Below are 55703 nucleotides of genomic sequence, written 5' to 3'. Positions count from 1 at the left end.
ACCGCCGGGCCCACTTGTATGGGGGGGGGGGGTGTAACGGGGGCCCGCCGGCGCCCCCGGGGGGGGGGGGCCGCGCCTGGCCCGCCTCCGGCTGAGGCCGGCCGAACTGGAGAGCCGGTTCGGGCTGACGCCGCCGGCCGTCAGCCGGCTGTCCACCGGTGACCTCGTCCGCTTCGAGCTCGGCGAGCAGGGCGCGGTCGAGGTCGTGCACTTCACCGACCGGCCCGCCCGGGAGGTCGTCGCCGAGCTGCTCGCCGACACCGGGCTCACCCACCGGGACCTGAGCTGGATGAGCGGAGGCCTCCCGGGCGCCGAGGCCGAGCCGGTCGCCCGGTCGGTCGCCGAGGCGACGCTGTATCTGACCGGGGACCCGGACGGCACGGTGGACAGCGACGGCCGGCGGGTGCGGCACGGCGACCGCACGGTGGTCATCGGCGCCGATACTCTCCTGGACGCGAGCCAGTGGCAGAAACTCGCCCGCCGCTGCGCGCGGCAGGCCGCCGGCCTCATCCTCACCTACCGCGAGCGGCGTCCGACCTCGCAGGAGTATGCGCAGGTCGTCCGGCTGCTGGACCGGGCGGTCGAGTACGCCACCGAGGTGACCCGGCTCGTCCCGGAGGGCGCGGAGGCGGTGCCGGTGCGCGCGCTCTGGACGGCCGGTGGGCTGCGGGCGTGGCGGGAACGTCCGGAGGACTTCCGCGTACCCCGCATGGTTCGTGAGCTGGCGCGGCACCGCCAGGCTCGCACCGAGTTCACGGCGGTGTTCGGTCCGCCGGCGGCGGAGCGCACCCCGGCGACGGTGCCACCGCTGGCGCGCTCCGGCTACGACGCCAGCATGTTCCTCGACTTCCGAGGGTGCCGGTGCGGCGGGCGGCTGGTCGCCGTGGCCGAGCACACCGATGATCAGGCGGTGCTCACCGTGAAGGCCCGCTGCGCGCGGCGGTCCTGGCACCGATACCGCTTCCAGTTCACCACGGTGCCCGGCACACCGGACGCGCCGCACTGGGAGATGTCCGATCGCCGGCAACCGTCGCACCTGGTCGACCCCGGTGAGTGGCTGGTGGCGGCCGGCTCGTTCGCCGGCGGCGAACCGCGGTTGCGCGCGATGAACCTGAAACTGGCCGCCTCCTGCGTGGAGGAGGCGATGCTGTTCGTGCCGCCCGGCGCGGACGCGATCCCCGCGGACGAGGTGCGCGGCCGGCGCGGTCGCGAGCTGTACGACGCGGACCCCGCCCGGTTCCGCTGGCCGGACCTGCTCGCCGCGCGCGACGAGTACCTGGCGGCGTCCGGCGCGGAGGATCCACTCCCCGCGGTCCACCCGCTGCCGGCACGCAGTGTCAACGAGGCCCTGCTCTTCATCAATTTGCATCGCTGTGTCTGCGGCACGGTCGAGTTCCGGCGGTCGAGGCACGAGACGGAGGCCGGGCTGCACTACGGCGGCATGTGCCTGACCTGCCGCCGGGACCGGGCGTTCGTGTTCACCGTGCCGCCCGACGACAGCGACCCGGAACCGATGGGATTCGGGTTCAGCCTGCCCGGCGACGGGCCGTCGGCGCTGCTCGACGCGGGCGAGTTCTGGGCCGCCGGTGAGGGGTACGAGGAGGCGGCGGCCGGTGCGGAGAAGACCGCCCGGGACGACGACACCTGGAAGCAGGTGCTGGCGGCGCTCGCCTCGTCGGTGGCGGTCTGCGACGAGCTGCTGGCCGTGCTGCCCGAGGGCGCGGCGGACATACCGGATGAGGAGTTCCGCACGCCGGCCGGCCGGACGCTCCGGCGACGCCACCCGGAGGTGTTCACCCGTGCGCACCTGACCGCCGAACGAGACCGCCGGAGGCAGCGCCTCGACGACTTCCTGACGGACTGAGACTCAGCGCACACCCGGTTTGACAGCCGTTCCACATCTTGAAGTGTCAAGATCTGGCCTGCTCAACGGGGGAAGTCGGGGGACGCGCGGATGATGTGGGCCAGGACGGCCGTCGTGGCGACGGTGGCGGTGAGTGCCGCCACCGGGCTGTACGTGGCGATCGGCCGGGAGGACGACCCGGAGCAGCCCCCGGTGGCGGTCGAGTCACCGCAACCCAGCCCCTCGGCCGCCCCGGCGCTGGAGGCACTCGAAGTGCCGTCGCCGGCGCCGGCAGCGGTGCCGTGGGTGGGGACGTGGGCGGTCGCGGTCCAGCCGGGCGGGCGTCCGTTCGACCGGCAGACGCTGCGGCAGATCGTGCACACCAGCATCGGCGGGGACAGCGCCCGGGTGCGGCTCTCCAACGCGTACGGGACGAAGCCGCTCACCGTGAGCAGCGTGCACGTGGCCCGGCGGGTGAGGGGCAGCACTGTCGACCCGGCGACGAACCGGCCGGTCACGTTCGGCGGTGCGACCTCGGTGACGATCCCGGCGGGCGGGTCGGCGGTCAGCGACCCGGTGGACTTCGTGGTGCCGGCGGACAGCGACATCGCGGTCAGTGCCTACCTCCCGTCGGCGACCGGGGCCAGCACCCGGCACGCCGTCGGCACCCAGCACAACTACATCGCGGCGGGCGACCAGAGTGCGGCCGCCGGGCTGCGCCGGGCGAAGACCCACCGGAGCTACCACTTCCTGGCCGGGGTGGACGTCCAGAACGCGAAGGCGACCGGCTCGGTGGTCGCGTTCGGCGCCTCGATCACCGACGGGGTGGGCTCGATGTTCGGTGCGAACCGGCGCTGGCCCGACCTGCTGTCCGACCGGCTGCGGTCCTCCGGGCGCACCATCGGGGTGCTCAACACCGGCATCAGCGGCAACCGGCTCACCGCCGACACGCACGGGGACAGCGCGGCCAAACGGTTCGACCGGGACGTGCTCCGGCAGCCCGGCGTCCGCTGGGTGATCATCTCGGACGACGCAATAAACGATCTCGGCAAGTCCGCCGCACCCGCGTCCGAGCTGACCGGCGCACTCCGGAACCTGATCGACCGTGCTCACGACGCCGACATCAAGGTCATCTGCTCGACGCTGACGCCGTACCGCGGTGCCGGGTACTGGACCGCGCGCGGCGAGCAGGGGCGCGCCGCGGTGAACGCGTTCGTACGCTCGCGCAAGAGCGGCTGCGACGCCGTCCTCGACCAGGATCGCGCCACCCGTGATCCGTCCGCACCCACCCGCTTCCGGCCCGAGTACGACTCCGGCGACCACCTGCACCCGGACACGCAGGGCATGCGGGCGATCGCGAACGCCGTCAACCTGGGCTGGTTCAACGACTGAAGCGGCCGGCGCGCGCGCTTCGGCCTCGAGTGGCAGGTGATCGCGCGGTGATTCGGGGACGGTCCCGGTTCGGCGGGACGGCGCGTGCGCGTACCGGAAGAAATGCTCAGCGCAAGGGCCTGATCGCGCCCTCGACGCAGCGGAGAACGAGCCGCAGGGTTTCGTGGCGTGAGGCGTTCGCCTCGCTGAGGAAGCTCCAGCCGAGGTAGAGCTGTGACCAGAGCAGGCTCTGCACCCAGATGGCGGGCAGCTCGGTGTCGATGGTCCCGTCGGCGTGCCCGCGTCGCACCAGGTCGGCGAACCAGTCGTCGCACGTGCCGGGGCTCTCGTCGTCGAGCTCGACCTGCTCGCGGAAGAGCAGCGAGAGCAGGTCGCCGAGGTCGAAATACTCCTGGCAGAGCCGGCGGATGGCGGCGGCGCCGGTGTCGTCGGCGGTGCGGGCCCGGGTCCGCGCCTGGTCGAGACGGGCGGTGGCCTCGTCGCGCAGGGCGACGAGCAGGTCGCTGCGCTCGGGGAAGTAGCGGTGCAACGTGGTGCGGCCGACGTCGGCGGCGGCGGCCACGTCGCCGAGGGAGGCGGCGGGGTTGCGGGCGAGAACCTCGAAGGCGGCGTCAAGGATCGCCTGCCGGGTCCGGGCGCGGCTGCCGGCGCGAGCGGTGGTCACGGTGCACAGAATAACAGTTGCCCATTCTGGAACAACAGTGTTCCATTATGGCTATGCCGGATTCCGCGAGGTTGAAGACACTGCTTGCCGTTCTCCGTCCGCACCGCCGCACCATGCTGCTCGGGCTCGTGCTCGGGCTGGCCGGCAACGCCGCCGGCCTGGCCACGCCGATGGTCACCAAGTGGGTGCTTGACACGTTCAGCGACGGGGTGGACCTGGCCGCTCCTATCTCCGTCCTGCTCGCCCTGGTCGTCGTGGGCGCCGCCATCACCCTGTGGCAGTGGATCCTGCTGGGCACGCTCGCCGAGCGGATCGTGCTCGACGCCCGGATGTCGATCATCCGGCGCTATTTCCGGGCCCGGGTCGGTGACCTGCAACGGCGGCCCACCGGCGAGCTGGTCACCCGGGTCACCTCGGACACCGGGCTGCTGCACGAGGCGTCCGGCAGCCTGATCGGGCTGATCAACGCCGGGGTCGGGTTGATCGGCACGCTGATCCTGATGGCCGTGCTGGACCTGACCCTGCTCGCCTGCACGCTCGCCGCGGTGATCGTGGTCAGCGTGCTGATGGCGGTGCTGCTGCCGAAGATCAGCGTCGCGCAGACCGCGGCACAGGACTCGGTCGGCAAGCTCGGAGCGAACCTGGAGGGGTCGCTGCGCGCCATCCGTACGGTGAAGGCCAGTCGCGCCGAGACCCGCCAGAGCGAGCAGATCGTCGGCAACGCCCGGGACGCCGCCACGCACAGCATCCGCGCCGCCCGGGTCACCGCCACCGTCTGGACGATCTCCTGGTCCGGCATCAATCTGGCGGTGATCATGATTCTCGCCGTCGGTGCCTGGCGTGCCCACCTCGGGCTGCTGGAGATCTCCAGCCTGGTCGCCTTCCTGCTCTACGTGTTCCAGCTGATGGGGCCGATCAGCGAGCTCACCCAGAACCTGACCGCGTTGCAGGCCGGCATGGCGGCGGCCGGGCGGATCAACGAGCTCTCCGCCATCGAGGTGGAGCCGCACGACGAAGCCCCGGCACCGGCACCGCGGCGGGTCACGGACGGCCCGGTGCTGCGGCTCGAGGGTGTCGCCGCCCGGTACAGCGCGGACGCTCCGCAGGCGCTCCGCGGCGTCGACCTGGTGATCCCGCGCCGAGGCCACACCGCGATCGTGGGCCCGTCCGGCGCCGGTAAGACCACGCTGTTCTCGCTGCTGCTGCGCTTCGTGGAGCCGGAGAGCGGGCGGATCCTGCTGGACGGCGAGCCGTACGCGTCGTGGAGCCACGAAGCGGTCCGCGCCCGGCTCGCCTACGTGGAGCAGGAGACCCCGGTGGTGCCCGGGACGATCGGCGACAACCTGCGGTTCACCCACCCGGACGCCACCGACGAGGAGGTACGGGCGGTGCTGCGCTCGGTCCACCTGGACGACAAGATTGACGAGCTGCCGGAGGGTATCGACACGTCGCTGAGCTCGACGGACGTCTCCGGTGGCCAGCGACAGCGGATCGCGCTGGCCCGGGCCCTGCTACGCACACCGGACGTGCTCCTGCTGGACGAGGCGACCGCGCAGGTGGACGGGCTGACCGAGGCCGCCGTGCAGGACTGCATCCGGGACCGGGCCTCGGCCGGCGCGGTGGTGACGATCGCGCACCGGCTGTCCACAGTCCTCGACGCGGACCGGATCGTGGTGATGGAGGACGGCCGCATCCGGGCCCAGGGCACGCACGCCGAGCTGTACGCCTCGGACGACCTCTACCGGCGCCTGGTCGAGGCCCTGCGGATCGCGGCGGACCAGCCGGCACCGGCCACGGTGTGAGCCATCACCCGAGGGATCGTATGGCCATCGTGCCGCCCACGGTGCGGTGCTCCGGGGCCTCGGGGTCGGGCTCGCCGACCTCGGCCGCCCACTTCTCGGCGTCGTCGTGCGGGTGGTAGCCGATCGCGTCTCCCCCGGCGCCCGACCACCAGCGCCGGGTGTTCGCGGAGACGCCCCAGACCAGCCGCCAGCCGGTGGCGGTCAGCGCGGCCTCCACCAGCCGGGCCAGGTCGTCCGGGGAGAGCCAGACCGACAGGTCGCGCGGATTGGCGGGTCGTTCGCGGCAGGCGCCGATGCGCAGGCAGATGACGTGCAGACCGTACCGGTCGTGGTAGAGGCGGCCCAGGGTCTCCAGCGCGGCCTTGCTCCAGCCGTAGTAGGTGTCCGGCCGGGGTGCCACGTCGTCAGGCAGCGCATCGCGGCGTTCGTGCAGGCCGGCGGCGTGGTTGCTGGAAGCCAGCACGACGCGTGGGATGCCGAGGCGGTAGGCGGCCTGCAGGACCCGTTCGGTGCCGCGGACGTTTACCTCGAGCACGTCGTCGAAGGGACTCTCGTCGGCGAGGCCGCCCAGGTGCACGATCGCGTCCACGCCCCGGGCGGCGCGCTCGACGGCCTCGCCGTCGGTGACGTCGAGGGCTTCGACACCCTCGGCGGCATTGAGGTCGGTCAGGCGCAGGGTGTGGTGGGTGAGACGGGTGCGCAGCATGGTGCCGAGGGAGCCGGCCGCGCCGGTCAAGAGGATCACCGCCATGCCGTTCATGGTGCCCGTCCCGGCTCCGGTCATGCCGGACCGCTATCGCGGATCGCCCGCGTGTTCCCGTTCGGCGGGGGCGGGTTCGCCGCGCCGCCGGCGGTAGAGGGCGAAGATCCCCGGCGCGATGAGCGCCAGGACGACCACGATCCACAGGATCACGGTCAGCGGGGTGGAGACCAGGACGCTCCAGTCGCCCTCGGAGAGGGCCAGCGCCCGGCGCAGCTGCTGCTCGAACAGCGGCGCCAGGATCAGCCCGACCACGGCCGGCGCGACCGGGACGTCGGCCCGGCGCATCAGCAGGCCGACCAGGCCCAGCACGGTGAGGATCATGAGGTCGGCGGTGGTGCCGCCGGCGGCGTACGTGCCGAGGCAGGCGAAGAGCAGCACGCCGGCGTAGATGCCGTAGGCGGGAATGGTGAGCAGCCGCGCCCAGACGCGGACCAGTGGCAGGTTGAGGACGAGCAGCAGGACGTTGCCGATGTAGAGGCTGGCGATCAGCGCCCACACCAGGTCGCCGGACTCGGTGAACAGCTGCGGGCCGGGTTGCAGGCCGTAGGACTGGAACGCGGTCAGGATGACGGCCGCGGTGGCGGAGGTGGGCAGGCCGATGGTGAGCAGCGGAACCAGCACGCCGGCGGCCGCGGCGTTGTTCGCCGACTCCGGGCCGGCGACACCCTCGATGGCGCCGTGACCGAATTCGTGCCGGTGTTTGGAGAGGCGCTTCTCCAGGCCGTAGCTGAGGAACGTGGGCACGTCGGCGCCGCCGGCCGGCAGGCTGCCGATCGGGAAGCCGATGGCGGTGCCGCGCAGCCAGGCCGGCCAGGAGCGGCGGAAGTCGTCGCGGGACAGGACGGCGGCGCCGCGCAGCGGTTCGACCCGGCTTGCGCCGGTGCCGGCGACCAGGTGGGCGAAGGTCTCGCCGAGAGCGAACAGGGCGACCACCACGATCACCACGTCGATGCCGTCGAGCAGGGACGGCACGCCGAAGGCGAGGCGGGACTGGCCGGTGAGGGTGTCGATGCCGACCAGGCCGAGCGTGGCCCCGATGACCAGGCTGGCCGCGCCCTTGAGCAGGCTGGGCCCGAGCAGCGCGCTGACCGTCACGAACGCCACCGCCATCAGCGCGACGTACTCGGGTGGTCCGAAACCGATCGCGATGTCGGCGACCAGCGGCGCGGCCACGGTGAGCGCGATCGTGCCGATGGTGCCGGCGACGAAACTGCCGATGGCGGCGGTGGCGAGCGCGGCCGCGGCCCGCCCGGAACGGGCCATCTTGTTGCCCTCCAGGGCGGTGGCCACGGACGCGCTCTCGCCGGGTGTGTTGAGCAGGATCGAGGTGGTGGAGCCGCCGTACATGCCGCCGTAGTAGATGCCGGCGAACATGATCAGGGCGCCGGCCGGTTCGAGGCGGAAAGTGATCGGCAGCAGCAGGGCCACCGTGAGCGCCGGGCCGATGCCGGGCAGCACGCCGACGGCGGTGCCGATGGTGACGCCGACCAGGGCCCACAGCAGGTTGGCCGGGGTCAGCGCGTCGGCGAAACCGGTCAGCAACTGGTCCACGTCAGAACCCCCACGGTCCGGTGGGCAGGCTGAGGCCGATCAGCCGGTCGAAGATCAGGAACGCCAGCGCGGCGAGCGTCCACCCGTAGGCGACGACCCTGGCCGGATGCGGGGCGCCGAGCAGCAGGGCCGCACCGGCGAACAGGGCCGCCGAGCTCACCACGTACCCGAGAATCGGCAGGACCAGGGCGAACGCGATCAGCAGCGCCACCATCGCGGCGAGGCGCCGCAGGCGCCGAGGATCAAGAGCAGACCCCTGCGGCGTACGCAGAAAGCGCACCCCCTGCACCACGAGCGCCCCGCCGAGGACCCCGAGCAGGAGCCCGATCAGCGTCGGCGCGGCGGCCGGTCCCAGCGCGTCGTCGGATTCCCGCAGGTTGGCGGCATCCACGAGAACCACCACGGCGGCGACCACCATGATCAGTCCCAGCAGGGCGGACGCCCGCGCCTGCGCCCGTTCCTGGTCCTCGGTCATGCGATGCCCATCTTCACCAGGACGTCGGTGACGGTCTGGCGCTCGGTCCGCAGGTAGGTCTCGAACTCGGGCCCGGTCAGCGTGGCGTCACCCCAGCCCCGCCGCTGGAGGGTCTCCTTCCACGCCTCGCTCTGTGTCATCCGTACCACCAGGTCTTCGAGCGCCCGCTCGTCGGCGGCGCTGATGCCGGCCGGGGCGACCACGCCGCGCCAGTTGGCCAGTTCCACGTCGACCCCCGATTCCTTGAGCGTGGGCACGTCGGGCAGGGCGGGCAGCCGGTCGGCGCTGGAGACCGCGATCGGCCGGACCGTGCCCGCCTTGATCTGTCCCTCCAGCTCGGAGACCCCGGAGACCCCCGCGGTGGCACGGCCGGAGAGCAGCGTGGACAGCGCCTCGCCGCCGCCGGAGTGAGCCACGTAGTTGACGCCGCCCGGGTCGGCGCCGATCGCGTCGGCGATCAGCCCGGCGAGGATTTGCTCGACACCGCCGGCCGACCCACCGGCGAACGACACCGCGCCGAGATCCTGCTTCATCCGCCCGACCAGGTCGTTCAGGTCGCGGACCGCCGAGTCGGCGGGCACCACGACCACCTCGTAGTCGGTGGTGAGCCGGGCCAGCGGGGTGGTGCTGTCCAGGGTGACCGGCGAGTCGTTGCTCTCGATCGCACCGACCATGATCAGGCCCATCACCATGAGCTGGGTGGGGTCGCCGTCGTATCGGGCGAACTGGCTGAGCCCGATCGTCCCGCCGGCGCCGGCCACGTTGTAGACCTCGGTGCGCCCGGCCAGGTCACGCAGCGCGGTCTGCATCTCGCGGGAGGTCTGGTCCCAGCCGCCACCGGGCGCGGCCGGCGCCATCAGACGTAACTGGCGGCCGTCGAGGAAGTCCGAGTCCCCGCCGTCGCTCCATGGTGTGGTCAGGATGAGCAGCACGGTGCTCACCGCCGCCGCCACCCAGGGTGCCACCACCGCCGGTCGCCAACGCTGCATCGGTCCACCCGCTTCCGAGTGCGGTCCCGCGAGCCTCCGCCTACATTCATTCTTGACCCGGAGGGCTTATGGCGCACGTCGTGGTGGTCGGTGGCGGCAACGCGGGCTTCAGCGCGGCACACGCGGCCGCGGCCCGGGGACGCGCTGTCGTGCTGCTGGAGAAGGGCCGTCCGGACGAGGCCGGCGGGAACAGTTTCTACACCGCGGGCGCGTTCCGGATCGCCCACGCCGGGCTGGACGACGTGCGGGATCTGCTCGACCCCGATCCGCGGCTGGCGAGGACGGTGCTTCCGGCGTACCCGGAAGGGCAGTTCCTGCGGGATCTGCGTGAGGTGACCGGCGGGCGCGCGGACCCGGGGTTGTCCGCCGCGTGCGCGGCGGAGAGCGGCCCGGCACTGCGCTGGCTGCACGGCTTGGGGTTGCGCTTCCGGCTGATGTACGAGCGACAGTCGTATCCGGACGATCAGGGCCGGCACGTCTTCTGGGGCGGCCTGGCGGTGGGCAGCACCGGTGGCGGGAAGGGCCTGGTCGAGCAGCACACCCGCGCGGCCTCGGCCGCCGGCATCGAGATCCGGTACGGACATCGCTGTGGCGACCTGCTGATCGAGAACGGCCGGGTACGCGGAGTGCACTGGACCGACGCGGACGGCGTGGCCGGCGTGACCGAGGCGGAGTCGGTGGTGCTGGCGGCGGGCGGTTTCGAGGCGAACCCGCGGTGGCGGCGCGAGCATCTCGGTGCCGGCTGGGAACGAGCCCTGGTCCGGGGCACCCCGTTGAACACCGGGGACATGCTGCGCTCGGCGATGGCCGTGGGTGCCGCGCGGGGCGGTGACTGGTCGTCGTGTCACGCCGTGGCCTGGGACGCGGGCGCCGCCGCGTCGGGTGACCGGGAGCTGACGAACCGGTTGACCCGGCAGAGCTATCCGCTGGGCATCGTGGTCAACGTGGAGGGACGTCGGTTCCTGGACGAGGGCGCCGACTTCCGCAACTACACGTACGCCAGGTACGGCGGCGAGATTCTCCGTCAGCCGCGCGGGATGGCGTTCCAGGTCTTCGACGCCGCGATCCGGCCGATGTTGCGGGCCGAGGAGTACGACGCGCCCGGAACGTCGGTGGTGACCGCTTCCACGATCTCCTCGCTGGCGTCCGGAATCGGCGTCGACGGGTCACAGCTCACCCGGACGGTCGAGGAGTTCAACGCCGGGATCGACGAGTCGGTGCCGTTCGACCCGTCGGTGAAGGACGGGCGGGCGTCGCGGGCGTCGCCGCCGAAGAGCAACTGGGCGCTGCCGATCCGTACGCCGCCGTTCTACGCCTTCCCGGTGACCTGCGGGATCACGTTCACGTTCGGCGGGTTGCGGGCCGACGAGCACGGCCGGGTGCTGACCGAGCAGGGCTCTGGGCTACCCGGCCTGTACGTGTGCGGGGAGATGCTGGGCGGGCTGTTCAGCGGCAACTACCCCGGCGGGACCGGCCTGACCGCGGGCACCGTGTTCGGCCGGCGGGCCGGGATGCTGGCCTGAGTCAAGCGGCGACCAGCTCTCGTTCGGGTTCCGGGCTCTGTGACCCGTACACCGTCATCACCACACTTCGCGCCCATTGCATCCGTGGCGCCGCGGTCTCCGGGCAGTCGCCGTATGCGGCTGCCATCACGGCCACACAACCGCGTGTGCCACCAAAGGCGCGCACGGCCGTGGCGATGGCGTCGTCGACCATCGAGCCGGTGGGCCGGGATCCGCTCGGCAGGTTACTGGCGAACAGTGCGGAGGCGCGGGCGGCGATCATCTGGGTACGCATCTCGATCAACTCCGATCTATCGGTGGGGTACCGCCTCAGGGTGCGCCTCCCACGCCACAGATCGCCTCCGGTATTCCACCTGAAGGCCCGAATCCGGGAGACCCTGAGGTGTCGGATCTAGGGCTCTGTCCCGCCGGGGGCATACGTAGATCGCCTTACACGTGCCGCTGATGGCCGATAAAGCCACGCCGATCATCGCACCGGTGGCATTTCCCGGCGCGCTTACGGCCATTTCCCCGGCCGGCACGGCCGGTGGCGTGCGGTGATGGCCCCACGGCCCGGCGACGCTCCGCGTTCAGCCTGCCGACATGGAGGAATGCGCTTTCCGGAGCAACCTACGACGGCCATCGCCAGTTGTCAATGATCGACGCTGCGTCACAAACGATCACTGCAACATTCCTGCAAACGAAAAGCATTGACGCTCTCCGATACACAAATTTATGGTCGGGTCAAGGTTTCACGCGTGTTAACGCGCCTTTCTCCCATGGATTTCGCCGAACGCCGTCACACACCAGCGGCGGCGATCCGGCATGCCCTGATCCCTCGGCCCTTCCCCCACGCAAGGACGCGACATGAGACGAATCCGATGGATTGCCACCGCCGGTGCGGTCGCCGCCGCGGCGGTGGTCGCCGGCATGGTGGCCACCGGCCCGGCCTACGCCGAGACCCTGTTCGGCGACGACTTCAACGACGGCAACGCGACCGGCTGGTCCCGCAACGGCGGATCCTGGTCGGTGGTCACCGACGGCTCACCGGCGTACCGCCAGTCCAGTACCAGCTCGAACGCCCGCGCGCTGGCCGGCAACACCGCCTGGACCGACTACACCGTGCAGGCCCGGGTACGCCCGATCGCGTACGCCGGCGCGGACCGCACCGCCGGGATCGCGGCCCGCGCCCAGTCGACGAGCCAGTACTACGCGCTGGTCCTGACCGGCAGCGGAACGGCCCAGTTGCAGCGGGTCTCCGGCGGCACGGCCACCGCGCTGGGCACGGCCGCGGTCGGCGGCACCACCGGCGCCTGGCGGGTACTGGCACTGCGGGCGCAGGGCTCCACGCTGACCGGGTACGTGGACGGGACGGCGGTGCTCCAGGCTACCGACAGCGCGTTCGGCTCCGGCCGGATCGGCCTGGTCACCGGGTACACGAGCGCCTCCTACGACGACGTCGTGGTCGACACCACCGCCCCGGGTCCGGGCCCGTCGGTGACGCCGACCACTCCCCCGCCGCCCGGCGACTGCCGGGTCACCGGCTCCGCCACCGGCTTCGCGTCGGTGAACGCCTGGGGCCAGAGCGGCACGACCGGCGGCGCCGGTGGGCCGGTGGTCGCGGTGGACACGGCCGCCGAGCTGATCAGCGCCATCGCGACGCCGGGCCCGCTCACCGTCTGCGTCAACGGCACGATCACCCTGCCGGCCGGCATGTACGACGTGACGAGCGACAAGTCGATCATTGGGGTCGGCTCGAACGCCGGGATCACCGGTGGCGGCTTCAACATCGGTCTGCCGGTCTCGTCGGTGACCACGCCGCCGGCCGACGCGGTGCACAACGTGATCATCCAGAACCTGACCTTCCGCGGCGCCAGCGACGACTCGATAAACGTGCAGATGTTCAGCCACCACATCTGGATCGACCACAACGACCTGGCGCAGGGCTACGACGGCCTGATCGACGTGAAGCGCGGCTCGTCGTACGTGACCGTGTCGTGGAACCACACCCACCACCACACGAAGAACATGCTGCTCGGCCACGACGACTCGAACGGCGCGCAGGACACCGGCCGGCTCAAGGTCACCTATCACCACAACTGGTTCGACGCGACGCCGCAGCGCAACCCGCGGGTCCGCTTCGGCGAGCCGGTGCACGTCTACAACAACTACTTCTTCTACAACACCGACACCGGTGTGGCCTGCCAGAACAACGCCGGCTGCCTGGTCGAGGGCAACTACTTCGAGAACGTGGAGGAGCCGGTGACCAACACGTACGCAGGACCGGCCGGACGCTGCGTCGCCCGCAACAACGTGTTCGCCGGTGAGTCGGGGACGCCGGAGTGCAGCGGGACCGTGCAGGAGGCGTCGGCCTACTACGGCTACACGCTCGACGACCCGAACACCGTGAAGTCCATCGTCACCAGCGGCGCGGGGGTGTTCTGATGCTGCGACGAGCCCTTCTCCTGGCCGGCGCGGCAACCGCCACGCTGGTGCTCGCGATGACCGCCACCGGGGCACAGGCCGCCACGCTGCTCAGCGACGACTTCGAGGACGGCAACGCCACCGGGTGGAGCACCAACGGCGGGAGCTGGTCGGTCACCACGGACGGTTCCGGGGTGTACCGGCAGGGCGGTACCAGCAGCGACGCCCGGGCGTTGGCCGGGACGTCGAGCTGGACCGACTACGCGATGCAGGCCCGGGTCAAGCCGACCGCGTTCAACGGCGGCAACCGCTTCGCCGCCGTCCTCGCGCGGGTGCAGAGCAGCACCAGCTACTACTACCTGGCGCTGCGGTCCAACAACACCGTGGAGCTCAAGCGTCTCGACGGCGGGTCGTCGACCACCCTCGACACCGCCTCGGTGACCGTCTCGGCCGGCACCTGGTACACCCTGCGGCTGGAGGTCGCCGGGTCGTCGCTGCGCGGTTACGTCAACGGGGCGCTGCTGACCGAGGCCTCCGACACCCGGTGGAGCAGCGGCCGGGTCGGCCTGGCCACGTTCTACACCAGCGCGAACTTCGACGACGTCCAGGTGACGACCGGCGCGGTGACCCCGCCCAGCTCGAACCCGCCCAGCTCGAGCCCGCCCACATCGGAACCGCCGGCGCAGCCGAACGTCGCGGACGGCTGGGCCTCGGTCAACGCCTGGGGCCAGAACGGCACCTCGGGCGGCGCGGGCGGCTCCACGGTCACGGTCACCAGCGCCTCGGCGTTCCTGTCCGCGATCGCCCAGCCGGGCCCGCTCACCGTGCGGGTGCAGGGCATGCTGACGCTGCCCGGGCCGATGCACGACGTCACCAGCGACAAGACGATCATCGGGGTGGGCAGCGGTTCCGGCCTGACCGGCGGCGGCCTCAACATCGGCCTGCCGATCGACGACGACATCACCGCACCGCCGGCGAACGCCGTGCACAACGTCATCGTCCGCAACCTGAACTTCCGTGGCTGGCCGGACGACGCGATAAACGTGCAGATGTTCAGCCACCACATCTGGATCGACCACAACACCTGGACGACCGGCACGGACGGTGGCGTGGACGTCAAGCGGGGCTCGTCGTACGTGACGATCTCCTACAACCACGCCGACGGCACCGACAAGAACATGCTGCTCGGCCACGACGACGACAACGGCGCGCAGGACATCGGCCGGCTGAAGGTCTCGTACCACCACAACTGGTTCGACGGCACCGAGCAGCGCAACCCGCGGGTCCGGTTCGGCGACCAGGTGCACGTCTACAACAACCACTACAACGACACCGGGAACTACGGCGTCGCGTCCACCGAGAACGCCGGCGTGATCGTCGAGGGCAACTCGTTCGAGAACGTCGAGGACCCGTACCACCTCGGTGAGGGTTCGTCCGGGGACGGTCGGCTGGTGGCTCGCGACAACTGCCTCGTCAACTCCGGGTCCGGGCAGACCGGTGGCAGCGTCAGCCCGGTCTCGTACGCGTACACCCTCCAGCCCTGCGCCCAGGTGAAGGCGACCGTGACCGCGCAGGCCGGCGCCGGCCGCATCACCGGCTGAACCCGTGCGGGGGGGGCCCGGGGGGCCCCCCCCCCCCCCCCGGAGGGCACGCCCGAGCAAGCAGCAACCGCCCCCCGGCCCGCGCCGGGGGGGCCCCCCCCCCACGCCACGGAAGGAATCGACATGCATCGCAGAACTCTCCTCGCGGCCGCGGCCGGGGCCGTGGTCGCGCCGGCCGTGGCCGGCCTTCCCGCACAGGCCGCGCCGGGCGGGCCGGACGGATTCGCAACCGTTGCGGGGTACGGCCGGACGACGACAACCGGTGGCGCCGGTGGGCCGACCGTCACGGTGTCCACGGCCGCCGCCTTCCTCGACCACATCGCCCGCCCGGGTCCGTACGTCATCCAGGTCTCCGGCACCATCACCCTGCCCCGGGGATCGAACGACGGTATGCACTCCGTCGCCTCGAACAAGACCATCATCGGGCTGGGCTCGACCGCCGCACTGGTCGGCGGCGGTCTGAACATCGGCCTGCCGGTCTCCTCCGCCACCAGTCCGCCGGCCGGCGCCGTGCACAACGTGATCATCCGCAACCTGCGGTTCTCCGGCGCCTCGGACGACCTGATCAACGTGCAGATGTTCAGCCACCACATCTGGATCGACCACAACGACTTCTCCGACGGCGACGACGGCGCGGTGGACATCAAACGCGGCTCCGACCTGGTCACCGTCTCGTGGAACAGGTTCCACGACCACGACAAGACACTGCTGCTGGGCCATGACGACGACAACGGCGCCCAGGACGCGGGCCGGCTGCGCGTCACCTATCACCACAACTACTTCAACGGCTCGGACCAGCGGAACCCGCGGGTGCGGTTCGCGCCGATCGTGCACGTCTACAACAACTACTACCGGGACAACAGCTACGGCATCGCGTCCACGAACGACTCCGGCCTGTTCGTGGAGGGCAACTACTTCTACAGCGTGAACAACCCCGGCCGGGTGGACTTCAGCGGGCCGCTGGGGCGGATGGTGCAGCGCGACAACATCCTCGTCGACTGCAACCACGCCATCGAGACGCGCGGGACGGTGGCGGATCCGCGCACGTTCTACGCGTACACCGCCGACCCGGCCGCGTCCGTGCCCACCGTCGTGCCGGCCGGCGCCGGCGTAGGAAAGGTGTGACATGCGCAAACTCGTATCCGCGGCGGCCGTGACGGCCCTGCTCCTCCTGCCGCAGCCGGCGATCGCGGCCGCCGCCACCGCGGACGGTTTCGCCTCCGTCGCCGGGCTGGGCCTCACCGGCACCACCGGCGGCGCGGCCGGGCCGACGGTCACCGTCACCACCTCCGCCGACCTGGCCCGGTACGCCGGGGCGAACACCCCGTACACGATTCTGGTGTCCGGCCGGATCTCGGCCGGCGGCATGATCACCGTGGTCGCGAACAAGAGCATCCTCGGCGTCGGCGCGAACGCGGAGATCACCGGAGGCGGGCTGCAACTCGGCACCACGACCCGGCCCGGCAACAACGTGATCATCCGGAACATCCGGTTCAGCAACGCCTCGGACGACTCGATAAGCGTCACCAACAGCGCCCACCACGTGTGGATCGACCACAACGAGTTCCTGCCCGGGTACGACGGATCCCTCGACATCAAGCGGAAGTCGACCTTCGTCACGGTGTCCTGGAATCGCTTCCGCGGCACCGACAAAACCATGCTGCTCGGCCACTCGGACAACTACCGCGAGGACGTCGGCTATCTGAAGGTCACCTACCACCACAACTGGTTCGAGGGGTCCAACCAGCGGCATCCCCGGGTGCGGTTCGGCGAGCCGGTGCACGTCTACAACAACTACTACGACGACATCGGGCTCTACGGGATCGCGTCCACCGAGAACGCGGGTGTGGTCGCCGAGGGCAACTACTTCGAGAACGTGGCGTTTCCCTGTTACTCGGTGAGCGGCTACGCGGAAAGCAATCCGGGGCGGCTCGTGCAGCGGGCGAACGCGTTCGTGAACTCGGGGTCGTGCGAGGCCGGCGGCACCGTGGCCGAGCCGTCCGGATATTACGGATATCAGCTTGATGCCGCGTCGTCGGTGCCGTCGATCGTGACCGCCGGCTCGGGCGTGGGGAGGATCTGATGCGGATCTTGCGTTCGGCGGCTGTGGCCGCTCTGATCGCCGGCGGTCTCTCGGTAGCCGCGCCGGCTGCGGCGGCGCCCTCGACGCCCGACGGCTTCGCGTCCGTCGCGGCGCTCGGCCTGACCACCACCACCGGCGGAGCGGGCGGTCCTACCGTCACCGTCGACACCACCGATGAGCTGCTGGACGCCATCGACACCGTCGGTACGATGATCATCCAGGTGTCCGGGACCATCGAGATCACCAGCAAGCAGGGGGTACGCCCGAACAAGACGATCATCGGGGTCGGCTCGAATCCGACGATCTCCGGGGGTGGGTTCGACTTCTACCGGTCGTACAACGTGATCGTACGGAACCTGACCTTCGTCGACGCCGAGGACGATGCGATCAATGTCGGTCAGCAGTCGCATCACATCTGGATCGACCACAACACGTTCGTACGCCCGGTGGACGGCTCGATCGACGTGGTCCGCGGCGCCGACTACGTGACGGTCTCATGGAACCACTTCGCCGGCACCGACAAGAGCATGCTGATCGGCCACTCCGACGGCGCGTCCGGCACCGACGTCGGGCATCTCCGGGTGAGCATCCACCACAACTGGTTCGACGGTTCCCGCCAGCGCCACCCCCGGGTCCGCTTCGGCGAGCCGGTGCACGTCTACAACAACTGGTTCGACGGCAACGAGCTGTACGGTGTCGCATCCACAATGAACGGCGGCGTCGTGGTCGAGGGCAACGCGTTCACCGCGGTCCCCTATCCGTGCTTCTCCACAAGCGGCTACGCCGACAGCGGCCCGGGCCGCCTGGTGCAGCGCAGCAACGTGTTCACCGGATCAGGCCCGTGCCAGGCCGGCGGCACGGTGGCCGAGCCGCGCTCCTACTACGCCTACACCTTGGACCCGGCGGCGAACGTGCCCGCTCTGGTCCAGGCGGGCGCCGGAGCCGGCCGGCTCGGAGGTGGCGCTTTGCGGCGCCCGCCTCCGCCGAGAGGCAGGCGCCGCAACCGCCGGCCGACGCCTACCTTGTCCAGTCGCAGAGCACGGTCCGCCATTTCACCCCACGCCGGCCGCCGGGTGCACGAGCCGGCCGCCAGTACAGGAGCCTGCCGCCAGGCACGAGCCGGCCGCCAGGACAGGAGCCGGCCAGCAACGCGCAAGCAGGCCAGCAACGCGTAAGCCGGCCAACAACGCGAGCCCCATTCGGTGCGTCACGGACGACCGCACCCGGCCGGCCTTCGCCCAGCCACCTAACCAGGGCCTATCAGGTGCCTCAGGGCGGCCGGACCCGGCGGAAGCCGGGCGGAGCGGCTGCCACCGAGCGTCGACCGGCGGGTGCCGGGACGGGGGTGGAGGTCGGCTGGACACGATCGGCGCGGTGAGCCAGCTGGGTCAAGGGCGGGACGAGGTGTGCCGGACCCGAGGATCGGCCCGGCGGGCGCGGTTCGGCCGGGAGTGGCTGGTGGTCGCGCGGGCAGGGCGGGACGGGGAGATGTGTGGGGACGGCCGGCTGCGCGTACCGAAGAAGGGTCCTGATCCGCGCAAGGGGATGCCTTGGCGGATCAGGACCTGGGGCCGTTAGGACAGGCGCAGTTTCAGGTGGGAGGCGGCCGGCTGGACGCCGACCACGGTGCCCGTGGGGTAGCGCAGGGTGTGGTCGCGGTCGGTGGAGATCAGTACCAGGCCGATGCGGTGGCCGGGGGCGAAGACGTGGTCGGTGGTTTGCAGGTTCCAGCGGAACGTGTACGCCTTGCCGGGCCGGATCGGGGTGGTGTGCGCGGGTGACAGGCGGTTGCGCACGTCGATCCAGCCGCGGGTGACGATCTCGTAGGGGGTCGTCGCGGTGATGTACTCGCGGCGGTTGAAGCAACCCGGGTCGCCCTCGATGCCGGGGCCGATGCAGTCCTGGACCGGGAGGGTGCGGACGCCGGCGAAGCGCTCGGCCGTGCCGTAGTCGACCAGCAGGGCGGTCAGGTAGGGCGAGTCGCCGGTGAGGTCGGCGCGGACGGTGACCTCGGGTGTGCCGGAGAGGCGGGTCTGTTTCGTCAGCGGCGCGGTCAGGTAGGCGAGCCGGTTCGGATCGGTGGCCGTCTCGTTGGCGGCCAGGTCCTCGGCCGTGCGGGCGGTGTTGTCGATGAACGTCTGCCGGGTGACGCTCGGCTTGGCGCCCAGCGTGCCGTCACCCAGCCGCAGCACGACCGGCCGGCTGTCCGGCAGCGGCCAGTTGCGCGCGGTCTGCCACTGGTTCGGCGCGACCTCGACGTCCGCGATCGGCTCCCGCATGATCCCGGTGTCGATCTTGTACAGCCACTGGTCGAACCAGCGGTGCAGGGTGTTCAGCCACTGCTCGCGCCGGATGTTGAAGGGGTCGGTGTGCCCGGCCTGGTGCAGCCAGATCTTGCGCGGCACCCGGTTCGCGGCGAGCGCGTCCCACCACTGGCCGGCCTGTCCGGTACGCACGTTGAAGTCGTGCAGGCCGTGGACGAGCAGGACACTCGCGCGCACCTTGTGGACGTCACGCAGATAGTCGCGTTCGGCCCAGAAGCGGCTGTAGTCGCCGGTCTCCCGGTCCTGGTCGCGTTCCAGCGCCGCCATCACGCCGGCGCAGACCTCCGGGTTCTGCCGGGTGAGGACCGCCTTGGCCAGCACGTCGGTGTCCTCGCCCTGGAAGCCGCCGGGTGCGACGACACCGCCGTTGGCGCGGTAGTAGTCGTACCAGCTGGAGATCGCGGCAGTCGGCACGATCGTCTCCAGGCCGCGCACGCCGGTGGTGGCGACCGCGTTGGCCAGGGTGCCGTTGTAGGAGCCACCGATCATGCCGGTGCGCCCGGTGGACCAGCGGGCCTCGACCGGCGCGCCGGCGGAGTCGAACGCTTTCGCGCGGCCGTTGAGCCAGTCGACGACGGCTTTCATGCCGAGGGTCTCGTTGCGCCCGCCGGAGGTGGGGCATCCGGTGGAGCCGCCGGCGCCGAGGCTGTCGGCGAAGGCCACGGCGTAGCCGCGCGGGACGAAGTAGTTGTCCAGATAGCCGGCGAAGGTGATGGTGTCGGCGCGGTTGGCGCTCACGTCCGCGCGCAGGGCGTGCGCCCCGTCGCGGTCGATGTCGTCGTGGTTGGGCACGTCGTTGAGACCGGCGTAATACGGGCTGGGCTGGAAGATGACCGGGATCTTGCGGTCGGTCCTGGGGCGGATGACGCGTACGGCGACCCGGTCCGGCGCGCCGTCGGCGTCGCTGTCGACCGAGGTCTGGACCCACACCTGCTCGCGGATCGCGGAGGCGTAGTCGTAAATCGGCTGAGTGCCCTCAGTGTCGGGCGGGGCGGCGGTCGCCGCCGTGGCCGCGGTGGCAGCGACGACGGCGGAGACGGTGGCCGCGAGTAGTCGGGCGAGTCGCATCGCGTCACCATATCGCCGAGAGTCGATCGTCGGGGGGCGTCGCCCGATCATCCGGTGCATCGACGCTCACGATCGTCTAGGTTGATCGGTGTTCCGCTGTGGACAGGGGGGATTCAATGATGAAGCTTCGTATGCTGGCGGCTGCCGCGACCGCTACGGTCCTGGTGCTGGCGCCGGCGACCGCGGCCACCGCCGGAGGGAACCATGGCAACTCCTGCGGCAAACAGGCCAACGACACCTACGCCGAGCTGCTCAAGTGCGTGACGCTCGGTGGGGTGATGGACCACCTCGAGGCGTTCCAGAAGATCGCCGACAGGAATGACGACCCGTCGTACCCAGGGACCCGGCACGCGGGCACCGAGGGCTACGCGAACAGCGTGAAATACGTGGCCGGCCAGCTCCGCAAGGCGGGCTACAAGGTCACCCTCGACCCGTTCGAGTTCCAGTTCGTGTTCCCGGCGCTGCTGCAGCAGCTCACCCCGGTGAACGCGGAGTACGAGACCGGCCCGTTCACCAACAGCCCGTCCGGTGACGTGACCGGCCCGGTCATCCCGGTCGACATCAACCTGACCGGCGACCGTGCCACCACCAGCGGCTGCGAGGACTCCGACTTCGCCGGCCTGAACTTCAGCGGGCCCAACGACATCGCGCTGATCCAGCGCGGTGGCCCGCCCGACGCGTCCTGCACCTTCATCGTGAAGGCTCAGAACGCGCAGGAAGCCGGCGCGGAAGCCGTGATCATCTTCAACCAGGGCAACGACCCGACCCGTGAGGGTCTGATCGTCGGCACCCTCGGCGAGAACCCGCCGATCACCATCCCGGTGGTGGGCGCCAGCTTCGCCACCGGTGTGGCGCTCGCCCAGGCCGGCTCGACCGCGCACGTGCGGATCCTGCCGTCCGAGACGCGTACCGACGTCAACGTGATCGCCGAACTGCCCGGCAAGAACCGCGACAACGTGGTGATGGCCGGCGCTCACCTGGACAGCGAGACCGAGGGCCCGGGCATCAACGACAACGGCTCCGGTTCGGCCGCGATCTTGGAGACCGCGCTGCAGATGGCGAAGGTCAAGCCGCAGAACACCGTGCGCTTCGCCTGGTGGGGCGCGGAGGAACTGGGCCTGATCGGTTCGACGGCGTACGTCGAGGAGCTCACCCAGGCCGAGCGGGACCGGATCGCGCTCTACCTGAACTACGACATGGTCGGCTCGCCGAACTACATCTTCATGGTCTACGACGCGGACGAGTCGTCGTTCCCGGCCCCGGTCGCGGTGCCGCCGGGCTCGACGGCGATCGAGGACCTCTACGAGTCGTACTACACCTGGAAGGGTGAGCCGTACGACGACGCCGAGTTCTCCGGCCGCAGCGACTACCAGGCGTTCATCGAGGCGGGCATCCCGTCCGGCGGCCTGTTCACCGGCGCCGAGGTCGTGAAGACCGAGGAGCAGCAGGCCATCTGGGGTGGCGTGGCCGGCGAGTCGTTCGACCAGTGCTACCACATCGCCTGCGACGACATCGACAACCTGGACAAGCACGCGCTCGAGGTCAACAGCGACCTGATCGCGTTCGCCCAGCTCACCTTCGCCTACTCGACCGAGTCGGTGAACGGTGTGCCGGGCAAGAAGGTTCCCGGCAAGCCCATCAAGCTGCCGGCACCGGCCGGTCCGCAGGGCACCTTCACCAGCACCGACGGTGGGGACGCCCCGCACCACCCGGAGGACTGACGCAGATCGCAACCGCGGGCCGTGGCGGAAACGCCACGGCCCGCGTTGTCTTGTCGTGAAGCCCATCCCGCTCCGCCGTCTCGTCGTGCCGGGGCTGCTGCTCGTCCTGCTGACCGGCACGTTCGCCACCCCGACCGGACGCGCCGTCTGGGTGCCCGCCCCGCCACTGCGCTTCGTCGCGCGGTACACGTTCGACGGCACCGCCCCGATGGCCGACGCCACCGGCCACGGGCACACGCTCAGCCCGGTCGCCGGCGGCAACGCCACGGTCGCCCGTACCCCGCACGGCGCCGGCCAGGCGGTTCAATTCCCACCTCGCTGCAAGCGCGGTCGCCCCTGCCCGCGCCTGGTGCTGCGCGCCGGCAGCACGCCGTCGCTCAATCCCGGCTCGCGCCCGCTGCGCTACGGCGCCTCGGTGCGGCTCGCACCGAACCTGACCAGCAAGGGCCAGAACGTGCTGCAGAAGGGCTACTCGACCGAGGGCAGCCAGTACAAACTCCAGATCGACGGTCGCTCCGGTCATCCCAGCTGCGCGCTCGTCGCCGGGCCGGGCATCCACCTGGCACTGGCCCGGATCAGCGTGGCCGACGACCGCTGGCACAGCCTGGAGTGCCGGCGCGCGGGCACCGGCCTGACCGTGCTCATCGACGGCGTCGCACAGGGCGGCACGACGGTGCCGGCCGGGCTGTCGGTCGCGAACGGGCGGCCGCTGAGCGTCGGCGGCAAGAGCGCCTACGGCGACAACGACCAATATCACGGTCAGCTCGACGACGTCTGGATCGCAGTCGGTTGAAAGAAGACCCATTTTTCGGTACGCGTCAGAGCAGTCCCGCCGGCGCCGCGCGGCCCGGCAGCCACTCCGGGCCGCGGCGCGACCGCCGGGCTTATGCGGTGCGCCCGCCACACTGCCATTCGCGGCGTGCGGCGGCCGCGGCCTTCAACGCCTGTAGCAGCGGCAGCGCCTTCTCGGCGGCGGTGCGGCCGGCCGCCTCGAACTCCGGGATCCGGGACAGCTCCCAGAACGCGTACTCGTCGACCTCGGGGCAGAGCAGCAGGTCGGCGTCCTCGGCCAGCCGGTCGGTGCCGCCCGGCTGCAGGGTGCTCACCGCGACCATGATGTGCAGCAGCGTGGTCGGCGGGCGCCGGGGCAGCGGGCCGGAGACGTCCACCGCCACCACGATGTCCGCGCCCATCTGGCGGGCCAGCCGGGCCGGGACCATGTTGACCAGGCCGCCGTCGACCAGCAGATGCCCGTCCCGGTCGACCGGCGGGAACACCCCCGGGATGGCGGCGCTGGCCAGCACCGCGCTGCCGACCGAACCCTCCCGCATCACCACCTCGTCGCCGGTGGTCAGATCGCAGGCGACCGCGGCGAACGGCCGGGCGAGCTCGTCGAACCGCATCCCTCCGACCGCGCTGTCCAGGAACGCCGCCAGCTTCGCGGTTTCGAAGAGCGCCTTACGCGTACGCGCGGGGCGGATCAGCCGTGCCCAGCGCAACGTCTGCGCCAGCTTACCGATCTCGGACGGCGTCCGGCCGGCCGCGTAGAGCGCCCCGACCAGGGCACCGGCGCTGGTCCCGGTGATCACCGCGGGTTCCAGTCCGGCGCGGTCGAGCACGTCGAGGACGCCGATGTGTGCGGCACCGCGTACCGCGCCTCCGCCGAGGGCCAGGCCGATCCGGATCTCGCTCATTCCCACCACACTGCGGTCCGGGGCGGCCGGAGACAAGCACCGCCGGTCAGTCGGTGCGTTCCACCAGGGCGATGAGCCCGGCCAGGTCGGAGGCGAGGGCCTCTTTCAGGCCGGCCATCTCGGCGGCCCGCTCGGCCGCCTTCGGGCCGTCCATGCGGGCGTGCAGTTCGAGGCGGCTGCCGGTGCCGTGCGGGTGCGACTCGTGCCGGACGGTCAGCTCGGCGCCGTCGAGCAGCAGGGTGTCCTGGTAGGCCAGGCCGGGCACCAGGTCGGAGACGATAAAGGGGCATTCCGGCCCGTCCTTCGCCTTCATCACGCCGCGGGCGCCGGCTTCGAGGGGACCGTCCAGCCGCAGGTACTCCATGCCGGGCGCCCACTCGGGGTGGGTGGCCACGTCGCACCACCGGGCGTGGAAGTGCTCCGGCGCGACCCGCGACTCAGCGACGATGTGCCCGATCTCGATCATGGCGGCATCCTCGCAGACGCGTGTCAGCCGGGGACCAACAGGCCCGCGGCGGTGGTCAGGTCGGGGACGACGACGGTGGCGGCGGGTTCGTCGGGGCTTTCGGCGTACTCCCCGGTCCGCACCCGGATGGAGCGGGCACCCAGCGCGACCGCCACGGCGACGTCCTTGCCCGGCCGGTCGCCGATCATGACCAGCTGGGCCGGGTCGATGCCGAGGGTCTCCGCGGCGTGCCGCAGGCCGCCGGGGTGGGGTTTGCGGGCGGCCCGGCCGCCGAGTTCGTCGGTGATCACGATGGTGATGAACGCCTTGCTGAGGCCGGTGGCGGCGAGTTTGGCGCGCTGGATGACGGGGTTGCCGTCGGTCAGGCAGGCGACCGGGTAGTGGGCGGCGAGCGCGGCCAGGGCGTCGGCGGCGCCCGGGTAGAGCGGCAGCCGGCGCGGGTGGTAGGTGGTGAAGGCGGTGACGAGCGCCGGGACCAACTCGGCGGCCCGGTCGGCGGGGAGGCCGTAGGCGGCGAGGGCCCGGTCGATGGTGCCGCCGCGGTCGGAGCCGGCGATGAGCTGGCGGCGGACGAGCCGGGCCAGCCGGATCGGGTCGAGGCCCTGTGCCGCTCCGGCGCGGCCGACGGCGCGGGAGGCGCCGTAGAGGTAGGCGGCCTGCGGGTAGAGCGTGTCGTCCAGGTCGATGACGATGCCGGCGGGTGCCGGGCCGGTCCAGGTGGGTGTCTCAGTGGTCATGCGGCGATCCAGGGGCGCGTGCCGTCGGTGTAGTCGGGTTCGTCGAGAGCGAGCAGCGGATCCACGGCCGGGTCGGCGAGGAGGGCGGCCACCCGTGTGCCGGTGTCGCCGTCGCCGTAGGGACACGGCATCGACGCGATGTGCGCGAGGGTGTCCGGCGAGCTCAGCCGATGCGCGGCGGCTACCGCACCGGACGCTTCGGCGTCGCTGGTGATGCCGGTGAGCACGGCGCTGCCGGCTTCGACGCCTTCCCAGCGCGGGGTGGAGCGGCGCAGCACCACCACCGGCACGCCCAGGTAGGCCGCCTCCTCCTGAAGGCCACCGGAGTCGGTGACGACGACCCGGGCGCCGGCGAGCGCGCGCAGCAGGTCGTCGTAGGGCAGCGGGTCCTCGCAGGTCACCCCGGGCAGCGCGGCGAGCTGCTCCAGCAGGCCGGCGGAGAGCAGACGGGCGCGGGTCCGCGGGTGGATCGGGAAACGGACCGGCCCGATCGCGGCCAGGCGGGCGATGACGTCGACGAGGCGGGCCAGGCGGTCCGGATCGTCGACGTTGGAGGCGCGATGGGCGGTGACCAGCACGCCGGTGCGGGCGGTCGGCGGCACGGGAGCGATGCCGTGCTCGCGGAGGGCGTCGATCACCGGATTGCCGACGACGAAGACACGAGCAGCGGGTACGCCCTCGGCGGCCAGGAAGGCTGCGGCGCGGGCGGTCGGTGCGAAGTGCAGCTGGGCGATGGCGGCGGCGACCCGGCGGTTGACCTCCTCCAGGCTGCGCGGGTTGAAGCTGCGCAGGCCGGCTTCCAGGTGGGCGAAGGGGATGCCGGCGCCGCGGGCGGCCAGGGCGTACGCGGGCACGGTGTGGGTGTCGCCGAGGGCGAGCACGACGTCGGCGGGCACCCCGGCGAGGACTCCGGCGGCGCCGGTGAGCAGGGCGCCGAGCCGGCCGGAGCCGGTGGGGAGCGTCAGGCGTACGTCCGGGGTGAGCCCGAGCGTGCGCTGCACGTCACCGCTCATCGCCGCGTCGGCGTGCTGGCCGGTGTCGACGGTGGTGACGGTGTGCCCGGCGGCACGCATGGCACGCACCACGGGAGCCAGTTTGATCACTTCGGGGCGGGTACCGAACGGGACCAGGACGTGCTTCATCGGGCAACTCCGAGGGCGAGGGGGTCGGTGACCGGGGCGCCGTCGGCGTCGTAGTAGACCTCGGCGAAATGCCGGGCCATGCGCACGCCGGGCCGGTAGGTGAGGCCGGGCAGCCGCGCGCCCGGGTTCAAGATGCCTTCGAGGTACGCGGTGACGACGTCCGCACCGGCCGCCAGGGTGAGCGGCAGTCCCCCGGAGAAGCGCGGGTTGACCTCGACGACCGTGACGCTGCCGTCCTCGGCCACGAAGCCCTGCACGTTGGCCGGACCGGTGTGGCCGACGGCCCGCAGGGTGGCGGCGGCGACCTCGGTGACCCGCGGGTTCTCGAAGGTGGTGCCCCGCACCGAGATGCCGCCGCGGGTCTCGTCGCGCCAGCGGGGCACGCAGGCGACCAGGGTGCCGTCGCGGTCGACGAGCGCGTCGGCGGTGAACTCGCGGCCGGTCAGCCGGGTCTGCGCGATGGCACCCGGGACGGTGGCGAAGGCGTGGGCGAGGTCGCTCGGGTCGCTGACCATCACGACGTCGCGGCTGCCCCGCCCGCGGGCCGGCTTGACCACCCACGGACCGGGGATCATCCCGGCGGTGGCGGCGTTCCACGCGGTGGTGGGGTGCGGTACGCCGGCCTGGTAGAGGGCGGCGGCGAAGGCGACCTTGTCGAGGCACGTCTCCGCGGCGTTCAGGTCCGGCAGCCAGGTGCGTACGCCCAGCCTGGCGAGGGTGCCGGTGAGCGGGGTCAACGCCGCGTACTCCTCGGCGACGGTGCAGATCAGGGCGGCCGGGCGGTGCTCGTCGAGGGTGGTGAGGAGGGCTTCGGCGTACCCGGGCTGGTCGGCGCGGGGCAGCACGGCGGCCCGCCCGGCCAGCCGCAGGCCGACCGCGTCCGGGTTGGCGTCGAGGGCGAGCACGTGGTCACCGGCGGCCTGCAGAGCCTTGATGACGGCGACACCGGCCGGGCCGCCCGCGCCGGTCACGGCGATCAGCCGTCCGGTGGGCGCGACGCCGGCGTCCTGCTGGGGTGCCCGCATGAGCCAGGCGCGGGCCCACAGGCGCAGGGAGATGACGTCCTGGCCGGCGACGGGTTCCCACTGGCGGGCGGCGACCGCGGTGGCCAGCGAGTCGAGGACCAGCGGGTCGGTCTCGTGGGTGGCGACCGCGAGCAGGGTGGCGGTGTGCACGCCGAGACCCTTGGCGGCGAGTTCGCGGACGATGACGGCACGGCGGCCGGCGCTCTCGTGGCCGACGCGGTAGTCGACGCGGCGCTGCTCGCGGCGGCGGGCGAGCCGGCTGGAGACGGACTTCGGCAGGATCCTGCGGTGCAGGATCGCCGCCACGTTGGTGCGCTCGGTCTCCGCTGAGGTCTCGACCGGGACGCGGTGACCGAGGCCGGGCCGGGCCCAGGCTTCCGGGCGGTCGGCGGTGTGCCGGCCGGTGTGGTCCTGTTCGGCGCGCTGCGCGTCGTACATCGTCAGTCCGATCATGATGAGCAGTCCGATCAGCGTGTAGGCGAAGTTGATGGCGGCGCCGACCCAGTCGTGGAAGAAGATCAGCGCGTCGATGGCGAGGTAGCGGCCGGCCAGCAGGGACAGGATCAGGCGGACCTGGTTGGCGGCCAGGACGAACAGGCTCGCCGCGACGAGGCCGACCAGCACCTGCGGTCGTTCGCGGAGAGCGACCAGGGCGAGGGCGGCCAGCGCCAGGACGCTGGTGAGGATCGAGCAGGACGCGGTCATCTCGGCGACCACGGGTTCGTAGCCGGGGCCGAAGACGATGAACGAGTCACCGAGGACGGCCGAGATCCGGTCCACGCCGAGCCCGTCGAGGATGGTCGCCGTGAGGGACACCTCGAAACGCCGGGCCCAGTCGATGAGCAGGAGGTAGCCGCCGACGCAGCCGAGTACGGCGAGCAGCATCTCGATGAGGACGAGCTGCCGTCGGCGTACGGTCGCGGTGGTTACCATCCGGCGGCTCGCCCGCCGGACCAGCGTGCGCTCCAGCCGGCGCGTCACGAGGCTCATGGCACCGCCACCGGTTCGCGGGCGACCGTGCTGGTGGCCCCCGAGCGCGCGGTCTTGGACCAGCTGTACGTGGTGCCCCACATGCCGTCGAAGTACGCCTTGGTGGCGGTCAGGATCGACATGCCGAAGGCCGGGATGAACCCGACGAGCATCCACACGGCGCGCCGTTCGACGCGGCCGAGCACGAGCCCGACCGCGAGCTCGGTGAACGGGCCGGCGAACAGCAGGGCGGACAGCGCGAGCATCTCGATCGCCGAGGAGTCACCGAAGCCGAAGGCGCGCAGCACGATCAGCAGCAGGCCCAGGCCGCAGAGCACCGGCACGTGGTAGACCCAGAGGAAGAGCATCGTCTCGAGCTTCTCCATGAGCGAGAGATGCCGGGTACGCAGAATCGGCCGCCAATAGTCACGCAGGCACTTCTGGTGCCCCCGCGCCCAGCGGTAGCGCTGCCGCCAGAACCGGCTGGACGACAGCACCGCCTCCTCGAAGTCGACGGCCGACGGGTCGTAGCGGACCCGCCGCCCGCTCAGGAGCAGCCGCAGGGTGAGGTCGGTGTCCTCGGTGACGGTGTCCGGGTTCCAGCCGCCGAGGGCGCGGATCAGGTCGGTGCGTACGGCGCAGTTGGCACCGCCGTAGGCGGGCAGCTCGAACAGGGCCTGCCGGCCGTACTCGTTGACCAGATAGCCGGAGAGATAGTCGATGAAGATGGTGGAGGCGAGGCTGGACTCGACGCCGTTGCGGACCACGCAGCGGCCCATCACGGCGCCGACCTTGGGTTCGCGGAAGTGCCGGACCAGCCGGCGCAGCACGCTGGCCTCCGGCTGGTGGTCGGCGTCGAAGATCACCGCGATCTCGGCGTCGACCAGGGCGAGGGCGTCGTTGAGGGCGCCGGACTTGCCGCCGCCCGCGCCGGGTTCGCGGTGCAGGACGCGCAGGCGCGGGTTGGCCGCGGCCCAGCCGTCGAGGATGGCACCGGTGCCGTCGGTGGAGGCGTCGTCGACGACCACGACGGTGAGCTTGCCGGCCGGGTAGTCGAGCGAGAGCAGCGCGGACACCATGCCGTCGACGACGAGTTCCTCGTCCTTGCAGGCCACCAGGACGGCGACCGAGGGGGTGAAGCCCTCGACGCCGACCAGCGGCGCGTCCAGGTCCTTCTCGGCCCAGCGGGCGGCGGAGACGGCGAACGCGAGGTGCCGGAAGAAGAACAGCAGGAACACGACGTTGAGCACGGTGGCGCACCAGCCGAGGGTGGCGTCGGCACCGAACAGCGCCAGGGCGGCCGCGAACAGCAGCGCGTGCCCCAGCAGACCCTTGCGGAAGTGCGCCGGGGACGCCGTACGGCGGTGGCGCCCCCGGCCGGTCATGCCGGTACCCGCGCCGGGTAGGCGGGGATCCCGGTCAGCAAGGGCATCTGCGGAACCGGTGCCAGGTCCCAGACGAACCGGGCCGGCGTGAACGCCTCGGCGTAGCGGACCCGGGCCTGGGCGCCGAAGTGGCGGGCCGAGGCGGCGACCACCTCCGGATCCACCATGGCCGAGTTCTCGACCTGGCTGCGGTGGCAGGACAAGGCGTCGATCTTGCGGTCCAGGTGGGCCGAGATGTCCACGTAGACGGTAGGCTCGAACCGGGTGGTCGACGGGCTCCGGTAGTGCAGGACCCGCCGGTTGTGCCGCGCGGCGGACAGCGTCGCCGCGGTCACCGCCCGGTGGTCCTGGTGTGAGTCGTCGGGCGCGTGCACGTAGATGACGTCGGCCTCGGTGTCGCGGATCGCCTTCTCGATCACCGCGATGGTGCCCGCGTCGGCGGTCACCGCGCAGTCGACGAGGTGGCCCCACCGCAGCAGGCAGTCCAGGTTGCGCGCGGCCGCCTCGGCCTCGGCCCGCCGGCCGGCGGTGGAGCCGGGACCGTTCTGCCCGCCGGTGACGACGAGCATGGTCACGGCGTCGCCGGCGGCCCGGTGTGCGGCCAGGGTGCCGCCGCAACCGAGCTCGATGTCGTCGGGGTGCGCCCCGATCGCCAGCACGCTGCGCAACATCACTTGACCGCCGGGCGGCGCTTGCGCCAGAAGAACACCCCGCCACCGATGAGCGCCGCGACGAGCAGCGCCAGCAGCGGGCCGGAGCCGTTGCCGCCGGCCGGCAGGCTGACGTCCTTGCCGCAGGTCGGCCGGTTCCAGGTGGCGGTGACGGTCTTGCCGCCGACGGTCCAGGTGACCTTGGTGTTCTTGGAGATCCAGCCGGTGGAGAAGCTGGCCTTGTGCGAGCCCGGCTCGAAGCGGGTGGTGACCGTGCCGTCGGTCTTGGTGGTGCCGCCGGTCAGCTCCAGCCGGTTGTTGGTCCCAGCGTCGATCTTGCCGGCCGACTTGCTGGTGTTCACGTAGCCGAAGACGGCCCGGTAGGTGTTGTTCTTGGTGTCCTGCACCACGCAGTCACAGGTCGGAGTGCCGGCGAAGGTCTGCCAGGTGGCGGCCGCCGGGTTCGAGTTGAGCACGAGCACCGTCACGATCGCCGCGACCACGGCGGCGCTGGTGGCAGTGATCAGCGCGCCACGCCGGCGCAACGACTGGGGCACAAGACGCATGGACAACCTCCACAGTTCCGAGTCCACCGCCTCCGGTGGGGCGTCGTCTTTATCGGCGTGCGAGGGTGCGGCCTGAGAAGCAGTCCGGGTGCCGGCCGGGTGCCTACCCGCCGGAAGCGGCCCGGCGAGCGATCGATCGGCCGGGTGGCCGGCCTCGATAGGATGTTGATCATGACGCTGACCGACGTGCTGGTGCGGGCCGCCGCCGAAGCGCCGGACCGGGGCGTCGTGCACGTCGGCGGCGACGGTACGGAGCGGTTCACCAGCTACGCCGGCCTGTACGCGGACGCGTTGCGGGTGGCCGGTGGCCTGCGCGCCGCGGGTCTGCGCAAGGGCGATCCGATGCTGCTGGTCGCCGAGGACAGCGCGGAGTTCCTGCCGCTGTTCTGGGGTGCGGTGGTGGCCGGCGTCGTGCCCGTACCGCTGCCCGACGAGCCCGCCCGGCTGGCGGCGGTCCGGCGGGTGCTCGGGCAGCTCCCGCGGTTGTCGCTGGCCGAGCTGCCGGAAGCGGCCCCGCTCGCCGCGCCGGAGCCGGTCGGGCCGGACGACCTGGCGCTCCTCCAGTTCTCGTCGGGCAGCACCGGTACGCCCAAGGGCGTCGAACTGACCCACGGCAACCTGGCGGCGAACGTCGAGCAGGCGGCCCGGGCCAGCGCGGCCGGCCCGGACGACGTGGTCGTCACCTGGATGCCGTACTTCCACGACATGGGCCTGATCGGCACCCATCTGACGCCGTTGCACCTGCGCTGCGCACAGGTCCGGATCAGCCCGCTGACGTTCGCGAAACGGCCGGAGACGTGGCTGCGGGTCGCGGCGCGGCACCGGGCCACGATCCTGTCGGCGGCGAACTTCGCGCTGGCCATGACCGTGCGCCGGGTGCCCGACGCGGTGCTCGACGGGCTGGATCTGAGCAGCGTGCGCCTCGTCATGGTGGGCGCGGAGCCGATCTCGCCGGCGGTGTGGCGTGCGTTCGCCGGGAAGCTGAGCCGGGCGCGGCTCGACCCGGGAGCGCTGCAACCGGTGTACGGGCTGGCCGAGGCCACCGTGGCGGTCTCCTGCCCGCCTATGGGCGAACTGGCCCGGCCGCACCGGCTGAGCCGCGCGGCGCTGGCCCGCGGGGTGGCGGTGGACGCCGGACCGGACGCCCCGGCGGTCGAGTTGATGGACGTCGGTCATCCGGTGCCGGACTGCGAGATCCGGGTGACCGACGACTCGGGTGTGCCGCTGGAGGACGGGCTGGTCGGGCACATCCAGGTACGCGGCCCGAACGTGACCCGCGGCTACCACCGGGACCCGGCGGCCACCGCGGCCGCGCTGGTGGACGGGTGGCTGCGTACCGGGGACCTCGGTTTCCTGCGGGCCGGGCGGCTCTGCGTGACCGGACGCCACAAGGACGTGCTGTTCGTGCACGGCCGTACCTTCCACGCCGCGGACCTGGAGGAGGTGGCGGCCGCGACGCCCGGTCTCGGGACGGGGCCGGTCGCGGTCGTCGGGGCCACCGGCGCGGAGAGCGGCCGGGAACGGGTCGTGGTGTTCCTGGCGGCTCCGGCGGTACGCGCGGACCCATCGGTGGCCGGGCGGGTCCGGGGCCGGGTCGCGGAGGCGCTCGGCTACGACGGGGTCGAGGTCCAGGTGGTGCCGAGCGGAGCGTTCCAGCGCACCACCAGCGGCAAGTTGCGCCGCCAGCCCCTGCGAGAGCGGATCGGGGTGCCGGCGCCAGCCGAGGCGACTCCGGCACCGAGCGACGCGATGCCGGCGGGGCCGCCGCGGACCCGGCCGGAGATGGAGCGGGCGGTCCGGGCGGTCTGGGCGCGGGTACTGCGGATCCCCGCGGAGCGGATCGGCCCCGGCGACCGGTTCCTGGCGATCGGTGGCTCCTCGCTGGCGGCCATGGAGGTGCTCGCGGCGCTGGAGGACGCGTTCGGGCGTACCCTCGATCCGGTTTTGTTGCGCGACTGCGCAACCGTTCCCGCCCTGGCCGACCGCCTGCTGTCCCTTTCCGACGCCCCCGCCGCGCCCGCCGAAAACCGGAAAAACGCCACGGACGAGCTCGCGGTCATCGGGCTGGCCTGCCGTTTTCCGGACGCCGACAGCCCGGAACAGTTCTGGCGGAACCTGCTCGCCGGGCATGACAGCGTCACTCCGGTGACCCGCTGGACCGGCGGCGGCCACGGTGCCTTCCTTACCGACCCCGGCCTCTTCGACGCCGGATACTTCGGCATCGGCGACGACGAGGCCCGCTGGCTCGACCCGCACGCGCGGATCTTCCTGGAGCTGGCCCACGAGGCGCTGGAGCGCGCCGGCTACGCGGGCCCGCGCCGCCACGGCCGGCGGATCGGCGTGTTCGCGGCCGTCGGGGAGAGCGGCTATCCGGAGCTGATGGCGCAGTCCGGCGCCACCGGAACGCACGCACTCACCGGCACCCTGCGCAACCTCACCGCGGCCCGCGTCGCACACCTGCTCGACCTGCGCGGTCCCGCCCTGGCGATCGACACCGCCTGCTCGTCGGCGCTTGTCGCGCTGCACCTCGCCGGGCGCAGCCTGGCCGCCGGGGACTGCGACATGGCGGTGGTCGGCGGCGTCAGCCTGAACCTCACCGGCACCGCCGAGCGGCTGCTGGCCGGGGCGCAGGCGCTCTCCCCGACCGGGCGGTGCCGCGCCTTCGACGCGGACGCCGACGGGTTCGTGCCCGGTGAGGGCGGCGCGGTGCTGGTGCTGACCCGGGCCGGCGACGCCGGTGGGGACGACATTCTGGCCCTGGTACGCGGAACCGCCGTCAACAACGACGGCCGTTCACTGAGCCTGATGGCGCCGAACCCGCTGGTCCAGCAGGAGGTGATCGTCTCGGCGTACCGGGACAGCGGGGTGGATCCGGCCGACGTGTCCTACGTGGAGGCGCACGGCACCGGCACCGCGGTGGGTGATCCGATCGAGGCGCGGTCGCTGGCGTACGCCTTCCCGCCGCTGCCGGACGGGCGCCGGCGACTGCTCGGCTCGGTGAAGACCAATATCGGTCACCTGCTCAACGTGGCGGGCATGCCGGGCCTGCTGAAGGTGATCCTCGCCCTGCGGCACCGGGAACTGCCGCCGTCGCTGCACCACGAACGGCCGACACCCCGGTTCGATCTGGCGGGCGCCGGCTTCGAGGTGGTCACCGAGCGGCGGCCGTGGACCGGTCCGCTGGTCGCGGGCGTCAACAGTTTCGGCTTCGGCGGCACCAACGCGCACGCGATCCTGGCCGCCCCGCCGGTCCGCGATCCGGAGCCCAGCCCGGCGGTGACCGGGCCGCACCTGCTGACCCTGTCGGCCCGCTCGGGCGCGGCGCTCCGGGCCGCTGCCGCCGACCTGGTGGAGCACCTGCGCGAACATCCCGGCCTCCGGGAGGGGGACGTGTGCGCGACCGCCTCCACCGCGCGCGACGACGGGCCGTACCGCGTCGCGCTGACGGTCGACGGTGACCTCGCGGACCAGCTCGCGGCGATCATTCCCGGTCCGCCGATCGGCCGGACGCCGCGGGTGGCGTTCCTCTTCAGCGGCTCGAGCGGCTTCAGCGGCGCCGCTCTCTACGCGACCGCGCCGGTCTTCCGGGCCGTGCTGGACGAGGTCTCGGACGCGATCGGCCCGATCGCCGGGCGCACGCTGGCCGCCTGGTGCATCGGCCCGGCGATCCTCGCCGCCGAGGTCGCCCGGCCTCTCGCGGTGGCTGTCGCGGCGGCCCAGGCCGCCCAGTTGCGCGCCTTCGGGGTACGCCCGGACGCCGTCACCGGCCACGGCGCCGGTGAGCTCGCCGCCGCCGTCAGCACCGGGATGCTCACCGCGGTCGAGGCCGTCCGCCTCGCCCTGCCCGGCGCGGTCTCGGCCCCTGCGGTGGAACCCTCGGAGATCCGGTTGGCGGATTATGACGTGCTGGTCGCGATCGGTGCGAACGGCGGAACCGCGGGAGTACGCCCAGCCGGCTCCGACGCCCGTGCACTCCTGGCCACCGCCGGCGACCTGTGGAGCCGGGGCGCCGCCCTCGACCGCAGCCACCTCGACGCCGGCACCCGTCGCGTCACTCTGCCCACCTATCCTTTCCAGCGCCGCCGCTTCTGGGTCACCGACCCGCCGCCGCCCACCCTCTCGATCCCTCGCTGGGTCGACGCGCCGGCGCCCACCGCACCCGCGACCGGCTCGGTGACCGTGCTGACCGCGACATCGGCGGGGCCGGTGGCCGCAGCGACCGCGATGAAGGCCGCTCCACGGGCGGGACACCTGCTGGTCGTCACGAGCGACCTCCAGGCGAATCCCGACCACGCGATCTGGGCCGGGCTGGCGATGGCCCTGGCCGATGAGAACCCGGGCCTCGGAGTACGCGTCGTCGACCTCTCCCCGGCGGACACCGAGGACGACCGCCGTGCCGCCGTCGAGCGGGAGTCCACTCACCCGCCCGCGCCCGGACCCGCCCGGATCGTCGCCTGGCGCAACGGCCGCCGGCTGGTACGCGAGTTCGTCCCCGCCCCGGCGACCGGTCCGGTGGACCTGCCGCCGGACGGGCGGTACCTGATCGCCGGTGGCGCCGGCGCGGTGGGTGCCGCGATCGCCCGCCATCTCGCCGGCCGTGGACGCCCCCGGCTGGTGCTCGCGGGCCGGTCGGCGGAACCGGCCGGCCTGCTCGAGGAGCTCCGTGACCTGGGTGCGACGGCGTCGTACCGGGTGGCGGACGTGACCGTGCCGGACGACGTGGCGGCCCTGGTGGCCGGGGACAGCTTCGACGTCGTCGTGCAGGCCGCCGGGGTCGTACGGCCGGGCAGCCTGCGGGCGAAGACGGCGCAGGAGATCGCGGACGGGTTCGCCGCCAAGGTTCGCGGCACGTATCTGCTGGCCGAGGCGGTCCGGGAGCAGCGGCCGCTGTTCGTGGCGCTGTCGTCGGTCTCCTCCGTGCTGCCCGGGCTGGCCGGGGCGGTCGGTGACTACGTCGCCGGTAACGCGTACCTCGACGCCTTCGCGGCGGCCGAGCGGGCCGCCGGTCGCCGGTTCGTGGCGGTGAACCTGCCCGCGCTGTCCGGCGGCATGGCCACGGCGCATGCCACCTCGGGCGGCGGCGAGGTCCTGCCGATTGATCAGGTGCCGGAGATCCTATGGGCGGCCGCCGCCCTGGAAGCGGCGCAGGTGCTGGTCGGTGCGCCACAGCGCGGCTCCGACCCGCCGGCTGCACCGGTGCGGGTGTCCGGGACGGCGGGCGCTGGTGCCGGCTACGACGAGCTCGTGGCGATCGTGCGGGAACTGCTCGCCGAACCGCTGGACCGGGAACCGGGAACGATCGGCCCCGACGAGCCGTTCCTCGCGCTCGGGCTCGACTCGCTTACCGCGGTCGACCTGGTCAAGGAGCTGGAGTCCCGGCTCGGCCGGACGCTGTCGACGACCCTGTTCTTCGAGCACCGCACGATCGGCGAACTGGCCGGGCACCTGGCCGGGGCACCGGAGTTCCCGCTCAGCCCGGTCCAGCGCGCCTTCCACACCACGGGACGGTTGTATCCGGGGGTGCCGGCGTACGCGTACGTCCGGCAGACCGTGACCGCGCCGGTCGACCCGGACCGCCTCGCCACCGCCTTCGCCGAGCTGGAGCGGCGGCATCCGATGCTGCGCGTGCGGATCGGGCCGGACGGGCAGCGGTTCGAGGCACCGGGACCGGCGGCCTGGTTCACCGTCACCGACCTGACCGGGCCGATCGAGGAGCTGGACGCGGAACTGCGCAACCGGACCTTCGACCTGACCCGGGAGTCGCCGGTCCGCGCGGTGCTGGCCGTCGCCGGTCCGGAGCTCGCGCACCTGATGCTGGTCGTGCACCACGCGGCGGCCGACGGGTACAGCCTCGCGGTCCTCGGTGACGAGCTGTGGGCGCTCTACGCGGGTGCCGGGCTTCCCGCGCCGCCGCGCGCCACGTTCGCCGATCACGAGACGGCGCGGGCGGCGCCGGCCGGCACGGATCTGGAGTACTGGCGGGCGGCGCTGAGCGGGTACCCCACTCTTGCCCTGCCGTTCGACGGGGACCCGGATGGCGAGCCTCGGGCGCCGTACGCCGTACATCAAAGGAAGATCGAGCCGGAGCTGACCGCGCGCCTCACCGCACAGGCCCGCGCCGCCGGGGTGTCGCTCTTTCATCTGCTGCTGGCCGGCTACGTGCGGTGCCTGGCCCGGTGGAGCGGGCAGTCGGCGGTGCCGGTGGCGGTGGCTCGCGCCGGGCGGGCCGCCCGGCTGGCGGGCGTGGACCGGATGGTCGGGCCGTTCGCCGACACGCTGCCGGTGCTCGCCCAGGTCTCCCCCGGCGAACCCGCCGTGGCCCTCGCCGACCGGCTCCGGCAGGCCTGGCTCGTTGCCGAACAGCACGGCTCGGTCTCCACCGTGGACATCGCGCGGATGCTGGCCGCGCACGGCGCAGGGCCGCGCACGGCCAGCCCGGCGAGCTTCAGCTTCGCTCGCTTTCCGAGCGCCGGTTCCGCCGGGCAGCACACCGCGACGTACGCCGCAACGGCATCCGCCGCGACCCGGCTGGGCCTGGTCTGCTTCGAGGCACACGGCACCCTGCACTTCTCGTGGAACTACCCGGAAGCCCTGTTCGACGCCGCCACCGTCGAGCGCTTCGCCACCGAGCACCTCGCCGAACTGGCCGCCCTGGACGGCCGTGCCGGCGGACCGCCGGCGATCGTGGAGCGGATCCGGGCGCAGTGCCACCGCACGCCGGCGGCCACCGCGGTGCTCACCGACGGCGTGGAGCTCAGCTATCTCGACCTGGATCTGGCGTCGGAGCGGCTGGCGGCGCGGCTGGCCGAGACGGGCGCGCGCCGGATCGGGCTGCTCACCGGGCCGGGCGCGGACACCGTCATCGGCCTCGTCGCGGTCCTCAAGGCCGGTGCGGCCTGGGTGCCGCTGGACGCCGCCCATCCGCCGGCTCGCCTCGCGGATCAGCTGAGGCGCGCGGGTGCCGGCGTGATCGTCTGCGACGCCGGTACGCGCGCGGCGGCTCGCGCACTCGGCGGGTTCACGCTGGTCGACGGGCGGACGGCACCGCACGCCACGCCGCCGCCGGTCACCACCGGACCGGACGATCTGGCGTACGTCATCTTCACGTCCGGATCGACCGGGCGGCCCAAGGGTGTGCCCGTCACGCACCGGGCGATGGCCAACTACCTGGACTGGTCGCTGGAGGCGTTCGGATACCGCGGCGAGGACCGCCTCGCACAGACCGCGTCGATCTGTTTCGACGCGTCGGTCCGGCAGCTACTGGCGCCGCTGCTCGTCGGTGCGACCGTGGTCGCGTGGGAGCGGGACACCGTCCGTGACCCGGATGAGCTGCTGAAGCGTGTGGTGCGCGATCGGGTGACGGTGTGGAGTTCGGTGCCGACCCTGTGGGAGCGGCTGCTCGGCGCGGCCGAGAAGCAGCGGCCGGACCTCGCGCTGCGCTGGGTGCACGTCGGCGGCGAGGAACTGTCGGCGGCGCACGTACGCCGATGGTTCGACCTGTTCGGCCCGGGCCAGCGGATCACCAACCTGTACGGGCCCACCGAGACCACGATCAACGCCACCTACCACCTGATCAGCGAACGTCCCGGTGACGACGTGACGCACCTGCCGATCGGGCGGCCGGTCGGCGGCGCGGTCGTCGAGGTGGTCGGCGAGGACGGGCGGGAGTGCGGGCCGGGCGAGGTGGGCGAGCTCTACATCGGCGGGGCCGGCGTGGCCGCGGGCTATCTGGACGATCCGTCGGCCGCGTTCGTGGAGCGCGGCGGCCAGCGGTGGTATCGCAGCGGCGACCGGGCGGTTCGCGACACCGACGGCGTCCTCTGGTTCCGCGGACGGGTCGACGACCAGGTGAAACTGCACGGGTACCGGATCGAGCCGGGCGAGGTCGAGGCCGTTCTGCGCCGGCATCCCGATGTGGACCGCTCCGCCGTACGCGTCGACGGCAACCGCCTCGTGGCCTGGGTGCAGCCGCGCGGTGCCGCCGAGCCGTCCGGGTCGTCGCTGCGCTCGTACCTCGGCGAGTTGCTGCCCCCGTACCTGGTACCGGCCCGGATCGAGGTCGTGGCCGCGCTGCCGCTCACCGCGACCGGCAAGGTGGACCGCGCGCTGCTGGTCCCCGCCGCCCCGGCTGTCGCCGAGCCCGCCGTTCCGCCGGCCACCGCCACGGAACAGCTTCTGGCCCGGGTGTGGTCACGCCAGCTCGGCGTGCCGTCACCCGGGCGCGACGACGACTATTTCGCGCTCGGCGGCGACTCGATCGGCGTTCTGGAGATGTTCGCCGCGTTGGAGGCCGAGCTGCCGGTGCTGCCCCGGCCGACGGTGATCTACCAGCACCGGACGCTCGCCGCCCTGGCCGCCGCGATCGACGCCGCCCGAGCCGAACCGGCGTACGCCGACGACGACGGCTCCGCTTTCCCGCTCAGCCTCAGCCAGCGCGGCTTCCTGCTGGCCGATGCGATCGGCACGCCGTCGACCTGGCTGGCGGCGCCTCGCCTGCACGGCCCGGTGGACCTCGACCGGTTCCAGCAGGCGGTCGACGTGCTGGTGGCCCGGCATCCGATGCTGCGTACCGTCTTCGACCCGCCCACCCAGCGGGAACTCCCGGCCGGCACCCGGCTGGTCGTGGAGTACGACCCGGATCCGGGTCCGCTCACCGACGAGATGGCGGCCGAACGGGCCGTCGTGTTCGACCCGGCGCGCTGGCCGCTGGTCCGGATGCGGCTCCTGCGCGTCGGCCCCGACGAGCACGTGCTGCTGATGCACGCCCATCACCTGATCGGCGACGGCTACAGCGTCGCGTTGCTCACCCGCGAGCTGCTGACGGTCTACGACCGCGGTCCCGAGGCGCTGACGCCGCTGCGGTCCACGTTCCGCGAGTACGTGGCACTTGTCGGCCGTCTCACGCCCACCCCGGTGCCGCGCGACCGGACCGCGGGCGGGTTCGCGGTGGGCGCGCCCGTCTCGACGGGGTTCACCCTGGGGCCGGCGGCGGTGGCCGGGCTGCGTGCCCTCGCCGCGGCGGCCGGTGTGACGCCGTTCGTGCCGGTGCTCACCGCCTACCACCGCTGCCTCGGCCGGCTGACCGGCCGTCCGGACCCGACGATCGGGGTCGCCGTGACCGGCCGGGACCACGCCCTGCCCGACCTGGCCCGGATCTTCGGCCCGTGCGCGACCGCGGTCGCCGTCCGCCCCGGCCCGCCGAGCACACCCGCCGACGACCTGCGGCGCATGGCCGACGCCGTGACCGCGGCCCGGACCGGCGTCTGCACCGTCCCCGAGGGCTGGCAGTACTTCTTCACCTACCTGGACTTCGGCGCGCTCGGGCCGGTCAGCGGCGAAACCCTGCGTCTCTCCTGGGACGACACGGACACCGACCTGGCCGCACTGCCCGGCACGGACGTCCTCCTCGCCGCCCGCCCGTCCGGCGGCGGCCTGCGGCTCACGCTGCGCGGAAACCTACCGCCGGACCTGATGCAACGCCTCTCCACCAGCCTGCGCGCCGACCTCGAATCGGCCGTACCCACCGACGTGGATGCCGCGCTGGTCGGCTACCTCCCGGCGCCGGCGCAACTCGCGGCCCTGGCACCCGCCGAGGTACGCCGTGCGCTGCCCGACCTCGACCGGGAGACCATCCGGGCCATCCTGTTCCCGGACGGCCGCCCCCGGCTGCTGGAGACCGTGACGACCCCGCTGGGCCGCTCCGGATTCGTCAGCCTGCCCCGCTTCGCCGACGAACTCACCCACGGCGACCTGGCCGCCGACGCTGCCGCCGCGGTCGATCTCGCCGCCGCCCACGGTGCCCGCACCGTGTCGCTGGCCGGCATGATCCCGGCACACACCGGTTACGGGGCGGCGGTGGCCAGGCATGTCCGCTCGTCAGCCCGGGTCACCACCGGACACGCGGTGACCGCCGCCTCGGTCGTACGCACCACCTTCGCCGCGCGGGGCCGCGACCTGTCCGGCAGTGTGCTCGCCGTGCTGGGTGTCGGCTCGATCGGCACGTCCTCGCTGTGCCTCCTGCTGGCCCGCGCCGAGCAGCCGCCGGCCGGCCTCATCCTCTGCGACCTGCCGGCGACCGCCGACCGCCTCGCCGCGCTGGCAGCCGCGATCACGGCCGGCGGCTACCCGGGCCCGATCGAGATCGCCACCGGCGGACCGGATGCCGTCTACCGGGCCGACGTGATCGTGGCGGCCACCAGCGGCGGCCCCGGCACCCTCGACATCGACCGCCTGCGGCCCGGCACAGTCCTGGTCGACGACTCGTTCCCGCACTGCTTCGACACCGCGCGGGCGCTGGCCCGCATGCGCGACCGGCGTGACGTGCTCGTGGCCGGCGGTGGCCTGCTCGACTGCGGCCCCACCGAGCGCTCCGTCGCGGCCGGCCTGCCGGTCGCCGCCCGGCCCGGCCTGCCCGATGCGGTGGCGTCGTGCCAGCTGGAGTCGCTGCTGCACGCGGTCACCCCGGATCTGCCCCTGGTGTGCGGCCCGGTCAGCGCCACCGACGCCAGTGCCTATTGGGACGCACTCGACGCGGCGGGTGTGGCCGCCGCGCGCCTGCACCTGCTGGACACGGTGGTATCCCCACCGGCCTGACCAGCGGCCGGTCCACATGCTTGCGGTTTGCAGGGCCGGTTGCGGCCGGCCGGTGGTTGCCGGCCCAACGTGGGTGCTGTCTGGCGGCCGTTGAGACCGCAGTGAGCGTGGGCCAAGCAAGATCACCGCTTGGGGCCTCGCGCGGCTCGCACGGAAAAAGACAGCGAGCACGCCATTCACAGACATCTATCAGGCTGTTAGCGTCACCTGACGTGGTTGCGTGACCACCCAACGTGGGGAGGTTCAGGTGAGAACAGCCATTCGTCGCGGCGCCGCTGTTGCCGGCGCCGTTGTCCTGTCGGTCTTCGGACTGGCCACCGGAGTGCAGGCGGCGCCCGCCGAAGCGGACGTCCTGACGGTGCGCGGCGCCGAAGTGGTGCCGGACAGCTACGTCGTCGTCCTCAAGTCCGGCAAGGTTGCCGACGTCGCCGCCGAGCACGGTACGACCGTGGCTCACACGTACCGCAGGGTGTTCAACGGTTTCGCGGCGACCATGTCGGCGCGGAAGGCGCGGCAGGTGGCCGCCGACCCGGACGTCGCGTTCGTGCAGCCCAACGTCGTCCACCGGATCTCCGACACGCAGACCAACCCGCCGTCCTACGGCCTGGACCGCATCGACCAGCGCAACCGCCCGCTGAACCAGGCGTACAACTTCAACACGACCGCGGCGAACGTGCGGGCCTACATCATCGACACCGGCATCCGCACCACTCACCAGGACTTCGGCGGGCGCGCCTCGAGCGGCTTCGACGCCATCGACGGCGGCGCCGCCGACGACTGCAACGGCCACGGTACGCACGTCGCCGGCACCGTCGGCGGCACAGCACACGGCGTGGCCAAGGGTGTGCAGCTGTACGCCGTGCGGGTGCTCAACTGCCAGGGCAGCGGCACGACCGCGCAGGTCGTCGCCGGCATCGAGTGGGTGACGGCCAACGCGGTCGAGCCCGCCGTCGCCAACATGAGCCTCGGCGGCGGCGCCGACACCGCCCTGGACAACGCGGTACGCGCGTCGATCGCCTCCGGAGTCAGCTACTCGATCGCGGCCGGCAACGGCTTCCTCGGCCTGTTCGCCCTCGACGCCTGCACCCAGTCACCGGCCCGGGTGACCCAGGCGCTCACCGTCTCGGCGACCAACAGCAGCGACGCCAAGCCGTCCTGGGCCAACCGCGGCAGCTGCGTCGACCTGTTCGCGCCCGGCATCGGCATCACCTCGGCCTGGTACACCAGCAACACCGCCACCAACACCATCAGCGGCACGTCGATGGCGGCACCGCACGTCGCCGGCGCGGCCGCGCTGTATCTGGCCGGCCAGCCCGGCTCCACACCGGCCCAGGTGCACAGCGCCATCGTCAGCAACGCGACCACGGGCGTGGTGAGCAGCCCCGGTTCCGGCTCGCCGAACCGGCTGCTCTACACGGGCGCCTTCTAGACCCCTCTCCCCATCAGTGCGGGGAGCCCGGGTGCGGTCCCACCCGGGCTCCCCACACTGTCCTCCGGCCGGCCACCAGCGCCGCGGATGGTCCCGCTGGCGCACCGGACGGCCGTCGGGAAACGCGACCGCCGGGAAACAGCACCACCTGACGTAACGGCGGGCGAACGCGAGGCAATCGCGATCCTCAAGCTTTGACCGACCGGGCCGGCCCAAGGTGGGCCTCCACCGCAGGGCGCTGACCGGCCCAGCCGGTCGCTATCAGGAAGAGAGCGGCCGCGTACGTCGTCATCACCAGCACGCCGTGCGCCGGCGGGCGCATGCCCGCCGCGCCCAGGCCGATCAGCAGGTCGGAGATCAGGAAGAGTGCGCCACCGGCCGCGACGCGCCGGGAAACCCCTGCCGCTGCCGCCGCCATCGAGGTCAGCGCCAGACTGTAGAGCAGCACCGGTACGCGCAAAGCGCCCAGCCTCTCCCACAGCGCCGCGTTCGCGACCGCCCACAGCAGCCCGTATCCGGCGAACACCCACCACCGCGGCCGGCCCCGCCGCACGAAGGCGACGATGAAGCTGACCTGCGCGCCGAGGAAGAACAGCATCCCGGTCAGGAACGCCGGCTCCCCCGGCACCAGCAGCGCGATGTCGCCGGCGGTGGCGAACGCGAGCCCCACCACCACCGGGTCCGGCCTCCGGTGCCGCAGCAGATGCCAGATGAGCAGCGGGGCCAGCAGCGGCTTGGCCACCCACTGCACGGCGGTCCAGTCCGCGGCCACCGCGACGATCTCGACCGTCGCGGCAGCGGCGAACAACCTCAACGGCAGGCTCATGAGGCGGGCTGCCAGCCGGGGTGGCCGAACAGGTAGCCGGCGCGGTGCCGCCAGTTCGATGTGGACCGCAGGTCACGCCAGATCGCCGCGTACTCGTGTGTGGCCACCTTCAGCGGGTTGTACGTCTCGATGTTCGTGGTCAGTCCGTACCTGGCCCGCTCACCCTCGGGCTCGAAGCTGCCGAACATCCGGTCCCAGATGATCAGGATGCCGCCGTAGTTGCGGTCCAGGTACGGGTCGTTCGAGCCGTGGTGCACCCGGTGGTGCGACGGGGTGTTGAAGAACCACTCGATCGGCCGGGGCAGCCGGTCGACGCGCTCGGTGTGCAGGAAGAACTGGTACGCCAGGCTGATCGACTGCTGGAGGAAGATCATCCACGGCGGGAACCCGATGAGCGCCAGCCCGAGCCAGAACGGCAGTGAGGTCATCGGCGTCCAGCTCTGCCGCAGCGCGGTGGACAGGTTGAAGAACTGGCTGGAGTGGTGCACCACGTGCCCGGCCCAGAACACCCGGACCTCGTGATGCAGCCGGTGGAACCAGTAGTAGGCGAGATCGTCGGCGAAGAACAGCAGCACCCACACCCACCAGTCGTGCGGGTCCAGTTTGAACGGGCTGATCACGTACAACCCGGCGAAGGCGACCGCGGTGAACAGCTTCCACGGCACGCCGATGATCTGGCTGCCGAGGCCCATGGACAGGCTGGTGGCGGTGTCACGGGCCTCGTAGCCGCGCTCCTCGTCGTCCGGCAGGAACCGGAACGACAGGAACTCCATGACGATGAGCAGGAGAAACGCGGGTACGGCATAGAGGACGGCAGGGATCATGGGCGAGGGGTCCCATCTGTGCGTTGGAGTCAGGCGAGCAAGCCGGATCAGGGCCGGGGCGATTCCGTCTCGGCCGCGACGGCCGCGCTGAGCAGGGCGCGGGCCGCGCCTTCGGCACCGGCCGCGTCACCGGCGCCGATCAGTTCGGAGAGCCGCCGGTGCGCGGCGACGTCGAGAAGCTCCGCGGTACGCCGCTGCGGCGGCATGTGCCCGACGGCGAGCGCTCCGGCGGTGAGGCTGTTGAACGCCAGCAGATAGGCGATGTTGCCGGACCCTTCGACGATCCGCCGCCACAGGGCCAGGTCCGCCTCGGCCATCCGGGCCAGGTCGGGCACCGCCGCCGCGTACTCCTCCACCGCCCGCGCGATCAGATCCCGCGCCGACGGCTCGGCGCGTTCGGCGCAGAGCCGGGCCGCGTCGGCGCCGATGCAGGCCCGCATCTCCAGCACGTCGCGGTTCAGCGTCGCGACCGGCAGCACGTCCTCGGCGGCAGCGAGTGTCATGGCCAGGTCCAGCCCGGCGGTGGCCCGCCAATCCTGCACCCGGGTAGCGCCGCCCTGGCTCACCCGGACCAGGCCGAGCTGCTGAAGCCGGCGCAGCGCTTCCCGGATCGCGTGCCGGTTCACCCCGAAGGCGGCGGCCAGCTCCCGCTCACTGGGCAGCGGATCGCCGGCCGCATACCGCCCGGCCACGACAGCATCCCGCAACCGGCCGAACACCTGGTCCGACACGGACTCCCGCGACAACGGTTCGAACGTCATGCCCGGAAGTGTGCCCGCCCTCACATCAACCCGTCAACTGGTTGGACCAGTCGCTTTGGTCGGGGTCTGCCTGCCGGTTACGGCGGGCCTCGCGCAGCGCGACGGACTGGTGTTTCCCGGCGGCCGCGCTGAGGCCGGGACGCAAGGCCCGGCTCGCGCGGGACGGCGGGCACGAGTCGGCTTCGGCGGGGCGCCGATCACGCGTACCGAAGAAGGAGAGTGACCGGCAAGCAAACCTCGGCCCGGGAGCCGGGTACGTTGGCAAGACCATCGATGCGGGGGTTGAGATGAGCGTGGAACGGCTGGCCGCCTTCCTGACCATGGCATTCGTGATCATCGTGATCCCGGGACCCAGCGTGCTGTTCGTGATCGGGCGAGCGCTGGCCTACGGGCGCCGGGTCGCCCTGATCTCGGTGCTCGGCAACACGCTGGGTGCCTACCTGGCCGTGGCGCTGGTCGCCCTGGGCGTCGGCTCGATCGTCGAGCGTTCGCTCGTCGCGTTCACGATCCTGAAGCTGCTCGGCGCGGCTTACCTGGTCTATCTCGGCGTGCAGGCGTTCCGGCACCGGCGTGCCCTGGCGGCGCCGGTGGACGGTCCCGCCTCGGTGCGCGGCACCTGGCGCACCCTCTGGGAGGGTCTGGTCGTCGGGGTGTCGAACCCCAAGTCGTTCGTCTTCTACGCCGCCGTGCTGCCGCAGTTCGTGGACCGTTCCGCCGGTCACGTCACCGCGCAGATGCTCCTGCTCGGCCTCTGCTTCACGGCCATGGCACTGGTCTGCGACGGGCTGTGGGGCCTGACCGCGGCCGGCGCGCGGGACTGGTTCGCCCGCTCACCCCGCCGCATGGCCGCGGTCGGCGGCACCGGTGGCGTCGCCATGGTCGGTCTGGGCGTGACCGTCGCACTGACCGGCCGCGGGGACTGACCAGTCCGTCACGCGTCCCGGTGCGGGAGCAACGTCTCGGCGGCCCAGGCCTTCGCGCTCGTCAGGCCGTGCGTGATGAGGGCGGGGTTCGGCGGCGGCGCCGGGTTGGTGTAGGCGCCGGCGATGCCGGCGGCGATCGTGTCGCCGAGGTGCGGTGCGAGCATCCGGGCGTACTCGGCCGGCTCGATGGTGTGCCAGCGGACCGGGCGGCCGATCGCGGCCTCGATCTCGGCGGCCAGCTCCGGGCCGGTCAGGGCCGAAGGGCCGGCGACGAGCCTGGCCGCGGGCGGCGTGCTGGCAGTGATCAGGTCGGCGATGGCGGCGCCCAGGTCGGCGGCCGCCACCCACGGGTTCGGCACCGAGGCCGGCAGCGGATAGCGCAGCTCGCCCTGGTCGAGCAGGAGGCGGTGGGACCAGGGTGCGGCGAGGTTCTCCAGGTAGGTGCTCGCCGGGCCGACGACCGAGGCGACCGGAACGGCGTGCGGCAGGCCGGCGGCGAGGCGGATCCGGGCGTCGACGAAGGGTACGCCGATCGGGTCAGCGGGCGGGATGCCGCCGCCGGTGTTGAAGATCGCCCGGGGTACGCCGGCGGTGGCGAGCGCGGCGAGGATGGTGTCCGCCCGGCCCGGCGTGTCGGCGGTGAAGTCCAGCGGCAGCTGTACGACGACGGCGTCGGCGCCCTGGTAGGCCTGTTCCAGCAGGTCGGCGGGGACGAACTGGACGGCCGGGTCGGTGGAGGGGCGGGGGTTGCGGGTGACGGCGCGGATGCGATGGCCGGCCGCACGCAACGAGCGGACGATGGCCTGGCCCTGGGTTCCGGTGGCGCCGTGCACGACGACGGTGGTCTCGGTCATGCGGTGACCGTAGTTCCGCGGCTGAAGCAGTACCCAGAAAGTTATATTGTTTCCGCATGGAAACCATTGGGCCTGAGCAGCTGAAACAGCTTGTCGACGAGACCAGGGTCGCCGGGTGCGGGGTAGAGCGGACGCTGCGGGTGCTGGACGGCAAGTGGGCCACGCTCGTGGTGCGCGAGCTGCTGAGCGGGCCGAAGCGGTTCGGTGAGCTGCGGGCCGCGGTGGGGACGCCGAGCGCCAAGACCCTGACCGATCGACTGCGGTCACTGGAACATCAGGGCATCCTGACCCGTACGGTGCATGCCGAGGTGCCGCCCCGGGTGGTGTACGAGTTGACCGAGCGGGGCCACAGCCTGGGCGGCATCCTGCACGCGATGCTGGTCTGGGGCGAGGCGAACCCGGCATGACGTCATGGGACCGGGTGGCCGCGTTCGGCAACCAGCTGCTCGAGGTGCACATCTGGCTGCGGGAGATGCTCGACGACCTGACCGACGGCATCGACGACTACTTCGCCGGGCGCGGGCTGCCGCCGACCGATCTGCGCGCGCACTGCCTGGCGTTCTGTTCGGCGCTGACCCGGCATCACACCGGCGAGGACCGTACCGCGTTCCCGGCGATCGCGGCGGAGGTCCCGGAGCTGCGGCAGGTGCTGTCCGAGCTCAAGACCGACCACAATCAGATCGAGTGGCTCCTCGGCAACCTGCGGAAACTCCTCGACGGACTGCCGGAGCAGCCGGATCCGGCGGCGGAGCCGAAGGTGCGGGCGGAGCTGGTCGCGCTGTCCGCGGTGATCCAGACGCACTTCATCTACGAGGAGAAGAAACTGATCGCCGTACTGAACGACATGAACGTGCCCGAGTGGCGGGCGAATCCGCCCGCGTTCCTGCAGCTCGAGGAGTGACCTCGAGTTGCAGGTGCTCCGGCAGGAGGGTGCCCTGCGGATCCAGGTAGTGGACGTCGACGACGCGGGCGGTGTCACCGTCCGGCAGGGTGAGCAGTGATCCGGGCGGTGCGACGGTGTCCGGCGGGCAGAACACGGTGCCGTCGGCGATGACGCACGGGCCGACCGGTATCGGTTCGGCGAAGCCTCTGGTGCCCTTGACCGCCTCGACCTCGACGGTGCAGGGCTCGTCCGTGTGCAGCATCGCGAATTCCAGCCAGTTCACCAGTCACCCTCCCATCCGCTGTCCTGGTGAACCATTCCCTCCGGTGGCCCGCCTAATCGGCGGGCCACCGATAAGTTGATCAGCCGAGGTTCTTGCTCGTGACCGTCCAGCGGGTGCCCGAGCACAGACCGCACGGCGATCCCACGAACAGCGCCCGGGCGGTCTGGTCGCCCTTGAGCTGCCACTTCAGCCAGGCCGAGCCGACCCGGCCGTACTCTCCGCCGTTGGGCTCGGAGAACGTGCCGTAGTGGCCGACCGGCAGGTGCCCGAGGAACGCGGGCAGCCCGGCGGGCAGGCGGCCGTAGTCGTCGACGGCGTTGGGGTACGCGATGTCGTCCGGCCCGCCGGTGAAGTACGCGACCGGAGCGTGCAGCCGGGCGAGCTGGTAGTTGTCCCGATCGCTGAGCAGGCCGCTGTTCCAGAACACCGAGGTGTCGACCCGGCTGTCCGCAGACGCCTCGACGGCTTCCAGCCCGCCACAGGACTGGCCCATGACCGCCACCCGGGTGGTGTCGATCCGGCCGCGGTACCTGCTGCCGAGCCGGGTGTTCTCGGCGATCGCCCAGTCGATGGCGTCGATGAGCATGTCGGCGTCGGTGCTGCCGGTGCCGCCCGGGCGGCCGCTGGCGATGACCAGGAAGCCGTGCGAGGCGAATTCCTTGAGGATGTTCTGGAACCAGGTGCCGTCGGCCCGGCAGGCGCCGTTGCCCCAGGCGACGATCGGCAGGGTCAGCCCGGCCGGGAGGGTGCTCGGGCGGTAGATGGTGTGGTTGAACAGGCGGATGGTGGTCTCGTAGTCGGCCGGGTACGGTCCGGTGCCGCCGGGCGCGGCCTGGGCGGGTGCGGCGAGGCCCACGGCGGCGAGCATGCCGGCGAGGGCGGCGGTCAGCAATCGCATGGGTGTTCTCATTAAATAGACGATTGTCGATATTCGGCGACCGCGAATCGGTGAAATCGCCGGTACGACGCCTCAGCAGTCCGTGAAGGCGTCGTACCGGACGCGGGTGGGCGGGATCCGCATCTCCGCGAGCCGGCTCAGTGTGGCCCGTACCATCGGCGCGGACCCGGCCACGTAGAAGTCGTGGTCGCGCCACGGCCCGTGCCGCGACAGGACGTCGTGGATCGCACCGCGCTCCCCCGGATAGCCCGGCTCGTCGCTGACCGCCCGCACGATGCTCAGCCACGGATACTTCTCGGCGATCCGGTCCAGGTGCTCCCGGTCGTAGAAGCCGTCGCCCTGGCGCTCGCCGCGGAACAGGTGCACCCAGCGGGTCCGGTTGTACTTGACCAGCTCGCCGAGCAGCGCCTTGGCCGGCGCCAGCCCGGTGCCACCGGCGACCAGCACGACGTCGCGGCGCGACGCGGTGTCCAGGATCATCGAACCCATCGGCGCGGCCAGGTGCAGCAGGTCACCGGCCCGTAGCCGGCGCACCAGCGCACTGGACACCCAGCCCGTTCCGGTCGCGCGCACGTGGAACTCCAGGGTGCCGTCCGGGCGGGGGCTGTTCGCGATCGAGTAGGTGCGCCACTCCCGGGGGCGGTGTGCGCACTCGAGGCTCACGTACTGCCCGGCGCGGAAGGTGAACGGCTGCCGGGGCCGGCAGGTGAACACCGCGACGTCCCGGCCGCGCCGCTCGTGGCTGAGCACCTCCGCGTTCCAGTACGGCGGCTCGTCACCGCCCTCCGCACCCGCGATCATCTTCGCGGCCATCAGGTCGTAGACGTCGTTCCAGGCCTGCTCGTAGACGTCGTTCCAGCGCTCGCCGGCGTGTACCCGGATCGCGTCGAGCAGGCACACCTTGACCTGCGCATAGTGTTCCGGCCGCACGTCGTACTTACGGTGGTCCCGGCCGAGACCGCGCAGGTACTCGTCGAGCCGCGCCGGGTCGCCGAGCTGCCGCACGGCCCGGACGATCGCGGCCAGCAGCCGGTCGCGCTGCGCCGCCATCTCCACCGGGAACAGGTCTCGCAGCCGCGGATACGCGAGGAAGAGGCGCGCGTAGAAGTGCTCCACCACCCGGTCGCTCCGCTCCTCGACCAGGCTCCAGCTCTCATTGAGTACGTTCGTCAGATCGGCCATTCCCGCTCCCCGGTCCGACATCGGCTGACGCTGATCAGCGTCGCCATCCCACCGGCTTCGCGCCGCACACGGTGTGCGACGTCCCGGCGATCCGGACCATCGAGGCGGGTCAGTCGCCGCGCCCCGGCCGGTCCGGGGCGAGATCGGCCCGCTCGCGCAGGACGCCGTCGAGGAAGGCCAGCACCTGCGGCCCGGCCGGGTCGACCAGGTGGCCGCCGCCGACCATCTCGTGACGGACTCGCGGCAACAGGCCGGCGAGGGCCTGGTCGGCGGCGCGGAACGGCGGCGGGGAGTCGGCCGCGGAGATCAGCAGGGTGGGCCGGTTCAGCCCGCCGAAGGTACGGGCGTCCGGGGCGGTCCACTCCCCGTTGACCTCGGCGAGCACGGCGGGTCCGTTGGCACGGAACACCTCGCGGACGTCACGGGGCAGCCCGTCCCACCCGCCGTCACCGAAGACCTCCCGGATCAGACATTCTGCCGCGGCGTCCGGGCTGCCGGCCGCGTTGACCCGGTGCTTCACGGTGCGCCACCACGAGCGCATCGGCGCGGACAGCGTCGGCAACGCCGGTTCCAACAGAATCAGCGCGATGACGGCGTCCGGATAGCGGCGGGCCAGGTCGAGAGCGACCTCACCGCCGTAGCTGCGCCCGATCAGCACGGCCGGTACCGCGTCCAGCTCGTGCAGCAGCGCGTACGCGTCGTCGGCGTGCTCGGCGATGCTGGTCCGCTCGTACGGCACGGGCCGCTCGCTGCGCCCGCATCCGCGCCGGTCGTAGAGGATGAGCCGGCCGCGCGCCGACAGCTCGGGCACCGCACCGGCCCACAGCCGCGCGGAACCCGCGATCCCGTGGATCCCGAGGATCGGCAGGCCCGAGCCCCACTCCTCGCAGCGCAGCGTAATCCCATTCACACTGACCGTGGCCATGCGGGCAGCGTACGCCGCCGGGGTTGAACGCGCTCACGGCGCGATCGTCCACAGAGAAACGCCGCTGCGAATTCCACGGGGGAAGAACTCGCAACGGCGTCACCGTACGTTAACCGAGCGAACGCTGCGCGTCCAGTCATGATCGTCAGCGGAGTTCCGGGTAGAGCAGACCGGTGGCGCACGCACCGACCACGGCACCGGCTATCACCTGGGCGGCGGTGTGGTCGCCGAGGCGCACCCGGGACCAGCCGACAGCGGCCGCGAGCGGCCAGGTGAAGCCGAGCCAGGGTCCGAAAACGACGGTGAAGGTGACCGCGGTACCGGCCGCGACGAGCGCGTGGATGGAGATCTTCCAGCGGGCGACCAGGGTGATCGGGGTGGCGACGACCAGCGCGGCGGCCATGCAGGCGATGAGGGCGAGCAGGTCGCGGGGCGCGCCGGCGGCGTACAGGGCGAGGGTGCCGGAGGCGGTGGAGCCGAGGCAGACCAGCAGGGGCAGGGTGCGCTGGGCGCGGACACCGACGTGCCGGTCGGTCCAGGCGCCTCGCCGTACGCCGTGCAGGATGTAGGCGATCGGCAGGAAGCTGGCGGCGGCGGCCGCGATGACACCCCAGATCGCAGCGGTGAGCGCGTTCTCGGCGGCCTGCCAGGCGACGGCGATCAGGACGGCGGCGACCAGCACGGCGGGCGAGAGGATCTCGGTGAGCAGCCGGGCGACCCGGTCGGCGGGGCGGGTCTCAGCGGGTGACTGCGTCGTCATGGGCTTCCAGCTGGGCGAGGGCGGCGGGGAGGAGCCTCGACACGGCGGCGAGGTGCCGCACGCTGGCGTCGAGATCGGGTTCTTCGGGAACGGCGAGGGCGGTCGAGGGTCTCGGCGGCCGGCGGGACGCCTGGGGCGTACGCGAAAGGTAGTCGATCATCGCGGCGATGCTGGCGGCGTCCCCGGCGGCCCGGGCCTCCTCCGGTGTACGGCCGGCGGCGATGGCCGCGCCGGCGGCCTGCTCGCCGGCGGCCGGGTCGAGATAGCCGTCGTGGCGGCGCAGCCCGTCGAGGATCTCGATGACCCGGCGGTAGGTCTCCACGCCGAGGGTGGACAGCGGCGGGCGGCGCCGGGGTTTGTGCAGGGTGGCCGCGCTGTCCAGGTCGTGCAGCGCCCGCCACAGCGGGTACATGGCGCGGTACAGCCGGTACTGGCCGGGCCACTGCCGCAGGGCGTTCGCCGCCCGGACGATCGACGGGATGACCAGGCCGGCGCTGACCAGGATGATGCCCAGCCCGATGAGCGCCTGGGAGACGGGCCCCTCGGACCAGGCCAGTGCCCCGCCCAGGGAGATCACCAGGATGAAGACGGCCTTGTGCACGACGTAGACCAGGCCGACCAGGGCGCCGGCGCTGAGCAGCCGCAGGCCGAGGCGCAGGGCGGAGGCGGGCAGCTGGCGTGCGTAGCGGATCGACATCCGCATGATGTCGACCATCGCCAGGGCCAGGTAGGCCAGGAAGCTGATCATGTACTCGCGCATCCAGGGCGCGCCCGCGTACCGGTCGGCGAAGTTCTCGGCGTCCTCCACCGAGAAGTCCGCGACCACGACGGCCGCGCCCATGATCGCCGCGGCCAGGGCGAGCAGCAACCAGCGGTGGGCGGCCCGGCGCCGGGCCGTAGCCGGATCACCGAGATGCAGGAACAGCGACTGTACGGCGGCCGCCGCGATCAGCGCGCAGAGGTGGATGAGATAGCGGCCGAGGTTCGGCACGCCGCTGACCTGCCCGATGACGTGGTAGACGGGTCCGCAGGAGATGACCTGGGCGGCGCCGAGGCTGGCCAGCACGCCGCAGGTGGCGCGCAGGGCCGGGTTGCCCGGGTCACGCAGCAGCTGGGTGGTCTTGGGTACGAGGGCGGCGAAAGCGACGGTTCCGGCGAGCAGCGGGGTGTAGTCGCTCACGTCTTCCAGCTCCGGTCGGCGGCGAGCGCGGAACTGACCCGGTCGAGCGCGGCGGTGCGCTCGTCGGCGTCGTCGCGGGGGCGCGGGACCGGGGACCGGCGGGCGGCGAAGCGGCTGATCACACTGGCCACCCCTTCCGCCTCGCGTTCCTGGGCGTCGGGGTAGTGGCTGGTCCGGCCGAGGACGCGTTCGACCATGGCCGGGTCGAGGAAGTCGAAGCTGAGGTCGGCGGCGTCCAGGCGCAGGCGTCCGCGGTGGTCGCAGAGCAGGTGGGCGAGTTCGTGCAGCAGGATGTGCTCGCGCAGCACGGCGGGAGCGCGGTTGTCGACCACCACGTAGTCGGCCTTGGCGGTGGCCAGCCACAGGCCACAGGGTGCGGTGGCGTCGCTGGTGTCCATCGGGAGAATGTGGATCGGCCGGCCTCGCTTGTCGGCGATGTGCTCGCTGAAGGTACGCGCGTCGAACGGCACCGGAATGGTGATGTCCAGCCGGCGCAACAGCTGCTCGTATCGGCGGATCTCCCGGGCGCGCACGTTACGGCAGGCCCTCGATCTCGCGGACCTGGTCGAGCATCGCGGAGACCAGTTTGAGGTGCGACGGTGACAGGCCGCGGGCCTTCATCGCGATGACGCGTACGCACGGGTCGTTCATGGCGTCGTCGGCGGCCTGGAGTTTCTCCTTGAACCGCACGGCGGCACGGAGTTGTTCGAGCTCGCGGGCGATCTGGCTCTGGTCGCCGTCGCCGAGCAGGAACGAGGCGGGCACACCGAAGAAGCAGGCCAGGGCGCGGACCTGTTGCACGCCCGGGTTCTCGCGTTCGCCGGTGCAGATGTAGTTGATGTACGCCGCGGAGATGTCGAAGCCCTGGTCGCGTTTGATGGCCTCGGCCACCTCACGGACCGAGTATCGGGGTTTGCCCACCGGCCGGACCGTCTCGAACAGATAGTTGAGCCGATCCTGCATTGTCGTGAGCGGACGACCGCCTGATGTGGTGCTCACCGTCGCCCTCCCTGTGTCAACTGAACGGCTGGTCGGTTGACACGAGTCGCGCGATCATGCGTATGCTCTTCATCGCTGTCAACCGATCCGACGCGCACGTAGCGTACCGGACCTCATCAGTTGACATTGATGTGTGGTTCCTCGGTGTCCATCGGGGAGGTACGGCGCGTCGGCCTTGATCACGGGGACGAGGGACGGCGCGGCGCCGCAGCGCCACGCCCTCGGTGAAGCCGATCGCGCAAAGCCTCCCCGGTGGAGGGAGCGAGTTCACCCACCGCTTCGGGCGGGTGCGTATCCGGTTGGCTGCCGCGGGGGTGGCAGCACCGGCTCCATCGGGACCACCGGCCGTTCCACCGCCTCCGACGTGGTCACCTGCCTCCCAGGCGTAGTCGTGTGCGAGTTCCAGGTGGCCGACCTCGGCGCACATCACCGCCTGGGCGCAGGCCGACAGGGACGAGTCACGGACGGTGATCCGCTCGTAGTAGTCGACGTTGCGGGCCTTCTGCTCCGGTGTGAACTCCTCCGCGCACCAGTGCATGGCCAGCACCAGGTCGGCCTGCTTGACCACCTGCCGGCGGTAGAGCTGGAAGTAGGTGGCCTGGTCCATCAGCGTCTTCTCCGGGCGGGTCGCCGGGAAGTCCCAGGCGGCGTACCGGGTGAAGCCCTCCGACTGCGGGTGCACGCCGAGCCGCTCGTCGAAGGGCACGTGCACGGCGTGCGCGCTGGCCCGCCAGGTCTCCGGCTCGTCCGGGCCGGTGACGCCGTCGATGTGCCACACGCCGTCGGCGTCGTGGTGACCGTGCGACACCCACAGGCGGGCGGTCTCCACCAGGATCTCCAGGCCGCAGTCGGCCTCGAGGGTGGTGTCGCCGGTGACCCGCCGGTACCGGTCGACGGCCCGGGCGATCACCGCGTTCAGGTGCAGCGCCGCGGTGCCGGCCGGCCAGTAGGCGGAGCACTCCTCGCCGGTGATGGTGCGCCACGGGAACGCGGCGCCCGCCAGGCCGAGGGTGCGGGCCCGGTCCCGGGACTGCGGGAGGATCGAGTGCCGCCAGCGCAGCGCGTCGGCGGCCGCCTGCGGGCAGGTGTACATGAGCAGCGGCAACACGTAGCCCTCGGTGTCCCAGAAGGCGTGCCCGTCGTAGCCGGGACCGGTCAGGCCCTTGCCGGGGACGGCCCGGCGTTCGGTGCGGGCACCGGCCTGGAGCACGTGGAACAGCCCGAACCGGACGGCCTGCTGCAACGACGGGTCACCGTCGATCTCCACGTCGGCGGCGTCCCAGAAGTCGTCGAGGTATTCGCGCTGTTCACGGGGGAGACCGTCCCGGCCCGCGTACCGGGCTCCGATGAGGGCGGCGGCGATCTGGTCGCGGAGCGCCTCGGTGGAGCGGGACGTGCTCCACCCGTACCCCAGGAATTTGATGATCCGCAGACGCTCGCCGGGCGGCAGCAGGGTGACCACGGTCGTGGGGGGGGGGGGGGGGGGGGGGGGGGGGGGGGGGGGGGGGGGGGGGGGGGCGGGGGGCGGGGGGGGGGGGGGGGCGGCC

The 55703-nt window shown here is 72.2% G+C and carries 42 protein-coding genes and 1 pseudogene; 16 read left to right on the top strand and 27 right to left on the bottom strand.

What is annotated here, in order from left to right; translation table 11 throughout:
- Positions 1-205 precede the first annotated feature (205 nt).
- On the top strand, positions 206-1864 hold the full coding sequence (locus tag I4J89_RS26500) for a hypothetical protein (RefSeq protein WP_196416789.1): 1659 nt from the start codon (positions 206-208) through the stop codon (positions 1862-1864).
- 90 nt (positions 1865-1954) lie between these two features.
- On the top strand, positions 1955-3235 hold the full coding sequence (locus I4J89_RS26495; protein WP_230859626.1) for a GDSL-type esterase/lipase family protein: 1281 nt from the start codon (positions 1955-1957) through the stop codon (positions 3233-3235).
- 106 nt (positions 3236-3341) lie between these two features.
- Here I4J89_RS26495 and I4J89_RS26490 read toward each other — a convergent pair whose 3' ends face one another.
- Positions 3342-3899, bottom strand: coding sequence for a TetR/AcrR family transcriptional regulator (locus tag I4J89_RS26490; protein WP_196416788.1), 558 nt, complete (start codon positions 3897-3899; stop codon positions 3342-3344).
- A gap of 113 nt (positions 3900-4012) precedes the next feature.
- Between I4J89_RS26490 and I4J89_RS26485 the strand changes: the two genes are divergently transcribed.
- A complete protein-coding gene (locus tag I4J89_RS26485) occupies positions 4013-5701 on the top strand; it encodes an ABC transporter ATP-binding protein (RefSeq protein ID WP_196416787.1) in 1689 nt (562 codons plus the stop codon).
- A 4-nt stretch (positions 5702-5705) separates the two neighbouring features.
- On the opposite strand, the gene I4J89_RS26480 is transcribed toward I4J89_RS26485, so the two are convergent.
- The 4 genes from I4J89_RS26480 to I4J89_RS26465 are packed head-to-tail and all read right to left on the bottom strand — an operon-like array spanning position 5706 to position 9479.
- Complete coding sequence (locus I4J89_RS26480; protein WP_196416786.1) at positions 5706-6452, bottom strand: NAD-dependent epimerase/dehydratase family protein; 747 nt, start codon at positions 6450-6452, stop codon at positions 5706-5708.
- A gap of 42 nt (positions 6453-6494) precedes the next feature.
- Positions 6495-8015, bottom strand: a complete 1521-nt coding sequence (locus tag I4J89_RS26475; RefSeq protein WP_196416785.1) for a tripartite tricarboxylate transporter permease — start codon at positions 8013-8015, stop codon at positions 6495-6497.
- 1 nt (position 8016) lies between these two features.
- A complete protein-coding gene (locus I4J89_RS26470) occupies positions 8017-8490 on the bottom strand; it encodes a tripartite tricarboxylate transporter TctB family protein (protein WP_196416784.1) in 474 nt (157 codons plus the stop codon).
- A complete protein-coding gene (locus I4J89_RS26465; RefSeq protein WP_196416783.1) occupies positions 8487-9479 on the bottom strand; it encodes a Bug family tripartite tricarboxylate transporter substrate binding protein in 993 nt (330 codons plus the stop codon). The genes I4J89_RS26470 and I4J89_RS26465 overlap by 4 nt, the downstream gene beginning before the upstream one ends.
- Positions 9480-9547: 68 nt before the next feature.
- On the opposite strand from I4J89_RS26465, the gene tcuA reads away from it, so the two are divergent.
- Positions 9548-11002, top strand: coding sequence for an FAD-dependent tricarballylate dehydrogenase TcuA (gene tcuA / locus I4J89_RS26460; protein ID WP_196416782.1), 1455 nt, complete (start codon positions 9548-9550; stop codon positions 11000-11002).
- A gap of 1 nt (position 11003) precedes the next feature.
- Here the strand turns inward: tcuA and I4J89_RS26455 are convergent, their stop codons facing one another.
- Entirely contained in the window at positions 11004-11276 is a 273-nt protein-coding gene (locus I4J89_RS26455) for a hypothetical protein (RefSeq protein WP_196416781.1), read from the bottom strand.
- Positions 11277-11848: 572 nt separating this feature from the next.
- Between I4J89_RS26455 and I4J89_RS26450 the strand changes: the two genes are divergently transcribed.
- From I4J89_RS26450 to I4J89_RS26430, 5 genes are all read left to right on the top strand, one after another.
- The gene (locus tag I4J89_RS26450) at positions 11849-13426 is read left to right on the top strand and encodes a pectate lyase family protein (protein WP_196416780.1); all 1578 of its coding nucleotides are present in this window, start codon (positions 11849-11851) and stop codon (positions 13424-13426) included.
- A complete protein-coding gene (locus tag I4J89_RS26445) occupies positions 13426-15006 on the top strand; it encodes a pectate lyase family protein (protein ID WP_196416779.1) in 1581 nt (526 codons plus the stop codon). Before I4J89_RS26450 ends, I4J89_RS26445 begins: the two co-directional genes overlap by 1 nt.
- A 123-nt stretch (positions 15007-15129) precedes the next feature.
- Entirely contained in the window at positions 15130-16131 is a 1002-nt protein-coding gene (locus I4J89_RS26440; protein WP_196416778.1) for a pectate lyase family protein, read from the top strand.
- A gap of 1 nt (position 16132) precedes the next feature.
- Complete coding sequence (locus tag I4J89_RS26435) at positions 16133-17089, top strand: pectate lyase family protein (protein WP_196416777.1); 957 nt, start codon at positions 16133-16135, stop codon at positions 17087-17089.
- Positions 17089-18264, top strand: a complete 1176-nt coding sequence (locus tag I4J89_RS26430) for a pectate lyase family protein (RefSeq protein WP_230859625.1) — start codon at positions 17089-17091, stop codon at positions 18262-18264. The genes I4J89_RS26435 and I4J89_RS26430 overlap by 1 nt, the downstream gene beginning before the upstream one ends.
- Positions 18265-18663: 399 nt before the next feature.
- On the opposite strand, the gene I4J89_RS26425 is transcribed toward I4J89_RS26430, so the two are convergent.
- Positions 18664-20481: a Xaa-Pro dipeptidyl-peptidase gene (locus I4J89_RS26425; RefSeq protein ID WP_230859624.1), complete on the bottom strand. Its 1818-nt coding sequence runs from the start codon at positions 20479-20481 to the stop codon at positions 18664-18666.
- Between the two features lie 116 nt (positions 20482-20597).
- Between I4J89_RS26425 and I4J89_RS26420 the strand changes: the two genes are divergently transcribed.
- Both I4J89_RS26420 and I4J89_RS26415 read left to right on the top strand, forming a co-directional pair.
- Complete coding sequence (locus I4J89_RS26420; RefSeq protein WP_230859623.1) at positions 20598-22202, top strand: M28 family metallopeptidase; 1605 nt, start codon at positions 20598-20600, stop codon at positions 22200-22202.
- A gap of 55 nt (positions 22203-22257) precedes the next feature.
- A complete protein-coding gene (locus I4J89_RS26415; protein ID WP_309238488.1) occupies positions 22258-22995 on the top strand; it encodes a LamG-like jellyroll fold domain-containing protein in 738 nt (245 codons plus the stop codon).
- 91 nt (positions 22996-23086) lie between these two features.
- On the opposite strand, the gene I4J89_RS26410 is transcribed toward I4J89_RS26415, so the two are convergent.
- Genes I4J89_RS26410 through I4J89_RS26375 form a run of 8 tightly spaced genes read right to left on the bottom strand, consistent with a single transcriptional unit; the run spans position 23087 to position 30836 of the window.
- Positions 23087-23896: a patatin-like phospholipase family protein gene (locus I4J89_RS26410; RefSeq protein ID WP_230859622.1), complete on the bottom strand. Its 810-nt coding sequence runs from the start codon at positions 23894-23896 to the stop codon at positions 23087-23089.
- A 46-nt stretch (positions 23897-23942) separates the two neighbouring features.
- On the bottom strand, positions 23943-24362 hold the full coding sequence (locus I4J89_RS26405; RefSeq protein WP_196416774.1) for an SRPBCC family protein: 420 nt from the start codon (positions 24360-24362) through the stop codon (positions 23943-23945).
- 23 nt (positions 24363-24385) lie between these two features.
- On the bottom strand, positions 24386-25099 hold the full coding sequence (locus I4J89_RS26400; protein WP_196416773.1) for an HAD family hydrolase: 714 nt from the start codon (positions 25097-25099) through the stop codon (positions 24386-24388).
- Positions 25096-26241 (bottom strand): non-hydrolyzing UDP-N-acetylglucosamine 2-epimerase, encoded by a 1146-nt coding sequence (gene wecB, locus I4J89_RS26395; RefSeq protein WP_196416772.1) that lies wholly within the window; start codon positions 26239-26241, stop codon positions 25096-25098. Before wecB ends, I4J89_RS26400 begins: the two co-directional genes overlap by 4 nt.
- Positions 26238-28256, bottom strand: coding sequence for an ATP-grasp domain-containing protein (locus I4J89_RS26390; RefSeq protein ID WP_196416771.1), 2019 nt, complete (start codon positions 28254-28256; stop codon positions 26238-26240). The genes wecB and I4J89_RS26390 overlap by 4 nt, the downstream gene beginning before the upstream one ends.
- Positions 28253-29620, bottom strand: coding sequence for a glycosyltransferase family 2 protein (locus tag I4J89_RS26385; RefSeq protein ID WP_196416770.1), 1368 nt, complete (start codon positions 29618-29620; stop codon positions 28253-28255). The genes I4J89_RS26390 and I4J89_RS26385 overlap by 4 nt, the downstream gene beginning before the upstream one ends.
- Positions 29617-30291: a PIG-L deacetylase family protein gene (locus I4J89_RS26380; protein WP_230859621.1), complete on the bottom strand. Its 675-nt coding sequence runs from the start codon at positions 30289-30291 to the stop codon at positions 29617-29619. Before I4J89_RS26380 ends, I4J89_RS26385 begins: the two co-directional genes overlap by 4 nt.
- Positions 30291-30836 carry a hypothetical protein gene (locus tag I4J89_RS26375; protein ID WP_196416768.1) on the bottom strand — a complete coding sequence of 182 codons (546 nt, stop codon included), beginning with the start codon at positions 30834-30836 and terminating at the stop codon, positions 30291-30293. Before I4J89_RS26375 ends, I4J89_RS26380 begins: the two co-directional genes overlap by 1 nt.
- Positions 30837-31007: 171 nt before the next feature.
- Here I4J89_RS26375 and I4J89_RS26370 point away from each other — a divergent pair, with 171 nt between their 5' ends.
- Both I4J89_RS26370 and I4J89_RS26365 read left to right on the top strand, forming a co-directional pair.
- Positions 31008-41429, top strand: coding sequence for a non-ribosomal peptide synthetase/type I polyketide synthase (locus I4J89_RS26370; RefSeq protein ID WP_230859620.1), 10422 nt, complete (start codon positions 31008-31010; stop codon positions 41427-41429).
- Positions 41430-41676: 247 nt separating this feature from the next.
- Positions 41677-42858, top strand: a complete 1182-nt coding sequence (locus I4J89_RS26365) for a S8 family peptidase (RefSeq protein WP_309238487.1) — start codon at positions 41677-41679, stop codon at positions 42856-42858.
- 187 nt (positions 42859-43045) lie between these two features.
- Here I4J89_RS26365 and I4J89_RS26360 read toward each other — a convergent pair whose 3' ends face one another.
- From I4J89_RS26360 to I4J89_RS26350, 3 genes are read right to left on the bottom strand one after another with little or no spacing between them, the layout of a single operon-like run.
- Positions 43046-43684, bottom strand: a complete 639-nt coding sequence (locus I4J89_RS26360; RefSeq protein ID WP_196416766.1) for a lysoplasmalogenase — start codon at positions 43682-43684, stop codon at positions 43046-43048.
- A complete protein-coding gene (locus I4J89_RS26355; protein WP_196416765.1) occupies positions 43681-44508 on the bottom strand; it encodes a sterol desaturase family protein in 828 nt (275 codons plus the stop codon). Before I4J89_RS26355 ends, I4J89_RS26360 begins: the two co-directional genes overlap by 4 nt.
- A 47-nt stretch (positions 44509-44555) precedes the next feature.
- Positions 44556-45269: a FadR/GntR family transcriptional regulator gene (locus tag I4J89_RS26350; RefSeq protein WP_196416764.1), complete on the bottom strand. Its 714-nt coding sequence runs from the start codon at positions 45267-45269 to the stop codon at positions 44556-44558.
- A gap of 287 nt (positions 45270-45556) precedes the next feature.
- Between I4J89_RS26350 and I4J89_RS26345 the strand changes: the two genes are divergently transcribed.
- Positions 45557-46192, top strand: coding sequence for a LysE family translocator (locus I4J89_RS26345; protein WP_196416763.1), 636 nt, complete (start codon positions 45557-45559; stop codon positions 46190-46192).
- An 8-nt stretch (positions 46193-46200) separates the two neighbouring features.
- On the opposite strand, the gene I4J89_RS26340 is transcribed toward I4J89_RS26345, so the two are convergent.
- Entirely contained in the window at positions 46201-47046 is an 846-nt protein-coding gene (locus I4J89_RS26340) for an SDR family oxidoreductase (protein WP_196416762.1), read from the bottom strand.
- 56 nt (positions 47047-47102) lie between these two features.
- Between I4J89_RS26340 and I4J89_RS26335 the strand changes: the two genes are divergently transcribed.
- Together I4J89_RS26335 and I4J89_RS26330 are read left to right on the top strand one after the other, a co-directional pair.
- Complete coding sequence (locus I4J89_RS26335; protein WP_196416761.1) at positions 47103-47453, top strand: winged helix-turn-helix transcriptional regulator; 351 nt, start codon at positions 47103-47105, stop codon at positions 47451-47453.
- Positions 47450-47947: a hemerythrin domain-containing protein gene (locus I4J89_RS26330; RefSeq protein ID WP_196416760.1), complete on the top strand. Its 498-nt coding sequence runs from the start codon at positions 47450-47452 to the stop codon at positions 47945-47947. Before I4J89_RS26335 ends, I4J89_RS26330 begins: the two co-directional genes overlap by 4 nt.
- Before the next feature lie 344 nt (positions 47948-48291).
- On the opposite strand, the gene I4J89_RS26325 is transcribed toward I4J89_RS26330, so the two are convergent.
- The 8 genes and pseudogenes from I4J89_RS26325 to I4J89_RS26290 all read right to left on the bottom strand — a co-directional run.
- A complete protein-coding gene (locus I4J89_RS26325; RefSeq protein ID WP_230859619.1) occupies positions 48292-49110 on the bottom strand; it encodes a poly(ethylene terephthalate) hydrolase family protein in 819 nt (272 codons plus the stop codon).
- Between the two features lie 72 nt (positions 49111-49182).
- Positions 49183-50292, bottom strand: coding sequence for a globin domain-containing protein (locus I4J89_RS26320; RefSeq protein ID WP_196416758.1), 1110 nt, complete (start codon positions 50290-50292; stop codon positions 49183-49185).
- 109 nt (positions 50293-50401) lie between these two features.
- On the bottom strand, positions 50402-51217 hold the full coding sequence (locus tag I4J89_RS26315) for an alpha/beta fold hydrolase (RefSeq protein WP_196416757.1): 816 nt from the start codon (positions 51215-51217) through the stop codon (positions 50402-50404).
- Between the two features lie 145 nt (positions 51218-51362).
- Complete coding sequence (locus tag I4J89_RS26310) at positions 51363-51977, bottom strand: phosphatase PAP2 family protein (protein ID WP_196416756.1); 615 nt, start codon at positions 51975-51977, stop codon at positions 51363-51365.
- Entirely contained in the window at positions 51955-53157 is a 1203-nt protein-coding gene (locus I4J89_RS26305; protein WP_196416755.1) for an MAB_1171c family putative transporter, read from the bottom strand. The genes I4J89_RS26310 and I4J89_RS26305 overlap by 23 nt, the downstream gene beginning before the upstream one ends.
- Positions 53154-53690 (bottom strand): hypothetical protein, encoded by a 537-nt coding sequence (locus tag I4J89_RS26300; RefSeq protein ID WP_196416754.1) that lies wholly within the window; start codon positions 53688-53690, stop codon positions 53154-53156. Before I4J89_RS26300 ends, I4J89_RS26305 begins: the two co-directional genes overlap by 4 nt.
- 1 nt (position 53691) lies before the next feature.
- Complete coding sequence (locus tag I4J89_RS26295) at positions 53692-54156, bottom strand: helix-turn-helix domain-containing protein (protein WP_196416753.1); 465 nt, start codon at positions 54154-54156, stop codon at positions 53692-53694.
- Between the two features lie 373 nt (positions 54157-54529).
- Positions 54530-55627: pseudogene (locus I4J89_RS26290) on the bottom strand (glycoside hydrolase family 65 protein); the annotation flags it as partial.
- Positions 55628-55703 lie beyond the last annotated feature (76 nt).

It is taken from the genome of Actinoplanes aureus, assembly GCF_015704865.1.
Classification (GTDB): Bacteria; Actinomycetota; Actinomycetes; order Mycobacteriales; family Micromonosporaceae; genus Actinoplanes; species Actinoplanes aureus.
The sequence above is the reverse complement of the archived record's forward strand: the minus strand, read 5'-3'. Positions and strand labels throughout refer to the sequence as shown.

What these genes read in the sequence shown, in the direction of transcription:
- I4J89_RS26340 (WP_196416762.1), bottom strand. Translation starts at nt 47,046, where the DNA reads ATGACCGAGACCACCGTCGTCGTGCACGGCGCCACCGGAACCCAGGGC.
- I4J89_RS26335 (WP_196416761.1), top strand. Translation starts at nt 47,103, where the DNA reads ATGGAAACCATTGGGCCTGAGCAGCTGAAACAGCTTGTCGACGAGACC.
- I4J89_RS26435 (WP_196416777.1), top strand. Translation starts at nt 16,133, where the DNA reads ATGCGCAAACTCGTATCCGCGGCGGCCGTGACGGCCCTGCTCCTCCTG.
- I4J89_RS26450 (WP_196416780.1), top strand. Translation starts at nt 11,849, where the DNA reads ATGAGACGAATCCGATGGATTGCCACCGCCGGTGCGGTCGCCGCCGCG.
- I4J89_RS26380 (WP_230859621.1), bottom strand. Translation starts at nt 30,291, where the DNA reads ATGTTGCGCAGCGTGCTGGCGATCGGGGCGCACCCCGACGACATCGAG.
- I4J89_RS26345 (WP_196416763.1), top strand. Translation starts at nt 45,557, where the DNA reads ATGAGCGTGGAACGGCTGGCCGCCTTCCTGACCATGGCATTCGTGATC.
- I4J89_RS26330 (WP_196416760.1), top strand. Translation starts at nt 47,450, where the DNA reads ATGACGTCATGGGACCGGGTGGCCGCGTTCGGCAACCAGCTGCTCGAG.
- I4J89_RS26425 (WP_230859624.1), bottom strand. Translation starts at nt 20,481, where the DNA reads ATGCGACTCGCCCGACTACTCGCGGCCACCGTCTCCGCCGTCGTCGCT.
- I4J89_RS26400 (WP_196416773.1), bottom strand. Translation starts at nt 25,099, where the DNA reads ATGACCACTGAGACACCCACCTGGACCGGCCCGGCACCCGCCGGCATC.
- I4J89_RS26420 (WP_230859623.1), top strand. Translation starts at nt 20,598, where the DNA reads ATGATGAAGCTTCGTATGCTGGCGGCTGCCGCGACCGCTACGGTCCTG.
- I4J89_RS26440 (WP_196416778.1), top strand. Translation starts at nt 15,130, where the DNA reads ATGCATCGCAGAACTCTCCTCGCGGCCGCGGCCGGGGCCGTGGTCGCG.
- I4J89_RS26480 (WP_196416786.1), bottom strand. Translation starts at nt 6,452, where the DNA reads ATGGCGGTGATCCTCTTGACCGGCGCGGCCGGCTCCCTCGGCACCATG.
- I4J89_RS26430 (WP_230859625.1), top strand. Translation starts at nt 17,089, where the DNA reads ATGCGGATCTTGCGTTCGGCGGCTGTGGCCGCTCTGATCGCCGGCGGT.
- I4J89_RS26310 (WP_196416756.1), bottom strand. Translation starts at nt 51,977, where the DNA reads ATGACGACGCAGTCACCCGCTGAGACCCGCCCCGCCGACCGGGTCGCC.
- I4J89_RS26375 (WP_196416768.1), bottom strand. Translation starts at nt 30,836, where the DNA reads ATGCGTCTTGTGCCCCAGTCGTTGCGCCGGCGTGGCGCGCTGATCACT.
- wecB (WP_196416772.1), bottom strand. Translation starts at nt 26,241, where the DNA reads ATGAAGCACGTCCTGGTCCCGTTCGGTACCCGCCCCGAAGTGATCAAA.
- I4J89_RS26410 (WP_230859622.1), bottom strand. Translation starts at nt 23,896, where the DNA reads ATGAGCGAGATCCGGATCGGCCTGGCCCTCGGCGGAGGCGCGGTACGC.
- I4J89_RS26370 (WP_230859620.1), top strand. Translation starts at nt 31,008, where the DNA reads ATGACGCTGACCGACGTGCTGGTGCGGGCCGCCGCCGAAGCGCCGGAC.
- I4J89_RS26350 (WP_196416764.1), bottom strand. Translation starts at nt 45,269, where the DNA reads ATGACGTTCGAACCGTTGTCGCGGGAGTCCGTGTCGGACCAGGTGTTC.
- I4J89_RS26390 (WP_196416771.1), bottom strand. Translation starts at nt 28,256, where the DNA reads ATGAGCCTCGTGACGCGCCGGCTGGAGCGCACGCTGGTCCGGCGGGCG.
- I4J89_RS26465 (WP_196416783.1), bottom strand. Translation starts at nt 9,479, where the DNA reads ATGCAGCGTTGGCGACCGGCGGTGGTGGCACCCTGGGTGGCGGCGGCG.
- I4J89_RS26455 (WP_196416781.1), bottom strand. Translation starts at nt 11,276, where the DNA reads ATGCGTACCCAGATGATCGCCGCCCGCGCCTCCGCACTGTTCGCCAGT.
- I4J89_RS26315 (WP_196416757.1), bottom strand. Translation starts at nt 51,217, where the DNA reads ATGGCCACGGTCAGTGTGAATGGGATTACGCTGCGCTGCGAGGAGTGG.
- I4J89_RS26485 (WP_196416787.1), top strand. Translation starts at nt 4,013, where the DNA reads ATGCTGCTCGGGCTCGTGCTCGGGCTGGCCGGCAACGCCGCCGGCCTG.
- I4J89_RS26385 (WP_196416770.1), bottom strand. Translation starts at nt 29,620, where the DNA reads ATGACCGGCCGGGGGCGCCACCGCCGTACGGCGTCCCCGGCGCACTTC.
- I4J89_RS26360 (WP_196416766.1), bottom strand. Translation starts at nt 43,684, where the DNA reads ATGAGCCTGCCGTTGAGGTTGTTCGCCGCTGCCGCGACGGTCGAGATC.
- I4J89_RS26445 (WP_196416779.1), top strand. Translation starts at nt 13,426, where the DNA reads ATGCTGCGACGAGCCCTTCTCCTGGCCGGCGCGGCAACCGCCACGCTG.
- I4J89_RS26495 (WP_230859626.1), top strand. Translation starts at nt 1,955, where the DNA reads ATGATGTGGGCCAGGACGGCCGTCGTGGCGACGGTGGCGGTGAGTGCC.
- I4J89_RS26470 (WP_196416784.1), bottom strand. Translation starts at nt 8,490, where the DNA reads ATGACCGAGGACCAGGAACGGGCGCAGGCGCGGGCGTCCGCCCTGCTG.
- I4J89_RS26405 (WP_196416774.1), bottom strand. Translation starts at nt 24,362, where the DNA reads ATGATCGAGATCGGGCACATCGTCGCTGAGTCGCGGGTCGCGCCGGAG.
- I4J89_RS26325 (WP_230859619.1), bottom strand. Translation starts at nt 49,110, where the DNA reads ATGCGATTGCTGACCGCCGCCCTCGCCGGCATGCTCGCCGCCGTGGGC.
- I4J89_RS26320 (WP_196416758.1), bottom strand. Translation starts at nt 50,292, where the DNA reads ATGGCCGATCTGACGAACGTACTCAATGAGAGCTGGAGCCTGGTCGAG.
- tcuA (WP_196416782.1), top strand. Translation starts at nt 9,548, where the DNA reads ATGGCGCACGTCGTGGTGGTCGGTGGCGGCAACGCGGGCTTCAGCGCG.
- I4J89_RS26355 (WP_196416765.1), bottom strand. Translation starts at nt 44,508, where the DNA reads ATGATCCCTGCCGTCCTCTATGCCGTACCCGCGTTTCTCCTGCTCATC.